General features: G+C 71.0%; 53 protein-coding genes (1 of these 53 only partly in view). 21 read left to right on the top strand and 32 right to left on the bottom strand.

Annotated elements, in window-relative coordinates; translation table 11 throughout:
* Positions 1–433, bottom strand: partial view of a BACON domain-containing protein gene (locus tag ACWCXB_RS32230; RefSeq protein WP_450727318.1) — the start only. 1259 nt of this gene lie to the left of the window's left edge; only the first 433 of its 1692 coding nucleotides appear in the window; the start codon lies at positions 431–433; its stop codon lies beyond the left edge, outside the window.
* Positions 434–673: 240 nt separating this feature from the next.
* On the opposite strand from ACWCXB_RS32230, the gene radA reads away from it, so the two are divergent.
* Both radA and disA read left to right on the top strand, forming a co-directional pair.
* Positions 674–2083, top strand: coding sequence for a DNA repair protein RadA (radA, locus tag ACWCXB_RS32225; protein WP_450727317.1), 1410 nt, complete (start codon positions 674–676; stop codon positions 2081–2083).
* A gap of 113 nt (positions 2084–2196) precedes the next feature.
* Positions 2197–3330, top strand: a complete 1134-nt coding sequence (gene disA, locus ACWCXB_RS32220) for a DNA integrity scanning diadenylate cyclase DisA (RefSeq protein ID WP_450727316.1) — start codon at positions 2197–2199, stop codon at positions 3328–3330.
* 90 nt (positions 3331–3420) lie between these two features.
* On the opposite strand, the gene ACWCXB_RS32215 is transcribed toward disA, so the two are convergent.
* Positions 3421–4221, bottom strand: a complete 801-nt coding sequence (locus tag ACWCXB_RS32215) for a hypothetical protein (RefSeq protein ID WP_450727315.1) — start codon at positions 4219–4221, stop codon at positions 3421–3423.
* A 173-nt stretch (positions 4222–4394) separates the two neighbouring features.
* On the opposite strand from ACWCXB_RS32215, the gene ACWCXB_RS32210 reads away from it, so the two are divergent.
* From ACWCXB_RS32210 to cseC, 6 genes are all read left to right on the top strand, one after another.
* Positions 4395–5171 (top strand): phosphatase PAP2 family protein, encoded by a 777-nt coding sequence (locus ACWCXB_RS32210; RefSeq protein ID WP_450727314.1) that lies wholly within the window; start codon positions 4395–4397, stop codon positions 5169–5171.
* A gap of 22 nt (positions 5172–5193) precedes the next feature.
* Positions 5194–6195 carry an A/G-specific adenine glycosylase gene (locus ACWCXB_RS32205; protein ID WP_450727313.1) on the top strand — a complete coding sequence of 334 codons (1002 nt, stop codon included), beginning with the start codon at positions 5194–5196 and terminating at the stop codon, positions 6193–6195.
* A gap of 180 nt (positions 6196–6375) precedes the next feature.
* Positions 6376–7074, top strand: a complete 699-nt coding sequence (locus ACWCXB_RS32200; protein ID WP_450727312.1) for a SigE family RNA polymerase sigma factor — start codon at positions 6376–6378, stop codon at positions 7072–7074.
* Positions 7075–7142: 68 nt separating this feature from the next.
* A complete protein-coding gene (locus ACWCXB_RS32195) occupies positions 7143–7751 on the top strand; it encodes a hypothetical protein (RefSeq protein WP_450727311.1) in 609 nt (202 codons plus the stop codon).
* A gap of 131 nt (positions 7752–7882) precedes the next feature.
* Entirely contained in the window at positions 7883–8587 is a 705-nt protein-coding gene (gene cseB / locus ACWCXB_RS32190) for a two-component system response regulator CseB (RefSeq protein WP_450727310.1), read from the top strand.
* Positions 8588–8713: 126 nt separating this feature from the next.
* On the top strand, positions 8714–10039 hold the full coding sequence (gene cseC / locus ACWCXB_RS32185) for a two-component system sensor histidine kinase CseC (protein WP_450727309.1): 1326 nt from the start codon (positions 8714–8716) through the stop codon (positions 10037–10039).
* A 76-nt stretch (positions 10040–10115) separates the two neighbouring features.
* On the opposite strand, the gene ACWCXB_RS32180 is transcribed toward cseC, so the two are convergent.
* The 3 genes from ACWCXB_RS32180 to ACWCXB_RS32170 form a co-directional block, all read right to left on the bottom strand.
* Entirely contained in the window at positions 10116–10562 is a 447-nt protein-coding gene (locus tag ACWCXB_RS32180; protein ID WP_450727308.1) for a VOC family protein, read from the bottom strand.
* Between the two features lie 58 nt (positions 10563–10620).
* Positions 10621–11115, bottom strand: coding sequence for a helix-turn-helix transcriptional regulator (locus ACWCXB_RS32175; RefSeq protein ID WP_450727335.1), 495 nt, complete (start codon positions 11113–11115; stop codon positions 10621–10623).
* Positions 11116–11275: 160 nt separating this feature from the next.
* Positions 11276–12874, bottom strand: coding sequence for an MDR family MFS transporter (locus ACWCXB_RS32170; RefSeq protein WP_450727307.1), 1599 nt, complete (start codon positions 12872–12874; stop codon positions 11276–11278).
* A gap of 128 nt (positions 12875–13002) precedes the next feature.
* Between ACWCXB_RS32170 and ACWCXB_RS32165 the strand changes: the two genes are divergently transcribed.
* Entirely contained in the window at positions 13003–13566 is a 564-nt protein-coding gene (locus ACWCXB_RS32165; protein WP_450727306.1) for a TetR/AcrR family transcriptional regulator, read from the top strand.
* A gap of 20 nt (positions 13567–13586) precedes the next feature.
* On the opposite strand, the gene ACWCXB_RS32160 is transcribed toward ACWCXB_RS32165, so the two are convergent.
* Positions 13587–14237 (bottom strand): M23 family metallopeptidase, encoded by a 651-nt coding sequence (locus ACWCXB_RS32160; protein WP_450727305.1) that lies wholly within the window; start codon positions 14235–14237, stop codon positions 13587–13589.
* Between the two features lie 481 nt (positions 14238–14718).
* Here ACWCXB_RS32160 and ACWCXB_RS32155 point away from each other — a divergent pair, with 481 nt between their 5' ends.
* The gene (locus tag ACWCXB_RS32155; RefSeq protein ID WP_450727304.1) at positions 14719–17631 is read left to right on the top strand and encodes an NACHT domain-containing protein; all 2913 of its coding nucleotides are present in this window, start codon (positions 14719–14721) and stop codon (positions 17629–17631) included.
* A 76-nt stretch (positions 17632–17707) separates the two neighbouring features.
* Here the strand turns inward: ACWCXB_RS32155 and ACWCXB_RS32150 are convergent, their stop codons facing one another.
* Positions 17708–20236, bottom strand: a complete 2529-nt coding sequence (locus tag ACWCXB_RS32150; protein ID WP_450727303.1) for an ATP-dependent Clp protease ATP-binding subunit — start codon at positions 20234–20236, stop codon at positions 17708–17710.
* A 430-nt stretch (positions 20237–20666) separates the two neighbouring features.
* Between ACWCXB_RS32150 and ACWCXB_RS32145 the strand changes: the two genes are divergently transcribed.
* The gene (locus ACWCXB_RS32145) at positions 20667–21275 is read left to right on the top strand and encodes an SCO3374 family protein (protein ID WP_450727302.1); all 609 of its coding nucleotides are present in this window, start codon (positions 20667–20669) and stop codon (positions 21273–21275) included.
* Here ACWCXB_RS32145 and ACWCXB_RS32140 read toward each other — a convergent pair.
* From ACWCXB_RS32140 to ACWCXB_RS32090, 11 genes are all read right to left on the bottom strand, one after another.
* Positions 21254–21589, bottom strand: a complete 336-nt coding sequence (locus ACWCXB_RS32140) for a histone-like nucleoid-structuring protein Lsr2 (RefSeq protein ID WP_450727301.1) — start codon at positions 21587–21589, stop codon at positions 21254–21256. The genes ACWCXB_RS32145 and ACWCXB_RS32140 overlap by 22 nt on opposite strands.
* A 201-nt stretch (positions 21590–21790) precedes the next feature.
* Positions 21791–22330 (bottom strand): amino-acid N-acetyltransferase, encoded by a 540-nt coding sequence (locus ACWCXB_RS32135; protein ID WP_450727300.1) that lies wholly within the window; start codon positions 22328–22330, stop codon positions 21791–21793.
* Between the two features lie 9 nt (positions 22331–22339).
* Positions 22340–22813 (bottom strand): BlaI/MecI/CopY family transcriptional regulator, encoded by a 474-nt coding sequence (locus ACWCXB_RS32130; RefSeq protein ID WP_450727299.1) that lies wholly within the window; start codon positions 22811–22813, stop codon positions 22340–22342.
* Positions 22814–22944: 131 nt separating this feature from the next.
* Positions 22945–23133 carry a hypothetical protein gene (locus ACWCXB_RS32125; protein WP_450727298.1) on the bottom strand — a complete coding sequence of 63 codons (189 nt, stop codon included), beginning with the start codon at positions 23131–23133 and terminating at the stop codon, positions 22945–22947.
* 14 nt (positions 23134–23147) lie between these two features.
* Positions 23148–23771 carry a hypothetical protein gene (locus ACWCXB_RS32120; protein ID WP_450727297.1) on the bottom strand — a complete coding sequence of 208 codons (624 nt, stop codon included), beginning with the start codon at positions 23769–23771 and terminating at the stop codon, positions 23148–23150.
* Positions 23772–23955: 184 nt separating this feature from the next.
* Complete coding sequence (locus tag ACWCXB_RS32115; RefSeq protein WP_450727296.1) at positions 23956–24753, bottom strand: type III pantothenate kinase; 798 nt, start codon at positions 24751–24753, stop codon at positions 23956–23958.
* A 4-nt stretch (positions 24754–24757) separates the two neighbouring features.
* A complete protein-coding gene (gene nadC, locus ACWCXB_RS32110) occupies positions 24758–25810 on the bottom strand; it encodes a carboxylating nicotinate-nucleotide diphosphorylase (RefSeq protein WP_450727295.1) in 1053 nt (350 codons plus the stop codon).
* Positions 25811–25812: 2 nt separating this feature from the next.
* A complete protein-coding gene (locus ACWCXB_RS32105) occupies positions 25813–27597 on the bottom strand; it encodes an L-aspartate oxidase (RefSeq protein ID WP_450727294.1) in 1785 nt (594 codons plus the stop codon).
* Positions 27594–28604, bottom strand: coding sequence for a pantoate--beta-alanine ligase (gene panC, locus ACWCXB_RS32100; protein WP_450727293.1), 1011 nt, complete (start codon positions 28602–28604; stop codon positions 27594–27596). The genes ACWCXB_RS32105 and panC overlap by 4 nt, the downstream gene beginning before the upstream one ends.
* A complete protein-coding gene (locus ACWCXB_RS32095; protein WP_450727292.1) occupies positions 28601–29539 on the bottom strand; it encodes a Rossmann-like and DUF2520 domain-containing protein in 939 nt (312 codons plus the stop codon). Before ACWCXB_RS32095 ends, panC begins: the two co-directional genes overlap by 4 nt.
* 345 nt (positions 29540–29884) lie before the next feature.
* A complete protein-coding gene (locus ACWCXB_RS32090) occupies positions 29885–30097 on the bottom strand; it encodes a hypothetical protein (protein ID WP_450727291.1) in 213 nt (70 codons plus the stop codon).
* 92 nt (positions 30098–30189) lie between these two features.
* Between ACWCXB_RS32090 and ACWCXB_RS32085 the strand changes: the two genes are divergently transcribed.
* Positions 30190–31299: a DUF5937 family protein gene (locus ACWCXB_RS32085; RefSeq protein ID WP_450727290.1), complete on the top strand. Its 1110-nt coding sequence runs from the start codon at positions 30190–30192 to the stop codon at positions 31297–31299.
* 100 nt (positions 31300–31399) lie between these two features.
* Here the strand turns inward: ACWCXB_RS32085 and ACWCXB_RS32080 are convergent, their stop codons facing one another.
* From ACWCXB_RS32080 to ACWCXB_RS32070, 3 genes are all read right to left on the bottom strand, one after another.
* Positions 31400–32005, bottom strand: coding sequence for an AAA family ATPase (locus ACWCXB_RS32080; protein WP_450727289.1), 606 nt, complete (start codon positions 32003–32005; stop codon positions 31400–31402).
* 5 nt (positions 32006–32010) lie between these two features.
* Complete coding sequence (locus ACWCXB_RS32075; protein WP_450727288.1) at positions 32011–32685, bottom strand: response regulator; 675 nt, start codon at positions 32683–32685, stop codon at positions 32011–32013.
* Between the two features lie 65 nt (positions 32686–32750).
* Positions 32751–33950 carry a sensor histidine kinase gene (locus ACWCXB_RS32070; protein WP_450727287.1) on the bottom strand — a complete coding sequence of 400 codons (1200 nt, stop codon included), beginning with the start codon at positions 33948–33950 and terminating at the stop codon, positions 32751–32753.
* Between the two features lie 96 nt (positions 33951–34046).
* Between ACWCXB_RS32070 and ACWCXB_RS32065 the strand changes: the two genes are divergently transcribed.
* The gene (locus ACWCXB_RS32065) at positions 34047–35132 is read left to right on the top strand and encodes an SAM-dependent methyltransferase (protein WP_450727286.1); all 1086 of its coding nucleotides are present in this window, start codon (positions 34047–34049) and stop codon (positions 35130–35132) included.
* A gap of 622 nt (positions 35133–35754) precedes the next feature.
* Positions 35755–36897 (top strand): NADH-quinone oxidoreductase subunit D, encoded by a 1143-nt coding sequence (locus ACWCXB_RS32060; RefSeq protein WP_450727285.1) that lies wholly within the window; start codon positions 35755–35757, stop codon positions 36895–36897.
* A 41-nt stretch (positions 36898–36938) separates the two neighbouring features.
* Here ACWCXB_RS32060 and ACWCXB_RS32055 read toward each other — a convergent pair whose 3' ends face one another.
* The 4 genes from ACWCXB_RS32055 to ACWCXB_RS32040 all read right to left on the bottom strand — a co-directional run bounded on the left by ACWCXB_RS32055 (position 36939) and on the right by ACWCXB_RS32040 (position 40433).
* Positions 36939–37916 (bottom strand): hypothetical protein, encoded by a 978-nt coding sequence (locus ACWCXB_RS32055; RefSeq protein ID WP_450727284.1) that lies wholly within the window; start codon positions 37914–37916, stop codon positions 36939–36941.
* Between the two features lie 132 nt (positions 37917–38048).
* On the bottom strand, positions 38049–39035 hold the full coding sequence (locus ACWCXB_RS32050) for an ABC transporter substrate-binding protein (protein ID WP_450727283.1): 987 nt from the start codon (positions 39033–39035) through the stop codon (positions 38049–38051).
* Positions 39036–39063: 28 nt separating this feature from the next.
* On the bottom strand, positions 39064–39741 hold the full coding sequence (locus ACWCXB_RS32045; protein WP_450727282.1) for an ABC transporter permease: 678 nt from the start codon (positions 39739–39741) through the stop codon (positions 39064–39066).
* Positions 39741–40433 (bottom strand): ABC transporter permease, encoded by a 693-nt coding sequence (locus ACWCXB_RS32040; protein ID WP_450727281.1) that lies wholly within the window; start codon positions 40431–40433, stop codon positions 39741–39743. Before ACWCXB_RS32040 ends, ACWCXB_RS32045 begins: the two co-directional genes overlap by 1 nt.
* Positions 40434–40619: 186 nt before the next feature.
* On the opposite strand from ACWCXB_RS32040, the gene ACWCXB_RS32035 reads away from it, so the two are divergent.
* Positions 40620–41768 carry an ABC transporter ATP-binding protein gene (locus tag ACWCXB_RS32035; RefSeq protein WP_450727280.1) on the top strand — a complete coding sequence of 383 codons (1149 nt, stop codon included), beginning with the start codon at positions 40620–40622 and terminating at the stop codon, positions 41766–41768.
* A gap of 9 nt (positions 41769–41777) precedes the next feature.
* Here the strand turns inward: ACWCXB_RS32035 and ACWCXB_RS32030 are convergent, their stop codons facing one another.
* Positions 41778–42890, bottom strand: a complete 1113-nt coding sequence (locus ACWCXB_RS32030; protein ID WP_450727279.1) for an alpha/beta hydrolase — start codon at positions 42888–42890, stop codon at positions 41778–41780.
* A 158-nt stretch (positions 42891–43048) separates the two neighbouring features.
* Here ACWCXB_RS32030 and ACWCXB_RS32025 point away from each other — a divergent pair, with 158 nt between their 5' ends.
* The 6 genes from ACWCXB_RS32025 (at position 43049) to ACWCXB_RS32000 (ending at position 48168) form a co-directional block, all read left to right on the top strand.
* A complete protein-coding gene (locus tag ACWCXB_RS32025) occupies positions 43049–44890 on the top strand; it encodes a phosphatidylglycerol lysyltransferase domain-containing protein (RefSeq protein ID WP_450727278.1) in 1842 nt (613 codons plus the stop codon).
* Positions 44891–45173: 283 nt separating this feature from the next.
* Positions 45174–46034, top strand: a complete 861-nt coding sequence (gene folP, locus ACWCXB_RS32020; RefSeq protein ID WP_450727277.1) for a dihydropteroate synthase — start codon at positions 45174–45176, stop codon at positions 46032–46034.
* Positions 46031–46495, top strand: coding sequence for a nuclear transport factor 2 family protein (locus ACWCXB_RS32015; protein WP_450727276.1), 465 nt, complete (start codon positions 46031–46033; stop codon positions 46493–46495). Before folP ends, ACWCXB_RS32015 begins: the two co-directional genes overlap by 4 nt.
* A gap of 194 nt (positions 46496–46689) precedes the next feature.
* Positions 46690–47049 (top strand): dihydroneopterin aldolase, encoded by a 360-nt coding sequence (gene folB, locus ACWCXB_RS32010; protein ID WP_450727275.1) that lies wholly within the window; start codon positions 46690–46692, stop codon positions 47047–47049.
* The gene (gene folK, locus ACWCXB_RS32005) at positions 47046–47633 is read left to right on the top strand and encodes a 2-amino-4-hydroxy-6-hydroxymethyldihydropteridine diphosphokinase (protein ID WP_450727274.1); all 588 of its coding nucleotides are present in this window, start codon (positions 47046–47048) and stop codon (positions 47631–47633) included. The genes folB and folK overlap by 4 nt, the downstream gene beginning before the upstream one ends.
* Positions 47634–47682: 49 nt before the next feature.
* Complete coding sequence (locus ACWCXB_RS32000) at positions 47683–48168, top strand: DUF3180 domain-containing protein (RefSeq protein ID WP_450727273.1); 486 nt, start codon at positions 47683–47685, stop codon at positions 48166–48168.
* Positions 48169–48219: 51 nt separating this feature from the next.
* Here the strand turns inward: ACWCXB_RS32000 and ACWCXB_RS31995 are convergent, their stop codons facing one another.
* The 6 genes from ACWCXB_RS31995 to ACWCXB_RS31970 all read right to left on the bottom strand — a co-directional run bounded on the left by ACWCXB_RS31995 (position 48220) and on the right by ACWCXB_RS31970 (position 55289).
* The gene (locus ACWCXB_RS31995) at positions 48220–49227 is read right to left on the bottom strand and encodes an aldo/keto reductase (protein WP_450727272.1); all 1008 of its coding nucleotides are present in this window, start codon (positions 49225–49227) and stop codon (positions 48220–48222) included.
* 99 nt (positions 49228–49326) lie between these two features.
* The gene (gene folE, locus ACWCXB_RS31990) at positions 49327–49932 is read right to left on the bottom strand and encodes a GTP cyclohydrolase I FolE (RefSeq protein WP_450727271.1); all 606 of its coding nucleotides are present in this window, start codon (positions 49930–49932) and stop codon (positions 49327–49329) included.
* 117 nt (positions 49933–50049) lie between these two features.
* Complete coding sequence (gene ftsH / locus ACWCXB_RS31985; protein ID WP_450727270.1) at positions 50050–52095, bottom strand: ATP-dependent zinc metalloprotease FtsH; 2046 nt, start codon at positions 52093–52095, stop codon at positions 50050–50052.
* 174 nt (positions 52096–52269) lie between these two features.
* The gene (hpt, locus tag ACWCXB_RS31980; RefSeq protein ID WP_450727334.1) at positions 52270–52809 is read right to left on the bottom strand and encodes a hypoxanthine phosphoribosyltransferase; all 540 of its coding nucleotides are present in this window, start codon (positions 52807–52809) and stop codon (positions 52270–52272) included.
* Between the two features lie 79 nt (positions 52810–52888).
* Positions 52889–53977, bottom strand: a complete 1089-nt coding sequence (gene tilS, locus ACWCXB_RS31975) for a tRNA lysidine(34) synthetase TilS (RefSeq protein WP_450727269.1) — start codon at positions 53975–53977, stop codon at positions 52889–52891.
* Positions 53978–54164: 187 nt separating this feature from the next.
* A complete protein-coding gene (locus ACWCXB_RS31970) occupies positions 54165–55289 on the bottom strand; it encodes a zinc-dependent metalloprotease (RefSeq protein ID WP_450727268.1) in 1125 nt (374 codons plus the stop codon).
* Between the last annotated feature and the right edge of the window lie 385 nt (positions 55290–55674).

The raw sequence follows: 55674 nt of genomic DNA, 5'->3' as shown, positions 1-55674 counted from the left end.
CCAGCTGCGCCAGCTCGGCGCGGCGCCGCTCGGCGGCCTCGGGCGACACCTTGGGCGCGGCCTCCTCGGAGACGGCGACGGGCCGCCCGCTGTGCGCGCCTCCTGCCGCCTGTCTCCTACGGCGCTTCTGCTCGGCGAGCGCACGCAGACAGGCCCACCGGGCCACCGCGTACAGCCAGGCCCTCCGCTCGGACTCCCCGGCGGGGCACCGCGCGTACTGCCGCTCGGCAATGGCCAGGACGTCGCCGAGCACGGCCGTCGCCGCCTCGTGGTCGCAGAGCGCGGACAGGCAGTACGTGAACAGCCCGTCCAGGTACACCTCGTACCGCGCGGGCGGGGTCTGCCCGAGAGTCGGCCGCTGACCGGACGCACGGCGGTGCGCCCGGTGTCCGCCGGTGGTGTGCGTGGTGGGCTCCAGCCTGCTGCTCGTCACCCGGCGACCGTAGGCAGCGGAAGGCACACCCTTCGTGCCGGTTGAGCACATTTAATTCTTACGGGTGAAGGTATCCCTCGATGGGCGACAGGAGCATTTGCCTCGACGCGGGTGACTGTGCTTTTCGGCGGGCTGTGCGGCAGGGGTACGCGGCCGCGACGGGCAGGGGGAATCCTTCGCCCGGACGGGTGAGCCGTCCGGTGGCGCACGGCTGTCAGTGGGTACCGCTACGGTTCCCCCATGGCTGCCCGTACGAAAACCGCCAAGGACAGGCCGTCCTACCGCTGCACCGAATGCGGCTGGACGACCGCCAAATGGCTCGGCCGCTGCCCCGAGTGCCAGGCCTGGGGCACGGTCGAGGAGTACGGCGCACCCGCGGTCCGTACGACGGCCGCGGGGCGGGTCACGAACGCCGCACTGCCCATCGGCCAGGTCGACGGCCGCCAGGCCACGGCCCGTACGACCGGGGTCGACGAGCTGGACCGGGTCCTCGGCGGGGGGCTGGTGCCGGGGGCCGTCGTGCTGCTGGCGGGGGAGCCGGGAGTCGGCAAGTCCACGCTGCTGCTGGACGTCGCGGCGAAGGCGGCGAGCGGCGACCACCGCACGCTGTACGTGACGGGCGAGGAGTCCGCGAGCCAGGTCCGGCTGCGGGCCGACCGGATCAAGGCGCTGAACGACCATCTGTATCTCGCCGCCGAGACCGATCTCTCCGCCGTCCTCGGGCATCTCGACGCCGTCAAGCCCTCGCTGCTCGTCCTCGACTCCGTGCAGACCGTGGCATCGCCCGAGATCGACGGTGCGCCGGGCGGGATGGCGCAGGTCCGTGAGGTCGCGGGCGCGCTGATCCGCGCGTCCAAGGAGCGGGGCATGTCGACGCTGCTGGTGGGCCATGTCACCAAGGACGGCACGATCGCGGGCCCGCGACTGCTGGAGCATCTCGTCGACGTCGTGCTGCACTTCGAGGGCGACCGGCATGCGCGGCTGCGGCTCGTGCGCGGCGTCAAGAACCGTTACGGGGCGACCGACGAGGTCGGCTGCTTCGAGCTGCACGACGAGGGGATCACCGGGCTCGCCGACCCGAGCGGCCTGTTCCTGACCCGCCGGGACGAGCCCGTGCCGGGCACGTGCCTCACGGTGACGCTCGAGGGCCGCCGCCCGCTCGTCGCGGAGGTGCAGGCGCTGACCGTCGACTCGCAGATCCCGTCGCCCCGGCGCACGACCTCCGGACTGGAGACGTCCCGGGTGTCGATGATGCTCGCCGTCCTGGAGCAGCGGGGCCGTATCAGCGCGCTGGGCAAGCGGGACATCTACAGCGCGACGGTCGGCGGCGTGAAGCTCTCCGAGCCGGCCGCGGACCTCGCGATCGCGCTGGCGCTGGCCTCCGCCGCCAGTGACACCCCGCTTCCGAAGAACCTGGTGGCGATCGGCGAGGTCGGCCTCGCGGGTGAGGTCAGACGGGTCACGGGCGTCCAGCGCCGGCTCGCGGAGGCGCACCGCCTGGGCTTCACCCACGCCCTGGTCCCGTCCGACCCGGGCAAGGTCCCGCCTGGTATGAAGGTCACGGAAGTCGCCGACATGGGGGACGCGCTGAGGGTGCTCCCGCGCGGGCGCAGGGCAGAGGCCCCACGGGCGGACGAGGTGCGACGGTAGCGGTCCCGGCCAGGTCCGGGCGACAGCCATCGGCCCGCGACGCCGCCCGGGCCTGGCCGGGGTCGCTAGACTTTGCCCTGGTCTCGCCCATCCGTACGAGCCGGAGGAGTGCAGTGGCAGCCAACGACCGGGGCGCAGCACCCGGAAAGTCCGGCGGAGGCTCCGGGGGATCCGGCACGGAGTGGCTGATGCGCGCCTCTCTGAGTGCGGTCGCCCCGGGCACCGCCCTGCGGGACGGCCTCGAGCGCATTCTGCGGGGCAACACCGGCGGTCTGATCGTCCTCGGAATGGACAAAACGGTCGAGTCGATGTGCACGGGCGGCTTTGTGCTGGACGTGGAGTTCACCGCGACGCGGCTGCGTGAGCTGTGCAAGCTCGACGGCGCGCTCATCCTCGACAAGGACATCACCAAGATCCTCCGGGCCGGCGTGCAGCTGGTCCCGGACGCGTCCATCCCGACGGAGGAGACCGGCACCCGGCACCGGACCGCGGACCGGGTCTCCAAGCAGTGCGGCTTCCCCGTGGTGTCGGTCTCGCAGTCGATGCGGCTGATCGCGCTGTACGTGGACGGGGAGCGGCGCGTCCTGGAGGAGTCCGCGGCGATCCTGTCCCGGGCGAACCAGGCCCTGGCGACGCTGGAGCGTTACAAGCTGCGGCTGGACGAGGTCGCCGGGACGCTCTCCGCGCTGGAGATCGAGGACCTGGTGACGGTCCGCGACGTCACGGCGGTCGCGCAGCGCCTGGAGATGGTGCGCCGGATCGCGACGGAGATCGCGGAGTACGTGGTGGAGCTGGGCACCGACGGGCGGCTTCTCGCGCTCCAGCTCGACGAGTTGATCGCGGGCGTGGAGCCCGAGCGGGAGCTGGTCATCCGCGACTACGTCCCGGAGCCGACGGCGAAGCGGTCCCGTACGGTCGACGAGGCGCTCGCCGAGCTCAACGACCTCACGCACGCCGAGCTGCTGGAACTGCCCATCGTGGCCCGGGCGTTGGGCTACAGCGGCTCGCCCGAGACCCTCGACTCCGCGGTCTCGCCCCGCGGTTACCGGCTGCTGGCCAAGGTGCCGCGGCTGCCGGGCGCGATCATTGAGCGGCTCGTGGAGCACTTCGGCGGCCTCCAGAAGCTGCTCGCCGCGAGCGTCGACGACCTCCAGGCGGTCGACGGCGTCGGCGAGGCGCGTGCGCGCAGCGTGCGCGAAGGGCTGTCGCGGCTTGCGGAATCGTCGATCCTGGAGCGGTACGTCTGACCCGGCCGGGGCTCCCTACAGGGGCTCCGCGCCGGGGCTCCCCACTGGCACCGGCCGGCGTCGCGGAGCCCGCCGCAGCGGACGCGACGTTCAGTCCTTCTCCAGGCGGAACGACGCCGGAGTCACCGTCGTGCCCGGGAAGCGTGCCTCCACCAAGTACGTACCCGGCGCGGCCTGGTCCGCCGGCGGCGTGGCGCACTGGGGGGCGCTGTGGTGGCGGTCCCAGTCGACGGTGTGCGTGATCGTCGAGTTCGCCGGGACACGCAGCAGGAGGCTGCCGCCGCTGCGCGGGCAGTCGCTGGAGGACCAGACCTGGTCATCTTCGCTGTCGCTGATGGTCAGGACCGCGGCCTTCGGGCCGAAGTCGGCCTTGCAGGCGACGGCTGACGTGTTCTTCGCGATGAGCTGGAAGCGGGGCTTCTCGCCGGGCTCGTAGGAGACTTTGACGCTGCGCAGGGTCAACTGCAGGGAACCCGGCGCGCAGTTCGGGATCGGGGATCCGGCAGGGACCTGCTGACCGGCGTTCGCTGCGCCGCCGTTCGCCGCACCGCTCGCGCCCGGGTCACCGTTCTTGCCCGTGCCGTCGGCGCCTTCGGCACTGCCGGGGTCGCCGGTGCCGTCGCTCTCGCCGGATGCGCCCGACTCGTCGCGTCCGCCCGGCTGTTCGCTGATCGCCGGGCCCGACGGGTCGTCGCCGGGCGTGATGGAGGGCGCGGGCCCGGAGCCGCTCGGCTTGCCGTCGTCGCCGGTGCTCCTCGTGCCGCCGCCACCGTAGTTGACCGCCCAGGCGATCAGCAGCGCGAGCAGCGCGAGCAGGGACAGGGCAACTGCCCTCCGTCGCCAGTAGATGGAGGAGGGAAGCGGCCCGACCGGATTGCGCAGAGATCCCACGCACCGAACTGTACGAGAGATCGGAGACAACTCCCGCCCCACCCGCCGCCTATGATGCTCGATTCTGTCGATCATCATCTGGAATGGGTCTGTTGACCCTGACTTTCGTCAGGGTTTGCCGTGGTCGTTGGCGTCGGGTGACCGCACCCGCGCTGCGCGTACGGTCCCTGGTCATGGACAGCGACATCTCCAGCCACATCTCCGGCGGCGTCTCCGGCGACGTCTCCAGCGGCCTGTACCGCGGCATCACCGCCTCCGCCCACGCGGCCCCCCACTGGGTGCGGCAACTCGCAGAACTCTGGACGGAGGCAGGTCTGCTGCTCTTCGGGGTGCTGTTCGTCGCCGCGTGGTGGCAGGCGCGCACCGGGAACGCACGGGCGATGGCGATGGCTCTCCTCGCGCCGCTCGCGACCGCCGCGGCCTATGTGTGCAGTGAGTCGCTGAAGTCCCTCGTGGACGAGGAGCGGCCGTGCCGCGCGGTCGCGGGGGCCGTGGCGCCGCTGGTGCCGTGTCCGCCCACGGGTGACTGGTCGTTCCCCAGCAACCACTCCACGATCGCGGGTGCGGCGGCCGTCGCCCTCGTACTCGCCGCGCCCCGGCCGCGCATCGGGTGGCTGACCGGGTCGCTGACCGTGCCGCTCGCGCTGCTGATGGCGTTCTCGCGGGTCTTCGTCGGTGTCCACTATCCGCACGACGTGGCCGTGGGCCTGGTGCTCGGCGCGGTCGTCGCGCTGGTGTTCGTACGGGCAGGGGAGCGTCCTGCCGCGTCACTGGCCGCGACGATGCGGACGAGCCGGTCGCGGCTCGCGCTCTGGCTCACGGGCCCTGGTGACCGGTGCGCAGTCGTGGACGGCGCCTCGGAGCGCGCCCCGGACCGTGCCTCGGACCATGCCTCGGTCTGCGTCACGGACCGCGCGTCGGATCCCGCCTCGCACCGCAGGCGGCGCTGAGCATGCCAGGATCGGAAGTGCCATGACTGCGACAGACATCCCCTCCCCCGCCGCTGAGGTCCCCGCCGATCTCCCACTCGACGACTCCATCGACGATTCCATCGACGACTCCACGGACGACTCCACGGACGACTCCATCGATGTCCTGGCCCACCACGACCTCCACGCCCCGGTGCTCGCCTGGTTCGACCAGCACGCCCGCGATCTGCCCTGGCGCCGCCCGGAGGCCGGCGCCTGGGGCGTGATGGTCAGCGAGTTCATGCTGCAGCAGACCCCCGTCAGCCGGGTGCTCCCCGTGTACGAGCAGTGGCTGGCCCGCTGGCCGCGCCCCGCCGATCTGGCCGCCGAGGCGCCCGGTGAGGCCGTACGCGCCTGGGGCCGGCTCGGCTATCCGCGCCGTGCGCTACGGCTCCACGGCGCCGCGGTGGCGATAACGGAGCGGCACGGCGGCGACGTACCCCGCGAGCACGCACAGCTGCTCGCGCTGCCGGGGATCGGGGAGTACACGGCTGCCGCCGTGGCGTCGTTCGCGTACGGGCAGCGGCACGCGGTCCTCGACACGAACGTCCGTCGGGTGTTCGCGCGCGCCGCGACCGGCATCCAGTACCCGCCGAACGCGACCACGGCCGCCGAACGCCACCTGGCCCGCGCCCTGTTGCCGGACGACGAGGCGACGGCCGCGCGCTGGGCGGCGGCCTCCATGGAGCTCGGCGCAATCGTGTGCACCGCGCGCAACGAGGACTGCGGGCGCTGCCCGGTCGCCGGACTGTGCGCATGGCGGCTGGCCGGGAAGCCGGCGCACGACGGGCCGCCACGGCGCGGCCAGACGTACGCGGGCACGGACCGTCAGGTCCGCGGCAAGCTGCTCGCGGTCCTGCGCGAGGCGGTCACGCCCGTGCCGCGGGCGGTCCTGGACCGGGTCTGGGACGAGCCGGTGCAGCGGAACCGCGCCCTGGACGGGCTGGTTGCAGACGGTTTGGTCGAGCCACTGGAGAATGACCGGTTCCGCTTGCCTCTCACCTGAGAATCCCCGGTAAACCCCGCGAAGCGCCGTTGTTACACAACCGATGGATGGCCGTGCGCCCTCCGACGGCTGCTTCGGACAGCCCCGTGACAACAGCTCCGTAGGTTCCTGTGCCGTAAGGGAAACCACGGGAACGCACAGCTTGTCACGGGGCTTGTCACGGGGACGGAGGCGGTTGGAATGGCGCACGGCGAGGTGCTCGAATTCGAGGAGTACGTACGCACCCGGCAGGAGGCGCTGCTGCGCAGCGCCCGGCGTCTCGTCCCCGACCCGGTCGACGCCCAGGACCTGCTGCAGACGGCGCTGGTGCGGACGTACGGCCGCTGGGACGGCATAGCCGACAAGTCGCTCGCCGACGCCTACCTCCGCCGCGTCATGATCAATACGCGGACCGAGTGGTGGCGGGCCCGGAAGCTCGAGGAGGTCCCGACCGAGCAGCTGCCCGACGCGAGCGTCGAGGACGCCACCGAGCAGCACGCGGACCGGGCCCTGCTCATGGACGTGCTGAAGGTGCTCGCCCCCAAGCAGCGCAGCGTCGTCGTGCTGCGCCACTGGGAGCAGATGAGCACGGAGGAGACCGCCGCCGCGCTGGGCATGTCGACAGGTACGGTGAAGAGCACGCTGCACCGGGCGCTCGCCCGGCTCCGCCAGGAGCTGGAGGCCCGTGAGCTCGAAGGCCGGGGGCTGGAGAGCCGCGGCCCGAAGGGCAGGGGCATGGAGAGTCGGGGAACCGAGAGCCGGGGAACCGAGAGCCGGGCAACGGCAGTCCGCGCACGGACGGGCCACGGGTCGCGCGTCCCTGCGCAGCGCGGGGAACGGCACGGGGATCGTACGTACGCACGTCGTGAGGAACGGGGGCGGGAGCAGTGCGCGGCCTAGCCGGAGACGGCATTGACGGCGGCAGTGCCAGAGGCTGCGTCAGCCGATGGGCGGCGAGTGGCACGGCAGTGGCCGGCCTCGCCGCCTTCGGGCTGCTCGCGCTCGGCTGTTCGACCGGCGGGACGGGGACCCGCGACGAGGGGCCGGCGCGGACCGATCCGGTGGCGCAGTCGCCGTCGAGCCCAGAGCCCTCCACGACGGCCTCGCCGGTGAAGAAGGTCGACGCGGTTCGGCTGATCATGGAGGACCCCAAGGTCAGCAAGCGGGTGAAGGCCGATCTGAAGCCGTGCGCGGCGGACGCGTACCCGGTCGACACGTCGTACGGGAACCTCACGGACAGTCCGGTGCCGGATGTCGTGGTGAATGTGTTGACGTGCGGAGGCGCCGTGGGGATCGGCACGTTCGTCTACCGCGGGGGCGACGACGGCTATGAGAATGTCTTCGCCGCCGAGGAGTCGGCCGTCTACTCGACGATCGACCGGGGCGATCTGGTCGTCACCAAGCAGGTGTACGCGAAGGGCGACCCTGTCTCGTACCCCTCGGGTGAGATCGTGACGACGTACCGCTGGGCCGGGAACAAGTTCACGGAACACGACCGGGTCGAGAACGAGTTCAGCCGGGCGGTGGACGGCGACGTGGTGGACGAGCCCGCCCCGACCGCGCCGAGCGAGAACTGAGCGAAGGACCGATCGGCGACGTACGGACCAGTGACAGTCCGACCGAGCGCCGGTCCGACGGACCGAGCGACCGAGCGACCGAGCGACCGAGCGACCGAGCGAGAACTGAGAGAGCAGCGGAGTACAGCGGGATGGCCGAGACACATGTCCTGTTCGTCGAGGACGACGACGTCATTCGTGAGGCCACCCAGCTCGCGCTGGAGCGCGACGGCTTCGCCGTGACCGCGATGCCGGACGGGCTGGCCGGCCTCGAGGCCTTCCGCGCGAACCGGCCGGACATCGCGCTGCTCGATGTGATGCTGCCGGGGCTGGACGGCGTCAGCCTGTGCCGACGGATCCGCGACGAGTCGACCGTGCCCGTGATCATGCTGTCGGCACGCGCCGACTCGATCGACGTGGTGCTGGGCCTGGAGGCAGGGGCGGACGACTACGTCACCAAGCCGTTCGACGGGGCGGTCCTGGTCGCCCGCATCCGTGCGGTGCTGCGCCGCTTCGGGCACGCGAGCGGCGTTGCGGGCGACTCGGGTGAGCCGGGCCAGTCGGGCGACCGCGGTGTGCTGACCTTCGGTGACCTGGAGGTCGACACAGAGGGCATGGAGGTGCGCCGCGCCGGTGAGCCGGTCGGGCTGACGCCGACCGAGATGCGGCTGCTGCTGGAGTTCTCGTCCGCGCCGGGCACGGTGCTGTCCCGGGACAAGCTGCTGGAACGGGTCTGGGACTACGGCTGGGGCGGCGACACCCGGGTCGTCGACGTCCACGTACAGCGGCTCCGTACGAAGATCGGCCAGGACCGGATCGAAACGGTCCGCGGCTTCGGCTACAAGCTCAAGGCCTGACCCCGGAATGAAGCGACTCGCCCTGCGCACCGGCGTCCGATGGCTGCATCTCCCGGGGGCACCCCCCGGACCCCCGGCAGTGGCCACCGCACGCCCACCGCGCCCCGGATCAGAACAGGCCGCCGCATGAAGCGACTCGCCCTGCGCACCGGCGTCCGATGGAAGATCAGCATCGCGATCGCCGCCGTCGGAGCCCTCATCGCGTTCGCGCTGAGTGTGGTCGTGCACAACGCGGCCCGTATCTCGATGCTCGACAACGTGCGCGATCTGCAGATGAACCGGCTGCTCTTCGCCCAGCGCATATACGAGACCACGAAGCCGAAGACCGAGCCCAAGTTCGGCGCCAAGCTCAACGACCCCGCGCTGCCCCGCGAAGTGAGGTACCTGCTCGAGGACGGCCACCAGGCCACCTATGTGCAGGAACACCACAGCGGCGCCCCTGACATCTGGGCCGCCGTGCCGCTCGGCAACGGCGATGTGCTGTCGCTGCACAACCGTTTCGCCGATCGCAGCGCCGCGATCATGAAGGATCTGGACCGTGCCCTGATCATCGGCTCGGTGTCGGTGGTCTTCGCCGGCTCCGCACTCGGCGTGCTCATCGGCGGTCAGCTCTCCCGCAGGCTGCGCAAGGCCGCAGCGGCGGCCGGCAAGGTCGCCCAGGGCAACACGGAGGTACGGGTCCGCAAGGCCGTCGGCGGAGTCGTACGCGACGAGACCGACGAGCTGGCTCGGGCCGTCGACGCCCTGACCGACGCCCTGAACGAGCGCATCGAGGCGGAGCGCCGAGTCACCGCGGACATCGCCCACGAGCTGCGCACCCCCGTGACCGGGCTGCTCACGGCCGCCGAGCTGCTGCCGCCCGGCCGGCCCTCCGAGCTCGTACGGGACCGGGCGCAGGCCATGCGCACGCTGGTCGAGGACGTACTGGAGGTGGCCCGGCTCGACAGCGCGTCGGAGCGGGCCGAGCTCCAGGAGATCGCCCTGGGCGAGTTCGTCAGCCGCCGCGTCGCTGTGCTGGACCCGGACGCGGTCGTGCGCGTCGTGCACGAGTCCTGGGTCAGCACGGATCCGCGCCGGCTCGAACGGATCCTGGGCAATCTGCTGGCCAACGCCGCCAAGCACGGCAGGACGCCGGTGGAGGTCACGATCGAGGGCCGTGTCGTACGGATACGCGACCACGGCCCCGGCGTCCCCGAGGCGCTGCTGCGCGAGGGCCCGAGCCGGTTCCGCACGGGGGCGAGCGACCGCGCCGGGCAGGGGCACGGTCTTGGCCTCACGATCGCGGCAGGCCAGGCCCGCGTCCTCGGCGCCCGGCTGACCTTCCGCAACGCGAACCCCGAGGGCGCCGCCGGTCCGGGTGCCGGCGCGAGCGGGGCGATCGCGGTGCTCTGGCTCCCGGAGCACGCCCCGACGAACACCGGCAGTTTCGCGATGCCCCAGCTCCCGGTCTGAGCGCCGTGCCCGGTGCGGGCGCCGCACCGGCGGCTACGCGCCGCACGGCTCCGGGTGTGTCGGCGGCCGTCGGCCTCTAACAGGCCCAGTCCTTGTCCAGGTCCAGTGCCCCCTCACGGCGCTGCGTGAACGAGAACCAATTGCCGGAGTCGTCCCGGAAGATCGCCTCCGTGCCGTACGGACGTTCCTGCGGCTCCTGGAGGAACTCCACGCCCCTCTCCTTCAGCCTGGCGTAATCGCCCTGGATGTCGTCCGTGGTCAGGACCCCTGCACCGAGGACGCCCTTGGCGATGAGCCGCTTCATGGCCTCCGCCGACTCGACGTCCATGGCAGGTGCGCCCGGGACCATCAGCGTCAGCTCGACATCCGGCTGGCCCTTCGCTCCGACGGTGAGCCAGCGCATGCCACCCTCGCCCATCGTCATGTCCGTACGGACCTCCAGGCCGAGCTTTTCGGTGTAGAACTCCTTGGCCCGGTCCTGGTCGAGGACCCAGACGGTGGAGATGGCGAGTCCTTTGATCATGGCGTACTCCTGGTCGACGCTCGTCCTGCTTGCCCTGCCACGGTAGGCAGCAGCCCCATCAGCTCGCTTCTTCAGAATTGCCGTGCCCGGGCGCGGTGATCTTGAGCGGGGTGGCCTCAAGCGCAACGGCCTCGGGCGCGGTGGCCTTGGGCGCGGTGGCCCCGGCCTCGGCGGCCTCACCTGTGGTGGCGCCGCTCGCGGTGGCCGGCTTGAAGCCGCCGGCCCACAGCATCGCGTAGCACCCGGGTATGAGGGCGGCACCGCGCCCCACATGCTTCGCCCGGTATTCGCTCGGCGTGAGCCCGGTTCGCATCCTGAAGCGCGTCGAGAACGTGCCGAGGCTACTGAAGCCCACCAGGTGGCATATCTCCGTGACCGACAGATCCACCGTGCGCAGCAAGTCCTCGGCCCGCTCCGTCCGTCTGCGCGACAGATACTGGCCGGGCGTCTCGCCGTAGACCGTCTTGAAGGCCCGGACGAAGTGGAACCGCGAGTAGCCGGCATGGGCGGCCACCGCGTCCAGGTCGAGCGGCTCGGCCCAGTCGCGGTCCATGGCGTCCTTGGCGAGGCGCAGCTGTCGCAGATGGGCGAGGTGCGCCGTCACCGGGGTGGCGTTCCCCCCTTGCTTCTCCACGGGCACGATGCTGGCACGTCCCACTGACAACGGCCCCCGGTGCCTGTGCACCGAGAGCCGCCGTCCAGTGAACCTGTGGTCAGACTGCCGCCTCCACGACCTTCGCACCGGCACCGGCACCGGCACCGGCCTCCGGCTTCGCCGGACCCGCGCCCTTCAGCGGCACCTCCTTGACGAAGAAGGCCGCCACGAACCCGATCACCGCGACCGCGGAGCCGAGCAGGAACGCCTCGTGCGTACCCGAGGAGACCGCGAACTGGTACGCCTCGCGCACCTGCTCCGGCAGCTTCGCCAGGCTCGCCGCGTCCAGCTGTGCGGACTGCTGGGTGGCCACCGAACCGCCCCGCGCGGCCATCTCGTCCTGCACCCGCCCGGTGAACAGCGCGCCCATGATCGCGACGCCGAAGGAGGAGCCGAGCGTGCGGAATAGGGTGGTGGTGGAGGACGCGACGCCCATGTCCTTCAGCTCGACGCTGTTCTGCGCGACCAGCATCGTGGTCTGCATCAGGAAACCCATACCTGCGCCGAGGACGGCCATGTAGAGCCCGGATGTGAGCCGCGACGTGCCGGTATCCATCTGCGCGAGCAGGAAGAGGCCCGCGACCGTCAGTGCGCCGCCGATGATCGGGAAGAGCTTGTACTTGCCGGTGTTCGTGGTGACCCGGCCCGCGATCAGCGAGACGACCATCATCGACAGCAGCATCGGCAGGAGCAGCAGGCCGGAGTTGGTGGCCGAAGCGCCCTGCACGGACTGCTGGAAGATGGGCAGGAAGAGCACGGCGCCGAACATCACGAAGCCGACGACGAAGCCGATCACCGACATGAGGGTGAAGTTGCGGCTGCGGAAGATGTGCAGCGGGATGATCGGGTCCGCGGCCCTGGTCTCGACGAAGAGGAAGCCGACGAGCGAGGCGACACCGATCGCGATCAGCTCCATGATCACGGCGGAGTCCCAGGCGTACTCCGTACCGCCCCAGGTCGTGACCAGCACGATCGACGTGATGCCGACAGTGAGCAGCGCCGCACCCAGGTAGTCGATCCGGGCCTTCGCCGCGCCCCGGTCCCGCTTCGGCAGGTGCAGTACCACGGTGAGCATGGCGAGCGCGACCGCACCGAGCGGCAGGTTGATGTAGAAGCTCCAGCGCCAGCCCCAGTGGTCGGTGATGGTGCCGCCGACCAGCGGCCCGCCGATCATGGCGAGGGCCATGACGCCGGCCATCATGCCCTGGTACTTGCCGCGCTCACGGGGCGGTATGAGGTCACCGATGATCGCCATGACGCCGACCATCAGCCCACCCGCGCCCAGGCCCTGTACGGCGCGGAAGCCGATCAGCTGGCCCATGTCCTGGGCCATGCCGCTGAGCGCCGAGCCGATCAGGAAGATCACGATCGAGGTGAGGAAGACGCCCTTGCGGCCGTACATGTCGCCGAGCTTGCCCCAGATGGGGGTGGAGGCAGCGGTGGCCAGCGTGTACGCGGTGACCACCCAGGACAGATGCTCGAGGCCGCCGAGCTCGCCGACGATCGTCGGCATGGCGGTGCCGATGATCATGTTGTCGAGCATGGCGAGCAGCATCGCGATCATCAGCGCGAACAGTACGACGCGGACGCTGCGCGGCTGCGGCCCGTCCGGTTCCTCGGGTTTCGCCTTGGTCATTTCTTCCTGTCCCGCCGCCATCGGTCCCACTCCCTGCGCCCTCAGTACTTACTTGTCGCCCGGCTAGTTCACTACAATGGGGAAAGTAGACCCGTAACTAGCCGGGCGTCAAGTAAGTAATGACGTAGGCACGCCCCAGGAGAGCCCCCATGGCCAGAGGCAACACCCGGCAGCGCATTCAGGACGTGGCCCTGGAACTCTTCGCCGAGCAGGGCTACGAGAAGACCTCGCTCCGCGAGATCGCCGAGAGGCTGCAGGTCACGAAGGCGGCGCTGTACTACCACTTCAAGACCAAGGAAGACATCGTCATCAGCATCTTCGAGGACCTGACCAGGCCGCTCGACGAGCTGATCGCCTGGGCCGAGGAGCAGCCGCGCACCCTGGAGACCAAGCTGGAGATCCTGCGCCGCTACCAGGCGGCGCTCGAACGGGCCTATCCGTTCTTCCGCTTCATGCAGGAGAACCAGGCCACGGTGCGGGATCTGAGCATCGGCCTCACCTTCAAGGAGCGCATGATCACCCTGACCCGGCTGGTACAGGAGCCGGATCTCAGCCTGACCGACCGGGTCCGCTGCGTCAGCGCTCTGTTCACGATGCACGCCGGCACGTTCTTCATGCAGAACGTCGAAGGCGACCCCGAGGACAAGCGCGAAGCTGTCCTCGAGGTCGCCATCGATCTGGTGACCCAGGCCTATCAGGAGCCGCAGGCGTAGGCGTCACATGGTGACGGGCGTCAGATCGTGACGCCGACACCGCGCAGGAAGCTCGCCGGGTTCAGGGCGGAGCCGTAGTTCGGGGTCGTCCGGATCTCGAAGTGCAGGTGCGGCCCGGACGAGTTGCCGGTGTTGCCGGACAGGGCGATGACCTTGCCGGTGTCCACGGACTGGCCGACGGCGACGTTGACCTTCGACAGGTGGGCGTACTGCGAGTACTTGCCGTCGCCGTGCTTAATCACGATGGCGTTGCCGTACGCGGGGCCGTCGCCGCCGCCGTTCGGGCCGGCCTTCACGACGACACCGCTGCTGGCGGCCTTGACCGGGGTGCCGACCGGAACGGCGAAGTCCTGGCCGGAGTGCTTGTGGGACCACATCGCGCCGCCCTGGTTGAAGCTGGCGGTCAGCGTGTAGTTGCTGACCGGCTTGACCCAGGAGCCGGCCTTCTTCGCGGAGCCGGACTCGCCGGCCACGTGAGCCTGTGCGGCAGCCTTCGCCTGCGCCTTGGTGTGCTGGGCCACCGCGGCGGCGGGGGAGGCCTTCACCGTATCGGCGGCGGCGACACCGGCACCGGCTCCGACGACCATCACGGCCCCGAGTCCGACGGCCACCACGGCGCCACGGGTACGGAGCACGGACGGGCGGAGACGGTTGATGTTGCGCTTCGACATGCGGGGAGAACCTCCGGGCTGATCGGGCAAGAACCGACCCGGCGCTGGAGCACCGGGTGCCTCACCTTGGTAACCCGGACCCCCAACCCACCTCAAACAGCCCATCTACGACATCCCGTCGTAGAGAGGGCGGTGTGAGCGGGGCCCTTGACGGCGCCGGAACGGCAGTCCGGTATTGCCCGAAATCTCCGGACGAAGCATGGTTTAGGCCCACGTAGAGCCACTTCAGGCCGGACGTCCGACTCGGATTCCCCGCCACTCCGCCACCGCAGGGCCGAAAGTCCCTCCGGCAGCCCCCGGAAGGCCCGCAGCGCCACCGGAAACCCCCACTAAAGCGCCTAGTAGGCTCGGAACGGCATGTGCGCCTTGTCACGGCCGCGGCCCGCGCAGTGCGTCGTGGGTCACACCGAAAACGGCGATTTTCCGGGGGAAAACGCCCCCCATCGGGGCCTGGGATCTCGACGATCTGGGGGGATCACGCATGGAACCCGCACTCATCGGCACACGGCTGGCCTCGGCGGCCGTGTCACCGCTCCTGAAGCAGCTCCTCGTACGGGAGGGAAGCGGGGCGGGGCTGACGGACAAGCCCGTGCGCCTCGCCGGGCTGGTCTCCTTCCGGGGTGAGAAGCGGACCCTGACCGACAAGGACGTGCGCAGGCTCGCCGGCACCCTCGTCCGCCGGTCCCAGGCGGGGCCGGGCGAGCCGCCGTTCCCGCCGGACGAGACCGAGGCCGTCGCCGACGCCCTCGCCCGCACGCTGCTCGCCCTCGGCGACCTGGAGATGGACGACGTCCAGGCGGTGCAGCTCGGCCACCGCGAGCTGGCCCGGCGGCTGCGGACCTCGGAGGGGGCGCGCCGCGCCGAGGCGGGGCTGTCGGCGGACGCCGCCCTCTATCTCGACTCGGTGACCGAGTGGGCCTGCCTCCACATCCTCCAGTTCTTCACCCAGCGCTCCTCCTTCATCGCCCGCACTCTGGTCGAGCAGAGCCGCGTCCAGGCCGAGCTGCTCGCCAGGCTCGACGAGCTGATCCTGCGCATGCCGCGCGCCGACGGCCGCGATGTGGCCTTCGAGCGCCGCTACCTCTCGTACGTCGCGAAGAAGCACGGCAGCCTGACGATCTACGGCATCGACCTGCACCACTCGCCGGACGCCTGGCCACTGGACGTCGCGTATCTGTCGCTGGAGGCCGCCGGTCCGGCGGAGGGCCGCGCCGGAGCGCGGGCGGCCGGTCCGGAAACCGAGCTGCGGTCCGCCCCGGCCGAGACGACCCCCGCCGACGAGGCCCTTGCCCAGCACGACAAGGTGCTGCTCCGCGGCGTGGCCGGCTCCGGGAAGTCCACGCTCGTCCAGTGGCTCGCCACTTCCACCGCCCGCCAGGATCCCGACGAGCGGATGGCCTACCTCCGCGACCGGATCCCGTTCGTCCTGCCGCTGCGCACCCTCACCCGCCACGGCGAGCGGCTGCTCGCTCCCGAGCGTTTCCTCGCCGCCGTCGGCTGCCCGCTCACCCCGCCCGACGGATGGGCCGACCGGGTCCTGTCCGCCGGCCGCGGCCTCGTCCTGATCGACGGGATCGACGAGGTCCCCGAGGCCGAGCGCGAGCGGACCCGCCGCTGGCTGCGCGACCTCCTCGCCACGTACGAAGCCGACAGCGGCAACCGCTGGCTGGTCACCTCCCGCCCCTCCGCCGTACGCGGCGACTGGCTCACCCCCGACGGCTTCACCGAGCTCACCCTCTCCCCCATGAGCCGCACCGAGGTCGCCTCGTTCGTACGCCGCTGGCACCGGGCCGCTGGCGCCGAGGCCGCCTCGTACGAGCAGCCGCTCCTCGACGCCCTGCGCACCAAGCAGGACCTCGCCCGGCTCGCCACCAACCCCCTGATGTGCGGCCTGATCTGCGCCCTGCACCGCGACCGGCGCGGCTTCCTTCCGCGCGGCCGCAAAGCGCTGTACGAGGCCGCGTTGTCCATGCTGCTCGACCGCCGCGACCGGGAGCGGGACATGGGGGCGCCGTCGGGCATCGACCTCCCCGAGGCCCCGCAGATCCAGCTGATCCAGCGCCTCGCGTACTGGCTCACGCTCAACGGCCGTACGACGATGGACCGTTCACGGGCGGAATCACTCGTGACCGGCGCGATTCCCGCCGTTCCCGAGGCAGCGGCCGCCGACGACCCCCAGGCGGTCTTCGGGCATCTCCTCCACCGCAGCGGCCTGCTGCGCGAACCCTCCCCCTGCACAGTGGACTTCGTCCACCGCACCTTCCAGGACTACCTCGCCGCCAAGGCCGTCGTCGACGAATGGCACATCGGCGTCCTGACCCAGCACGCGGCGGACGACCAGTGGGAGGACGTCATCCGCATGACCGTCGCACATGCCAGACCCCGCGAATGCGCGGAGATCCTCCGGGAGTTGATGGACGCGGCGGACGCGGCGCAGGACCGCGCCACACAGCTGCGCATCCTGGTCGTCGCCGCCGCGGCGATGGACCAGGCGACGGAGATCTCCCCGGACGTCCGCGAGGCGCTGGGCGCCCGCACCGCGGAGGTCATCCCCCCGCACACGGCCGAAGAGGCCCGCGAACTGGCCACTGCGGGGCCTCTGGTCCTCGATCTGCTGCCGACCCCGGATGCCGTACCCGACGACAAGGCGGCCCGCATGACCGTCATCACCGCCTCGCACATCGCGTCGGAGGCCGCGGTCCCCTTCCTCGCCCGCTACGCCTCGCACCCGTCGCTGCTGGTCCGCTCGCAGCTCGTCTGGGCCTGGGACCGGCATGAGACCCAGCACTACGCCGACGAGGTCATCGCGGCCGTCGATACGACGGGTCTGCAGTTCACCATCCGCAGTGCCGAGCAGGCCGAGGCCCTGATCGCGCTGGGCGGCAGGGAGTGGATCCACTTCAGCGGCGATCTCCCGGCAGAGCTGATCGGCAGGACCGTCCGGGCCTGCTCGCCCAACATGATCCGTATCTCGCGCAACAGGTCACTGACGGATCTGAGCTGCCTGCCGGGGACGCCCGACCTGGCGTACCTCGAGGTGGACCGCTGCCCGGGGCTGACCGACCTCTCGCTTCCCGGGAACGTCCTGGTCGGGGAGCTCGTGGTCGACAACGAGCAGTTCGAACGCACGGAAGCCGCTCCACGGGTCGACAGGCTGCGTCTGGAGCTGAGGACCGAGGGCCATGCGCTGCAACGCGTTCCCCACCTCTTCCCGGACCTCACCACGGCGGTCGTGGACCACTGCTTCCCGGGACGGGACTTCGTCGCCGATCTTTCGCCGCTGCATGCGCTGGAGAAGCTCCGGACCCTTCAGCTCTTCGGATCCTCGGAGCGGTTCACCGGCGCGGACGGGTTCCCTGCCGATGTCCGGGTGGCCGTCGACCGAACCCGGTAGAGCGGCCGGCGTACGCAAAAAGGGGCTGCCCCGGACCCTCATGGGATCCGGGGCAGCCTGCAGCCGTTCGGAGCGCTTACGCGTCCTTCGACAGGTTCGGACCGGCGCCGCCACCCGCCGCCGACTCGATCGGCGGGACGTCCGGCAGGGCCGACTTCTCCTCGCCGCGGAAGGTGAACTTCTTCTCCTCACCCTCGCCCTCGGTGTCGACGACCACGATGTGACCGGGGCGCAGCTCGCCGAAGAGGATCTTCTCGGAGAGCAGGTCCTCGATCTCGCGCTGGATCGTCCGGCGCAGCGGCCGGGCGCCCAGGACCGGGTCGTAGCCCTTCTTCGCCAGCAGGAGCTTCGCCTCCTGGCTGAGCTCGATGCCCATGTCGCGGTCCTTGAGACGCTCGTCCACCTTGGCGATCATCAGGTCGACGATCTGGATGATGTCTTCCTGCGAGAGCTGGTGGAAGACGACCGTGTCGTCGACGCGGTTGAGGAACTCGGGCCGGAAGTGCTGCTTCAGCTCCTCGTTGACCTTCGCCTTCATCCGGTCGTAGGTGCTCTTGGTGTCGCCCTGGGCGGCGAAGCCCAGGTTGAAGCCCTTGGAGATGTCCCGGGTCCCGAGATTGGTCGTCATGATGATGACCGTGTTCTTGAAGTCCACGACCCGGCCCTGGGAGTCGGTCAGACGACCGTCCTCCAGGATCTGGAGAAGGGAATTGAAGATATCGGGGTGGGCCTTCTCGACCTCGTCGAAGAGGACGACGGAGAACGGCTTCCGGCGCACCTTCTCGGTGAGCTGGCCGCCCTCTTCGTAACCCACGTATCCGGGCGGGGAACCGAAGAGACGCGAAACCGTGTGCTTCTCGCTGAACTCCGACATGTCGAGGGAGATCAGCGCGTCCTCGTCGCCGAAGAGGAATTCGGCGAGCGTCTTGGAGAGCTCCGTCTTACCGACGCCGGACGGGCCGGCGAAGATGAACGAGCCACCGGGGCGCTTCGGGTCCTTCAGACCGGCACGGGTGCGCCGGATCGCCTGGGACAGGGCACGGATGGCGTCCTTCTGGCCGATGACGCGCTTGTGGAGCTCGTCCTCCATGCGGAGCAGCCGGGAGGACTCCTCCTCCGTCAGCTTGAAGACCGGGATGCCGGTGGCCGTGGCGAGGACCTCGGCGATCAGCTCGCCGTCGACCTCGGCGACGACGTCCATGTCGCCGGCCTTCCACTCCTTCTCCCGCTTGGCCTTCGCCGCCAGCAGCTGCTTCTCCTTGTCGCGGAGAGACGCCGCCTTCTCGAAGTCCTGGGAGTCGATCGCGGACTCCTTGTCCCGGCGGACACCCGCGATCTTCTCGTCGAACTCGCGGAGGTCCGGCGGCGCGGTCATCCGGCGGATACGCATCCGGGAGCCGGCCTCGTCGATCAGGTCGATCGCCTTGTCCGGGAGGAAGCGGTCCGAGATGTACCGGTCGGCCAGGGTGGCGGCCTGGACCAGCGCCTCGTCCGTGATGGAGACGCGGTGGTGCGCCTCGTAACGGTCACGCAGACCCTTCAGGATCTCGATCGTGTGCGGCAGCGACGGCTCCGCGACCTGGATGGGCTGGAAGCGGCGCTCCAGGGCCGCGTCCTTCTCCAGGTGCTTGCGGTACTCGTCGAGCGTGGTCGCACCGATGGTCTGCAGCTCACCGCGGGCCAGCATCGGCTTCAGGATGCTGGCGGCGTCGATCGCGCCCTCGGCGGCACCCGCACCCACCAGGGTGTGGAGCTCGTCGATGAACAGGATGATGTCGCCGCGGGTGCGGATCTCCTTGAGGACCTTCTTCAGGCGCTCCTCGAAGTCACCGCGGTAGCGGGAGCCGGCGACCAGCGCGCCGAGGTCCAGGGTGTAGAGGTGCTTGTCCTTGAGGGTCTCGGGCACCTCACCCTTGACGATGGCCTGCGCCAGGCCCTCGACGACCGCCGTCTTGCCGACGCCGGGCTCGCCGATGAGCACCGGGTTGTTCTTGGTCCGGCGGGACAGCACCTGCATGACCCGCTCGATCTCCTTCTCGCGCCCGATGACGGGGTCGAGCTTGGACTCACGAGCGGCCTGGGTGAGATTCCGGCCGAACTGGTCGAGGACGAGGGAGGTCGAGGGCGTGCCCTCGGCCGGGCCGCCGGCTGTGGCGGCTTCCTTGCCCTGGTAACCGGAGAGCAGCTGGATCACCTGCTGCCGCACCCGGTTGAGATCGGCCCCGAGCTTCACGAGGACCTGGGCGGCGACGCCCTCACCCTCGCGGATCAGGCCGAGCAGGATGTGCTCCGTACCGATGTAGTTGTGGCCCAGCTGAAGAGCCTCACGGAGCGACAGCTCCAGCACCTTCTTGGCACGGGGCGTGAAGGGGATGTGCCCGGACGGGGCCTGCTGGCCCTGGCCGATGATCTCCTCCACCTGCTGGCGGACCGCCTCGAGCGAAATCCCGAGGCTCTCCAGGGCCTTAGCGGCGACACCCTCACCCTCATGGATAAGGCCCAGGAGGATGTGCTCGGTGCCGATGTAGTTGTGGTTGAGCATCCGGGCTTCTTCCTGAGCCAGGACGACAACCCGCCGCGCGCGGTCGGTGAACCTCTCGAACATCGTTAATCGCTCCTCAGAGCGGTCAGTCAGTTAGGGGTCGATCCCCTCCCTGTCCTTCCGCAGCTTAGTCCCGCAAGCGGGGACCGCTCATTCCAACTGCCGACACCCGTCGATGGCCTCCTTGCCCCGAACGCCGACAAATGCTCCAACCCGATGGTGCGAGACGATGTTCCCGCAGGCCAGGCAGTTACCCGTGCCAGCTGTACGCCGATGGCGAACGTGAGACTCCAAAGACTGCGTGTCGTCCGTCCCCACTAGGGATGTCTTACCCGTAAGCAGTGACACTCCATGCGGCAGACGCCGGTTCCCTCAGCTACGGGCGAACACCCTTGCGCCTTCGAACACCTCGACACCCTCCCCTTTCGGGCACACTCCGCAATCAGATCTCCACAATGCGTAACCATCAGGTGGGCCCGGAAGTTCCCGGAGTATGGACTTCCGTGTCCCGCTCCCTCGTCCGCCGGTGCCGCTGCCGGTGCCGCTCGATGACGGCGTCGCGCGCTGGTACGAGAACGAGCTGGGATGGGCCACGACCGGCGGCCCGCCCGTGCAGCTGCTGACAGGGCTCCGCTTCGATGTGCTGGAAATGCCTGCCGATGCCGGGTTCGACCTGCTCAGGCGGTACGAACGGACCGGCCCGGTCGCCATCACGGGCGCGGTCCCTCGGGCCGGACGCCGGGGAAGAATGCGGCTGCTGGTGGCCGCGGGCAGTGCCGAAGAGCTGCCGGGGCTGCTCGACTGGCTGGAATGGGGCGGGATCGGTCTCGATCTGACCGCCCTCGGCGCGGGTACGTGGATGACCGCCCCGGTGCCGCCCGGCTTTCCGGTCCCGCAGGGGGCCGCCCGGTGGGTGCGGCCCCCTGAGCCGGGTCGCGAGGTGGAACCGTCACTGCCGACGCTCGCCCCCGTCGGGCGCAGTGCCGGACCCGGGGGCGTTGGGGGCACCCCCGACCTCGTACGGCTCGTGGACGCGGCGGCGAACGCATGCCACCGGGCCCGCTTGCTGCGTGCGAGTGCTCAGCCGTTGGCCTTCTCGTAGGCCTCGCGGATCTCGGCGGGGACACGGCCGCGGTCGTTGACGCTGTAGCCGTTCTCCTTGGCCCACTTGCGGATCTCCGCCGTGTCCTTGCTGCCCGTCGCGGCGACGCGGCCCTTGCCACGACCCGTCGCGGCACGGCCGCCGGTCCGCCGGCCGCCCTTGGTGTACGGCTCGAGCAGGCCGCGGAGCGTGTCGGCGTTGGCGGTGGTGAGGTCGATCTCGTAGGTCTTGCCGTCCAGAGCGAACGTCACGGTCTCGTCCGCCTCGCCGCCGTCGAGGTCGTCGACAAGAAGGACCTGAACCTTCTGTGCCACCGGATTTCCTTTCATCGAAAATGCAGTACGCGGAAAGGAAACCGCTTTTCCCGGAAAAACACAAACCCCTGGGAGAGGTTCAGAACCTCGAGAACGCGGGAAACGTGCGCGATTCGGACATAGGGATCCGGTCGGCGTTCCGATCCGCGTTCCGGCCGACCTTCCGATGGACGTTCCGGTCCACGTTCCGCCCGGGTTCGATCACAGGTGCAGAAGCATGCGGCTGTTGCCCAAGGTGTTCGGCTTCACTCGTTCGAGGCCCAGGAACTCGGCGACACCCTCGTCATAGGAACGCAGCAGCTCGCTGTAGACATCTCCGTCGACCGGTGTCTCACCGATCTCCACGAAGCCGTGCTTGGTGAAGAAGTCGACTTCGAAGGTGAGGCAGAAAACCCGGCGCACTCCCAGCCAGCGGGCGGTGTGCAGCAGCTGCTCCAGCACTTGGTGGCCGATGCCGTGGCCCGTGAACTGCGGATCCACCGCCAGGGTGCGCACTTCGGCGAGATCTTCCCACATCACGTGGAGAGCGCCGCAGCCGACCACTCGGGCGTCGGCGTCGCGTTCCGCGACCCAGAACTCCTGGATGTCCTCGTAAAGCGTCACCGTCGCTTTGTCGAGCAGGATGCCTTCGCCCACGTACGGGTCGACGAGTCGGCGTACGGCCTGCACATCGGTGGTCCTGGCCCGCCGAACGGTGACGGCATTTGCTACGGCATTGGGAAGCGGATGCGCTGAGGACATGACCGGACGCTATCGCCCCGCTCCGCCCCCGTCGTCGTCGCCCTCGCCGCCCTGTTCGGCAGGTGCTTGCCGAGAGGCCCGACGGGGCTCTTCCCGGGTGCCTTCCGCGGCGCCTTCCTGGACCTGGGGCTGAACGATGCGCATCGCGTCCTGGAGCGCCTCACGTTGCTCCTGCGACATCATGCCGAAGAAGGCGACAAGGGCCGCCGCGGGGTTGTCGCTCTTCGACCATGCTTCGTTCATCAGTGCGGCCGAGTACGCGGCCCTCGTGGAGACCGCGGTATATCGATAGGCGCGCCCTTCGACTTCCCTGCGCACCCAGCCCTTCTGATGGAGATTGTCCATTACCGTCATGACGGTCGTGTAGGCGATGGACCGTTCCTGCTGCAGATCTTCCAGGACTTCCCGGACCGTCACCGGACGGTTCCATTGCCAGATCCGCGTCATGACGGCGTCTTCGAGCTCTCCCAATTGACGGGGCACATCGCCACCATAGTGTGAGATGTCGGAATGGATGGCTATTGACGTACTTCGGGTACGAAAAAGGACGTACGGCTGCAGACAGCCGTACGTCCTCGAGAGAGCCTGGCCCCCGGGGCCGGGAAGCCCCGGGTTCAGGCCCCGGTCGGGCGGTCCGCCGGGGCGGACTGCCGGGCGGTCTCCGCGCGGGCGATCGCCGCGTCCACCGCGGCGTCCTCCTTGGCCTTGTTGGGACCGCCCTGGCTCTTGACGATCGTCACGACCAGGCCGATGAAGAACGCGGCCATCACGACGGGGGGCAGGAGCGCGGATACGTAGTCCATGCCCTCCAGAGTAGCTATCCGGCAGCCCGCTCCTCCGGCGGGGGCGCCGGCTTGCGGCGCGGGGGGAAGACCTCGCCGGGCGTGGGAATGGGACGGTCCGGCCGCGGCGCGGGAGCGGGGCCAGGGGACGGCTGCTTCGGGGCGGCCGGGCGGGGCTCCGGCTTGTCGGCCGCAGCGGCCAGGCCGCCGGGGAGGGCCGTCAGGCGTGCCCGGGGGGCACGCGGGACGGGTGGCTCCGCCGACGCGGCGGAGGAGGCGGCGGTACGGCGGGCGAGGCGGGCGCGCACCGACTGTTCCGCGAGGTCCTGGCAGCGCTCCAGCAGCGCGGCCGCGACGGCGGTGCGGTGACGGAGGGTGCGCAGGGCCGCGAGGTCCTCCGGGTGGGGGTCGTAGCCGGCGGCCAGGGCGTCCTGGAGGAGCTCCAGATAGCCGCCGGCCGAGCCGGGGAGTGCGTCGCGGTAGCGGACGAGGTCGGCGAGGAGGAACGTGCGCAGCCGCTCCGCCTCGCTCACGGCCTCGTCCACGGACTCGGCGAGCCGCAGACAGTCCTGGACGACGCTCTCGCGGGGCTGGGCGGGATTGAGGGCGACGGCGAGGGCGCGTCGGAGCACACGCAGCTCGTCTGCACTGAACGCCATGCCGCCGCGGGATCCGTATGGCGTGGGCATGCGCCGACAGTACGCGCTAATCGGACAAAATTCGTTTACCGCGGATGCGTGGCGCGGCGTCTCTTTGCGTCGGTGCCTCTCGGTGCCGGTGCCTCTTGGTGCCGGTGTCTCTTGGTGCGGCCGCCCGTGGCAGCCCTACGGGCGGCCGCCGTGCTCACATACGGGAGACGTTCCGCTCGTACACGAGCCGCAGGCCGATCAGCGTCAGCCAGGGCTCGTGCTCGTCGATCACGGACGACTCGGCGAGCACCACCGGCGCCAGGCCACCCGTCGCGATGACGGTCACCTCGTCCGGGTCGTCGGCGAGCTCCCGCTTCATGCGCTCGACGACGCCGTCCACCTGGCCCGCGAAGCCGTACACGATGCCCGCCTGCATCGCCTCGACCGTGTTCTTGCCGATGACGCTGCGCGGGCGGGCCAGCTCGATCTTGCGGAGCTGGGCGCCCCTCACGCCGAGCGCGTCGACCGAGATCTCGATGCCGGGGGCGATGACCCCGCCCGCGTACTCGCCGCGGGCGCTGATCGCGTCGAAGGTCGTCGCCGTCCCGAAGTCGACGACGATCGCCGGGCCGCCGTAGAGCTCGACGGCGGCGACCGCGTTGATGATGCGGTCGGCGCCGACCTCCTTGGGGTTGTCCGTCAGGACCGGCACGCCCGTCTTGACGCCGGGCTCGACGAGGACGGCGGGGACGTCGCCGTAGTAGCGGCGGGTCACCTCGCGCAGCTCGTGCAGCACGGAGGGGACGGTCGCGCAGATGGCGATGCCCTCGATGCCGTCGCCGAGCTCCACACCGAGCAGCGGGTGCATGCCCATCAGACCGTTGAGGAGCACCGCGAGTTCGTCGGCGGTGCGGCGCGGGTCGGTGGAGACGCGCCAGTGCTCCACGATCTCCTCGCCGTCGAAGAGGCCGAGGACGGTGTGGGTGTTGCCGACGTCGATGGTGAGCAGCATGGGATCAGTTCCCGGCCTCTCGGGAGTCCCGCAGGTCGAGGCCGATGTCGAGGATCGCGGACGAGTGGGTGAGGGCTCCGACGGCGAGGTAGTCGACGCCCGTCTCGGCGTACGCCCGGGCGTTCGCGAGGGCGAGTCGGCCGGAGGACTCCAGCACCGCGCGGTTCTTGACGAGGGCGACGGCCTCCTCGGTCTCGGCGGGGGTGAAGTTGTCCAGCAGGATCAGGTCGGCACCGGCGTCCAGGACCTCGCGGACCTGGTGGAGGGTGTCGACCTCGACCTCGATCGCGAGGTCGGGGGTGCCCAGCTCGGCGAGCTTCTCGCGCACGGCCTTGAAGGCCTGGGCGACGCCGCCCGCGGCGACGACGTGGTTGTCCTTGACGAGGGCGGCGTCGGACAGCGACATGCGGTGGTTGACGCCACCGCCGCAGCGCACGGCGTACTTCTCCAGCGCGCGCAGGCCGGGGGTCGTCTTGCGGGTGTCGCGCACACGGGCGTTGGTGCCCTCGAGGAGGTCGGCCCAGGCGCGGGTGGCGGTGGCGATGCCGGAGAGACGGCAGAGGATGTTGAGGGCGCTGCGCTCGCCGGTGAGGAGGTCGCGGGTGCGGGCGGTCACGGAGAGCAGTTTCTGGCCCGCCTCGACGCGGTCGCCGTCCTCGACGTGGCGCTCGACCTCGAACTCGTCGGTGCAGACGATCGACAGGACCGCCTCGGCGACCCGCAGGCCCGCGACGACGCCCGGCTCGCGGGCGGTGAAGTCGCCGGTGGCGACCGCGTCCGCGGGGACGGTGGCGACGGTCGTGATGTCCACGCCGCCGTCGAGGTCCTCCTCGATCGCGAGGTGGGCGATGTCCTCGACCTGGACGGGGTCGAGGCCCGCCTCGGCGAGGAGCTGGGCGAGGGCAGGGTCCAGGCCGCACTCGTACACCTCGTCGGCGCAGCCGCAGCCCTCGCCGCAGCCACCCGCCGAGTCGTCGGAGGCAGAGGCGGACGCCGGGGCGCTGATCTGGATCAGGGGTACGTCCACGGGCTCCGGACGTTCTTCGGGCGTGCTCACGGTTACGACTCCCTGGGGGCGAGGGGGGTGACGGGGGGAAAGGACTCGGTGCCGGTGCGGCGCACGACGAGACGTCGGTCAGGAGTGAGCCGTACGACAATATGGCGGCGCCACTGCGCGTCGTCGCGGTCGGGGTGGTCCTCGCGCCAGTGGCACCCGCGGGTCTCCGCGCGCTCACGGGCGGCGGCGACGAGGACCCACGAGACGAGCAGGAGGTTGGTGGCCTCCCAGGACTCCACGCCCGGCTCGGCGGACTTGTCGAACTCCTCGGCGTCATGCACCGCGGACAGGTCCAGCGCCTCCAGCGCGTCGGCGGCGGCGGCGAGGCTCGCGGCGGACCGGAGCACGCCTGCGCCGTGCGTCATGATCCGCTGGATCTCGTGCCGCGCCTCGGGGAGGAGCAGCGGCACGGGGGGTCGGCCGTCCGTGGCCGGCGGGCCCGCTGCGGCGGGGACGGGAATCGGGTCCGTCGCGATCGCCGCGGCGATGCGCTCCGCGAAGACCAGGCCCTCCAGGAGCGAGTTGGAGGCGAGGCGGTTGGCGCCGTGGACGCCGGTGCAGGCGACCTCGCCGCAGGCGTAGAGGCCCGGGACCGTGGTGCGGCCGTGGAGGTCGGTGCGGATGCCGCCGGAGGCGTAGTGGGCGGCGGGCGCGACCGGGATCGGCTCGGTCACCGGGTCGATGCCGTGGGCGCGGCAGGCGGCCAGGATCGTGGGGAAGCGGCTCTCCCACATCTCGGCGCCGAAGTGGCGGGCGTCGAGGAACATGTGGTCGACGCCCTGCTCCTGCATGCGGCGCATGATGCCCTTGGCGACGATGTCGCGTGGGGCGAGCTCGGCGAGCTCGTGCTGCCCGACCATGAAGCGGGTGCCGGACGCGTCGACGAGATGGGCGCCCTCGCCCCGTACCGCCTCGGAGACGAGGGGCTGCTGGCCCTCGGAGTCCCGGCCCAGGAACAGGACCGTGGGGTGGAACTGGACGAACTCGAGGTCGCTCACCTCGGCGCCGGCCCGGAGCGCGAGCGCGACCCCGTCGCCGGTGGACACCGACGGGTTGGTCGTGGCCGAGAAGACCTGGCCCATGCCACCGGTCGCCAGGACCACCGCGGGCGCGTGCACCGCGCCGACGCCGTCGTGCTGGCCCTCGCCCATGACGTGCAGGGTGATTCCGGCCGTACGACCGTCCTCGTCCGTCAGCAGGTCGATGACCAGCGCGTGCTCGATGATGCGTATCGCCCGCTCGCGTATCGCCGTGACCAGCGCCCGCGAGATCTCCGCGCCCGTCGCGTCGCCGCCCGCGTGTGCGATACGGCGCCGGTGGTGGCCGCCCTCACGGGTGAGCGCGATGTCCCCGCCGGCGTCCAGGTCGAACTGGGCGCCCGTCTCGATCAGCCGCCGCACCGCGTCGGGGCCCTCGGTGACCAGCGTCCGTACGGCCTCCTCGTCGCACAGCCCGGCCCCCGCGACCAGCGTGTCCTCCAGGTGCTGCTCGGGGGTGTCGCCGTCGCCGAGCGCCGCCGCGATACCGCCCTGGGCCCAGCGGGTGGAGCCGTCGTCGAGGAGGGCCTTGGTGACCACGACCGTACGCAGGCCCTCGGCCGTGCAGCGCAGTGCCGCCGTCAGGCCCGCGACGCCGGAGCCGACCACGACGACATCGGCGTCGATGGCCCAGCCGGGCGCGGGTGCGTTCAGCCGGGCGGCAACGGCGCCGACGCCGGTTCCGGTTACGGCTCCGGCGCCGGGTCCGGGTCCGGGGCTAGTGCCGGGGCCACTTCCGGTCGCGGTCATGCGGGCGCTCCGAAGGTCAGGGGGACGTTGTCGATCAGCCGCGTCGCTCCGACCCGCGCGGCGACCGCCATGATCGCCTCGCCCTCGTACGCGTCCGGGACCTCGGTGAAGTCGGTCGGGTCGACCAGCGCCAGATAGTCCAGGTCGAGCGACGGCACCGCCTTGGCCGCCTCTTCGAGCACGGCGCGGGCAGCAGCCCGTACGGCATCGGCCCCGCCGCCCGGCTGGGCCGCCGCCACCGCGTGCGCGTCGGCGGCCGCACGGGCCTCGCCGAGCGCCGAGAGCGCGGCGGCACGGGCCGTCGGCGCCGGGGAGGACTCGGCGCGGGCACGCAACGCCTGCTGCGCGGCGAGCCGGTCGTGGGCGGCGAAGAGGGACCGGGAGAGCGCGAGCGCGGTCCTCCGCTCGGCGGGCGAGAGGTAGCGGTTGCGGCTGGAGAGCGCGAGGCCGTCCGGCTCGCGCACGGTCGGGACGCCGACGATCTCCACCCGGAAGTTCAGATCGCGGACCATCCGGCGGATCAGGGCGAGCTGCTGGGCGTCCTTCTGGCCGAAGAACGCCACGTCGGGCCGGGTGAGGTGGAGGAGCTTGGCCACCACCGTGAGCATGCCGTCGAAGTGGCCGGGGCGGAACGCGCCCTCGAGGAGCTCGCCCATCGGGCCCGCGGAGATCCTCACCTGCGGCTCGCCGCCGGGGTAGACCTCGTCGACGGACGGGGCGAACACGAGGTCCGCACCCGCCTCCTGCGCGGTCTTCACATCGGCGTCCAGGGTGCGCGGGTAGCGGTCGAGGTCTTCGCCGGCGCCGAACTGGAGCGGGTTGACGAAGACCGTGACGACGACGGTGCCCTTGCGGCCGACGTGCTCGCGGGCGGAGCGGATCAGGGTGGCGTGGCCTTCGTGGAGGGCGCCCATGGTCATGACGACGGCGACAGGACCGCCCGAGGACTGGTCCAGGCGGTGGTCCAGGTCGTCGCGCGTGTGGATCAGCTCGGTGTCGCGGCTCATCGGTTGTCTCCCTCGGCCAGTACCCCCAGCAGGTCCTCGGCCAGCTCCGGCTTCAGCAGACCGTGCGCGAGCGCCCGGTCCGCGGTCGTACGGGCCATCGCCAGATAGCCGGCGACGGTGCTCGGCGCGTGCTTGCGCAGCTCCGCGACGTGCGCCGCGACCGTGCCCGCGTCGCCACGGGCGACCGGGCCCGTGAGCGCGGCGTCGCCCGAGCGCAGGGCGTTGTCGAGCGCGGCGCCGAGGAGCGGGCCGAGCATGCGGTCGGGAGCCGAGACACCCGCGGCGCGGAGCAGCTCCATGGACTGGGCGACCAGGGTGACGAGGTGGTTCGCACCGATCGCGAGAGCCGCGTGGTAGAGCGGGCGGGCCTCCTCCTCGATCCACTCGGGCTCGCCGCCCATCTCGATGACCAGCGCCTCGGCGGCGAGCCGCAGCTCGGCCGGGGCGGTGACCCCGAAGGAACAGCCGGCCAGCCGCTGTACGTCGACGCTCGTCCCCGTGAAGGTCATGGCGGGGTGCAGCGCGAGCGGGAGGGCGCCGGCCCGGCGGGCGGGGTCGAGCACGGCCGTGCCGTACCGCCCCGACGTGTGGACGATGAGCTGGCCGGGACGCACGGCTCCGGTCTCGGCGAGGCCTTCGACCAGGCCGGGCAGAGCGTCGTCGGGCACGGTGAGCAGCACCAGCTCCGCGCGGGCGAGGACCTCGGCGGGCACGACCAGCGGCACGTCGGGCAGCAGGACGGCGGCGCGGCGCACGGAGGCGTCGGAAACGCCGGAGACCGCGACCGGGCGGTGGCCCGCAAGCTGCAGGGACGCGGCGAGGGCCGGGCCGACGCGGCCCGCTCCCACGACACCCACGGTGAGGCGGGCCGGGCGGTCCTTGGGGTCGACGTGCTCGGAAGCGGGCGGGGTGGCTGAGGGTGGTGGTGCGTTCACGCGGCGATGGCCTTCCGTTCCAGTCCGCGGGGGGTACCGGACGATTCTTCGTCATGCTACGCCAGCGTTTCGACGGGCCCACGAGTTGTCCACAGCCTGTGGAGGCGCGGGGGTGCGGCGCGCGCCGGTACGGGCCGCCGCGGGGCGTTGCGCGCCTTCGGCGGGTCCCCTACGCCCCTTCGGGCGCGGAGCCCCAGCGGGGCTCCTTGGGAGCCCGTCCGGCGTTTGAGGACGGAGATGCGGGCCGACCGAACGGTACCGGTCACGACCGGGGGTCCGGGGGCCGGCCCCCACGCCGCAGGCGCCCCAGCCCAGCAGGGAGCACTGGAAGGCCAGCAGGGAGCACTAGAAGCAGCGAGGGCTTCCCCGGTGGAAGAGGCGGGTCGTGGCCGTGCGGAGGGGGTGGAGAGGGCGGCCCGCGAGGACCCTGGTGAAGCGGTGGTGGTCGCGGAGGGCCCGGAGCGCCCGCCAGTCGTCGCGGCCCGGGGGCGGTGGAACCGGGGCGCCGAGCCGGGCGGCGCGGTAGGTGTCGAGGAGGTGCTGCTGGACGGCATCCATGCCTCTCAGGCTCCGTCCGCACCACACCCCGCGCGCGTCGATTGACCAGCACCGTCAAATGGGGCGACGGACCGCCCCACGGACCCCGCACCATGGGAGGCGTGAGCGTCACCATCGACATCGCGGGCCTGCCGCCCGAGCGCATCCTCTTCGAGATCTCGCCCCTCGCCGAGCTGGGCGTCGCGCTGCACGCGCTGGCCGAGCCCGGGCATCATCCGGGGCTGCACGGCTGGGCGACAGCCACCGCGGCCGGGCTGAAGCCCGATCTCGCCGACCGGCTGCACGAGGCGGACTTCCTCTGGACGTCGACCTTCTCGGACGTGTTCATGCCGTTCGCCGGCGTACGCGGTGGCAACGGCCGCACGGGCGCCACCCTCGCCGAAGAACTCGACATGATGGACCGGCTCGACGACGAGCGGTTCGTCGCCTGCACCATGGAGTTCACCTGCTCCAGTACGTACGCCACGGGCGGCCCCGTGGACCGCGCCCGTGCGCTGGAGCTCGCCGCCACCCGCGGCCCCAAGCAGCTCGACTTCGCCCGGCGGCTGCTGGACGACCCCGCCTCCGTACGCGCCTGGATACGGCGCCTCTTCGAGGACTGCGAACAGGCCTTCTTCGCGGACACCTGGAACCGCGTCCGCACCCAGCTCGCCGCCGACGCCCGCCACAAGACCGAGATCCTGCGCCGCAAGGGCCTCGCGGAGGCGCTGCGCGCCGTGTCCCCCGCACTCTCGCTCAGCGAGGAGACGGGGCGTATCGAGGCCGACAAGCTCACGGTCGGCCACACGACCGCCCTGAACCCGGCCGTGGGCGCCGGGGTCACCTTCCTGCCGTCCAGCTTCGGCTGGCCGCATCTGATGGTGCTGCACGCCCCCGGCTGGCGGCCGGTCGTGCTGTACCCCGTCGCCGCCCCCGAGCTTCCCGGGCCCGCCTCGGTACAGCTGCTCAAACTCCGGATGGAGGCGCTCGCCCACCCCATGCGCCTGCGGCTGTGCCGCAACCTCGCCCGCGCCCCGTACACCACGGGCGAGCTCGCCGACGCGCACGGCATCACCCCACCGGAGGTCTCCCGGCATCTGTCGGTCCTGAAGAAGGCCGGCCTGATCACGACCCAACGGCGCGGCCGGTACGTACTGCACCAGCTGGACGTCTCGGTCGTGGCCCGGCTCGGCAGCGACTTCCTGGAGACCGTCCTGCGCTGAGGCCGAGACGCAGGTGGAGGCGGAAGCCGGGGGCGGAAGCGGGGGGCGGAAGCGGGGGGCGGAAGCCGGGGGCGGAAGCGGGGGGCCCAGGCGGGGGCGGTCAGTCGAAGCGGATGTGGGACAGACCCACCCTGACCCGCCGCAGCCGGTGCCGCAGCCGGCCGTACGTGTTCGGTACGAGGCGCAGCCCCGCCGACTCCGCGATCCTGTCCGCGACCTGAGGCACGGCCATCCGGTCGGTACGGATGTGCTCGGCGAACTCCGGCCCGCCGAGCCGCTCCAGGCAGTGGTCCAGCTTCCGTACGGCGAAGCTCTCCCGCTTCAGCCCGCGCCCGAGCCCCCGCTCAGTCAGGCGCCGCAGCACCGTCTCGCGCTCGGCGAGCAGTGCGAAGTGGTGCACTTCGTGGCCGGCCTCGTCCCGCAGCCGCCCGACGATCTCCCCGAAGTACGCCGGCTCGACGAGGGTCATCGGGGCGATCACCACCCCCGCCTGCCCGCGGAGCGTCAGGTCCAGCACCTCGTACACGCCCTGCCGCCAGGACCGCAGATCCTGGAAGTCGGCTCGCAACCCCGGCGGCATCATGCGGTGCAGCCCGAAGCCGACGTGCTCGGGATCGCAGACCACACTGCCCGGCAGCCGGCGCGCGAGCTCGTACGCCGTCTGCGTCTTGCCGCCCCCGAAGGGGCCGTTGATCCACAGCAGCATGCGGCTCAGGCCGCCCCGCCGCCCGCCCGCACCAGGCCCGTCTCGTACGCGAGCACCACCACCTGCACCCGGTCGCGCAGGTTCAGCTTGGTGAGGATGCGGCCGACGTGGGTCTTGACCGTGGCCTCGGACAGAACGAGCCGCGCGGCGATCTCGCCGTTCGACAGGCCCTGCGCGACCAGCAGCATGACCTCGCGCTCGCGGTCGGTGAGCCTCTCCACCTCCTTGTGCTGCGGCGGCCCGCCGGGGGACGGCAGCATCGGCGAGAAGCGGTCCAGGAGGCGGCGGGTCGTGGACGGCGCGACGACGGCGTCACCGCTGTGCACGGAGCGGATCGCCCCGAGCAGCTCGCCCGGCGGCACGTCCTTCAGCATGAAGCCGCTGGCGCCCGCCTTGAGCCCGGAGAAGGCGTACTCGTCGAGATCGAAAGTGGTCAGGATGATCACCCTCGGCGCGCCCGGCTCCGCACAGATGCGGCGGGTCGCCTCCACGCCGTCGAGCTTCGGCATGCGTACGTCCATCAGGACCACGTCCACAGGGGTCGAGCGGAGGACCTCGATGGCCTCGGCCCCGTCGCCCGCCTCGGCCACGACGTCCATGTCCGGCTGCGCGGCGAGCACCATGCGGAATCCCGTGCGCAGCAGCACCTGGTCGTCGACGAGCATCACGCGGATCGTCATGTACTGAGTCCTCTGTCTGGTGGGCGGGCCTGGTCGGCGGGCTGTCGACGGGCCTGGTCGGCGGGTTAGTGGGCGGGCTTGAGCGGGAGCAGTGCGCTGATCCGGAATCCGCCGCCCGGCCGCGGCCCCGCGTCGAGCGTGCCGCCGACCATACCGACGCGCTCGCGCATGCCGATGAGGCCGTGGCCCTTGCCGTCCGCGCCGCCGTCCTCGTACATCTCGTGCGAGGCTCCCCGGCCGTCGTCCTCGACCAGCAGCCCGAGCCCGTCGTCGAAGTACACGAGCCGCACGCTCGCCCCGACGTCCGGGCCGCCGTGCTTGCGGGTGTTGGTGAGGGCCTCCTGCACGATGCGGTACGCCGTGAGCTCCACGCCGCTCGGGAGCGGGCGCGGGGTGCCCTCGATCTTGAAGTCGACGGCGAGGCCCGCGTGGCGCACCTGCTCGACCAGCTCCTCGATCTGCTGGACGTCGGGCTGCGGCACGTACTCCCCGCTCTCCGGGGTGTCGCCGGTACGCAGCACACCCAGCAGCCGGCGCATCTCGGCGAGCGCCTGGCGGCCGGTGGTGGAGATGGTCTCCAGGGCCTGCCGGGCCTGGTCGGGCGCGGCGTCCAGGACGTAGGCGGCGCCGTCGGCCTGGACCACCATCACCGAGACGTTGTGCGCCACGACGTCGTGGAGCTCGCGGGCGATCCGGGCGCGCTCGGCGGCGACGGCCACCTTGGCCTGCGCCTCGCGCTCCTTCTCCAGCCTGGAGGCACGCTCCTCCAGCTGGGCGAAGTACGCGCGGCGGGTACGCAGTGAGTCGCCGAGCACCCAGGCGAGCGCGAACGGGACGCTCATGACGACCGTGAAGAAGATCTTGCCGCCGGTGCCGGTGTTCTCCATGGGCCAGCGGATCTGGGCGAGCGTGGCCGCGGACAGTCCGCCGACGAGCGCGAGGCGGGAGGCCCAGCGCGGGCCGTCGTGCGCCGCGACCGTGTAGATGATCACGAGCATCGCGAAGTCCGCGGGGTTGCTCTGGATGCCCAGCACGAGCTGGGCGATGCCGAGGACGGCGACGAGCAGCAGCATCTTCTCGGGTGCGCGGCGGCGCAACGCGATGCTGAGGCAGAGCAGGAGGACGATGACGGCGGCCGCGATCCGGGGCTCGTTGCCGACGTTCTCCTGGACCACCCACAGCATGGAGAACCCGAAGAGGGCGACGGCCCAGAAGCTGTCGACGCCCGTCGGGTGTCTGCGGATGAAGTCGTAGAGGCGCTGCACGTAACCCAGCGTAGGGAAAGCGGAAAGGTGCATGGGTCAACCGGAGGGCCGATCCGGTCGGCGGACGCCTACTCCGCAAGGTGGAGACTGACACGCGTGACGAGTGAGACGACGTATCAGGCAACGGACGGCCCGACCGCCGGCTGGCTCTCCTGGCGGGAGGCGACCGAGCGGGCGCTGTACGGGCCCGGCGGGTTCTATCGGCGGCCCGAGGGCCCGGCCGGGCACTTCCGCACGTCGGTCCACGCATCGCCGCTGTACGCCTCCGCGGTCGCCCGGCTCCTGACCGAGACGGCGGAGTCCCTGCCGGACGCCTCCGAGCTCGCTCTGGTCGACATGGGCGCCGGGCGCGGGGAGCTGCTGACGGCCGTGCTGGCGGCGCTCCCCGACGGGCGGCTGCCGGACGGGCGTCCGGTACGGGCCTGCGCCGTCGAGCGCGCCGACCGCCCGGAGGGGCTCGACCCGCGCATCGACTGGGCCGAGCGGGCCCCCGCCGGGGTGAGCGGGCTGCTGTTCGCGAACGAGTGGCTGGACAACGTCCCGGTCGACGTCGCGGAGGTGGACGAGGCGGGCGTCGCCCGGTACGTCCTGGTCCACCGGGCGGACGGCGAGGAGCGCCTCGGCGAGCCGGTGACCGGGGCCGACGCGGAGTGGCTGGACCGCTGGTGGCCACTGATGGAGCCCGGGACGCGGGCGGAGATCGGGCGTCCGCGCGACGAGGCGTGGGCGGCGGCGGTGGCGACCCTCGACGCGGGGCTCGCGGTCGCCGTCGACTATGCGCACCGGGCGGGCGTACGGCCGCCCTTCGGGACGCTGACGGGGTTCCGCGCGGGACGGGAGGTGCCTCCGGTCCCGGACGGCAGCTGCGACATCACGGCGCATGTGGCCCTGGACGCGTGCGCCGGTGCGGCGGTCGGCGCCGATGCCGGTGGCGGTGGTGTCGGCGCCCGCGGCGGCGCCGGCTTCGAACTGGTGACCCAGCGCGATGCCCTGCACCGCCTGGGCATCTCGGGCGAGCGCCCACCCCTGGCCCTGGCGTCGTCCGACCCTGCGGCGTACGTGCGTGCCCTGTCGACGGCCGGCGAGGCAGCCGAACTGACCGCCCGCGGCGGCCTCGGCGACTTCACGTGGCTGCTGCAGCGGGTCCCGGCGGAATTTGCCCCTCCCCACCCCTTCCCGTAACCGGGCTCCGCCCCGGACCCGCCTCGGGGGCTCCGCCCCGGACCCCGTCTCGGGGGCTCCGCCCCGGGCCCTTTCCCACCTACGCCCTGCGGGCGTGGGGGAACCCCACCGGGCCGGACGCGTGCTTTCGGCGGTGGCCTGCGCGCCCTGTTGCGGCCGGGCGTCGGGGACAAGCCGCCGAGTTCGCCTCGGGAACCGTGATTCGATCCGCTTTCCGCCGTCGCTCGGGCGACCCAGAACCTCGGGCGCTGTGCGCTGCAACGTCCGTCGGGATGCGCCACCGGGCCCGGGCATCGATGTGGCGGGCATCGACCCGAAGGCGCTCACATTCCGGCGAGGACGGATTCCGGGGCTACGCCCTGGACCCACCTGAGCCCTGGTGTGGGCAGGGCAGCCGAGCCCCAGGGCCCCCCGGCGCACCCCCAGCCCGTCTGGCGCTTGAGGACACGACCGAAGGCCGTACCGGGGGCTTGGGGGCTTGCCCCCAAGCCCCCGGAAGGGGCGGGGAGGGGCTGTGTCGATGTGCGGCTCCACCCGCGCAGGCGCACCCCGGGCGAGCCCGCGCTGTCCGGACCCTGGGCGGGGCCGCGCTCGCCATCCGGCGCGAGGGATACTGTCGTCCATGACGGAGACGACGATCGGCATCGGCGGCGCAGCCGAGAGCACCGACATGGTGCTGAACATCGGCCCGCAGCACCCCTCCACCCACGGCGTGCTCCGCCTCCGTCTCGTCCTGGACGGAGAGCGCATCCAGCACGCCGAGCCGGTGATCGGCTACATGCACCGGGGCGCCGAGAAGCTCTTCGAGGCGCGCGACTACCGGCAGATCGTGATGCTGGCCAACCGCCACGACTGGCTGTCCGCCTTCTCGAACGAGCTCGGTGTCGTCATGGCCGTCGAGCGCATGCTCGGCATGGAGGTGCCGGAGCGGGCGGTCTGGACGCGGACGCTTCTCGCCGAGCTGAACCGGGTCCTCAACCACCTGATGTTCCTCGGGTCGTACCCCCTCGAACTGGGTGGAATCACCCCGATCTTCTACGCCTTCCGTGAGCGGGAAGACCTCCAGCACGTCATGGAGGAGGTCTCCGGCGGCCGGATGCACTACATGTTCAACCGGGTCGGCGGCCTCAAGGAGGACCTCCCCGCGGGCTGGACCGGCCGGGCCCGGGCCGCGGTCGCCGAGGCCCGAGCGCGGATGGACGTGTTCGACCGGCTCGTCCTCGGCAACGAGATCTTCCGCGGCCGTACGCGCGGCATCGGCATCCTGACCACGCAGACCGCGCACTCGTACGGCGTCTCCGGCCCGATCGCCCGCGCCTCGGGCGTCGACTTCGACCTGCGCCGCGACGAGCCGTACCTGGCGTACGGCGAGCTCCAGGACACCCTCGAGGTCGTCACCCGTACCGAGGGCGACTGCCTGGCCCGCTTCGAGTGCCTGCTGGAGCAGACCCACAACTCGCTCGACCTCGCGGACGCCTGCCTGGACCGGCTCGCCGAGCTTGCGCCCGGGCCGATCAACCAGCGCCTGCCGAAGGTCCTGAAGGCCCCCGAGGGCCATACGTACGCCTGGACCGAGAACCCGCTCGGCATCAACGGCTACTACCTGGTCTCCAAGGGCGAGAAGACCCCGTACCGGCTCAAGCTCCGCTCGGCGTCGTTCAACAACATCCAGGCGCTGACCGAGCTGCTGCCGGGCACGCTGGTCGCCGACATGGTGGCGATCCTCGGGTCGCTGTTCTTCGTCGTCGGCGACATCGACAAGTAGCCCAGCGGACGGCGCCCGGAAGCACCGGGCGCCGTGACGCGTCAGGAAATCGCGCTGCGCAGCTCCGCGACGTCCAGCTGCTCGGTCTCGTCGTGTGCGGTCAGGTCGATGACCTTCCCCACCGCGCGGTCCGCCGTGCGCCTGCCGGCGGCCAGCGCCTCCTCGCCCACCACGTCCGCCAGATCCTCGTCCTGGACCGCCGCGAGCTGGGCGGCCTGCGCCGCGCCCGCGCCCGTGCCGAAGAAGTCGAAGCCGCCCAGGGGGCGCGGGGCCTGGCGGGCGGTGTACGGAACGATCGCCGCGGCGACCGGGACCGGAATCCTCGCGGGGACGGCGGACGACGGGCGGGCGTGCTGCTCTCCCCCGGCGGCCGCCGCGTGCTTCCCCTGCGGCTCGTCCGCCTCCCGCGCCCGCTCGGCGAGATCGCGCCGACGGGCCTCCTCGACGGTGTGCCTGGCCTGCTGGGCCGCCGCGTTGCGCGACAGTTCCTCCAGCGCCTTTGCGGCCCGCAGATACGCGGACGGCGTCGGCGTGGAACCGGCGGGCAGCAGCTCCTTCGGTGCGGCGGCCTCGAGCGCGAGCTGCCGGCGGCCTTCGAGCGCGCTGGCCCGCTCCGTCTCGGCGTTCGCGTAGCGCCGCAGCAGCGCGGCGTGCTCGTTGCGCAGCCCGGCGAGCTCGACCCGCTTCGAGCGGAGCTTCGCGTCCAGCTTGGCGCGCAGCTCGCGGGACTCGTCGAGGTCGGCCTCCAGCTCGGCTATCCGCTCCTCGGTCTTCCAGGCGTCGCTGGCGCGGGCACGGGTGAGCTCGGCGACGCGGCGGCCCGCGCTCCGGTCCCAGCTGCGCATGAGCACGGCGCCTGTGACCGCGGCTGCCGCCGCTGCCGCGACGAAGGTGCGGAGCACGACGGGATCCGCGAAAAGCCAGGCGCCGGCGGCACAGAGAACCGAAGCTCCGGCGACCGCGGAGGGCTGCAGGAGTCGGTGCAGAGGTGGGGAATGGCGGTGGCGTCCACGTGGCATGGCCAGAAATTTACCGTGCGTAGGTGACGAATGGGGGGTCGGACCGGCAATCTCTTGGCCACTTTGCCGCGCCGGCCCGACTCCCTTTACCCATCGCCCACTTGAGCGACCACTTGAGCGGCCACCCAGCGGCTACTTCTTGACCAGTCCCTTGGACTCCAGATACTCCTTGGCGACGTCCTCCGGCTTCGCCCGCTCCGCGTCCACCTTCCGGTTCAGCTCCACGAGATCCTGCGTGGTCAGCGCCTCGGTGAGCTTGCCGAGAACGTCGGCTATCTCCTGCGCACCGGCGTCCTTGGCGTTGACCACCGGCAGCACGTTGTCCGCGTTCTGGAGCTTCTTGTCGTCCTCAAGCAGTACGAGACCGAAACTCTCCAGCGTGGCGTCGGTCGTGGTGGTCAGCACCAGCTGGTCCTCACCGTCCTTGACCGCCTGCTTCGCCTGGGGAGTGCCGACGCCCTTCGGGTCGATGCCCGCCACATCGATGCCGTAGGTCTTCTTCAGACCGGGCGCGCAGAAGGGCCGTACTTCACACTCGTCACCGGCCGCGATCTTCACCTTGATCTTCGCCTTGCCAAGATCGGAAAGAGTCCTGAGCTTGTTCTTCTCGGCGAATTCCTTGCTCACCGCGAACGCGTTCTGGTCGACCGCCTCACCCGCCGGCAGCACCTTCAGTCCGCGCGGCTCCGCGAGCTTCTGCAGCCCGGCGACGGTGGCCGCGACATCGCTGGAGGCGACCGGCTTCTCCTCCGGTGCCTTCGGGCCGTTCGCCTTCGCGTTGAGGAATTCCGCGATCGTCGCCGCGTATTCCGGTACGACGTCGATCTCACCCTTCTCCAGCGACGGTTCGTACAGCTCGCGGTTCTTCACGGTCGTGACCGACGTGCTGTACCCGGCGTCGCCCAGCGCCTGCGCGTAGAGCTCGGCGAGCACCTTGGACTCCGTGAACGCCGCCGCGCCGACGACCAGCGTGCCCTTCTTGCCGCCGCCCGCGTCACCGCCGGAGCCGCCGGTACCGCCCTTCTCCTGCTCCAGGCTGTCGCCGCCGCACGCGGCGAGCGAGCCGACGAGGGCGACGACGCCCAGCACCGCACCCGCGATACGGGAGGTCCTGCTCATGAGGTTCACCATCCAAGGGAGTGAGTCGTCACACGGATTTCCGCTGGGGGCGCAGGGGACTGCAGACGCGGTCCACCAGCACCAGCACGGCCTCCACCAGGAGGGCGAGCACGGCCACGAGCAAGGCGCCCGCGACCACTTGAGGGGTGTTGTACGTGTTGAACCCGGCCGTGATGATCCGGCCGAGGCCACCCTGACCGACCATCGCCGCGATCGTCGCGGTCGCGACGACCTGGACGGCGGCCGACCGCAGCCCGGTCATGAGCATCGGGTACGCGAGAGGCAGCTCGACCCGGGCGAAGAGCTGCCGGCCCGACATCCCCATGCCGCGCGCCGCCTCCACGACCGCCCGGTCCACTTCCCGCATCCCCACATAGGCGTTGGTGAGCAGCGGCGGTATCGCGAACAGCACCAGCGCGATGACGGTCGGGACATATCCGGCACTGCGCAGTGGCGACACCATGAACAGGGCGAGCACCGCGAAGACGGGGACGGCCCGGCCCACGTTGGAGACGTTGACGGCGAGTGCACCGCCACGGCCGACGTGCCCCAGATGCAGGGCGACCGGCAGGGCGACCGCGCAGGCGAGCGCGAGGGCGACCCCGCTGACGTACAGATGCTCACCGAGGCGGTGCCACGCACCGCTCTCCCCCGCCCAGTTGGACTCCGTGGTCAGCCAGGACCAGGCATCGGCCAGTACCCCCATCAGCGGGCCTCCCGGGTCCGGGTCGTGCGTATTCGGGTCCAGGGGGTCAGCAGGCGCTGGACGCCGAGCAGCAGCAGATCGGCGGCGACGGCCAGCAGCACACAGAGCACCGAAGCGGTCAGGACCTGGGCCTTGAAGAAGCTGGGCAGCGCGTCCTCGATGAGATTGCCGAGACCGCCCCGGCCGACGATCGAGCCGACGGTGGTGAGCGCGACCGTGGACACCGTGGCGATCCGCAGGCCCGCCATCAGCGCCGGGAGGGCCAGTGGAAGCTCGACCTCCCAGAGCAGCCTGCCCGCCCCGTACCCCATCCCCCGCGCCGCCTCACGCGCGTCCTGCGGCACTGCCTCCAGGCCCGCCAGGATGTTCCGCACGAGGATCGTCAGCGAATACAGCACCAGGCCCGTGATCACCAGGGCGGCGGAGAGCCCGAAGAACGGCAGCAGCAGAGAGAACATCGCCAGCGACGGAACCGTGTAGAGCACGGTCGTCAGACCGAGGACCGGGCCCGTGAGGCGCGGACTGCGCCGGGCGAGCAGCGCCAGCGGGAAGGCGACGGCCAGCCCGATCAGCACCGACACCACCGTGATCCAGACATGCTGGACCGTGGCGTCGATCAACTCCTGGCTGCGGGAGCGGAGATATTCACCGCAGATCCAGTCGTTCGTGACCAGGCAGTTCTGCCCGCTCATGCGCCCCACCCCCCCATCGCCCGTCGTCGGCCGCCCGCGGCCCGTCGTCGGTCGTCCGCCGTCGAACGATCGAATGTCCGACCGAAACCGACCCTAACCCCCGCCACTGACAATCGCCGAGGAGCTTCGCGTTCCGGCAACACGCCCTTCACACATGGCCGGTCGCCACCCGCCACAATGGGGCGCATGATCCGATTCGAGCACGTCACCAAGCGCTATCCGGACGGCACCACGGCCGTCGACGACCTCTCCTTCGAGGTCGCCGAGGGCGAACTGGTGACGCTCGTCGGACCCTCGGGCTGCGGCAAGACGACCACGATGAAAATGGTCAACCGGCTCATCGAGCCCACCAGTGGCCGGATATTCCTCGACGGTCACGACATATCCACCACCGACCCCGTCGAGCTGCGCCGCCATATCGGCTACGTCATTCAGCAGGTCGGGCTGTTCCCCCACAAGACCGTGCTGGAGAACACCGCCACCGTGCCCCATCTGCTGGGCTGGAAACGCGGAAGGGGCCGCGAGCGCGCCGCCGAGCTCCTCGACCTGGTCGGCCTGGACCCGAAGAAGTACGGCGACCGCTATCCCGACCAGCTCTCCGGCGGCCAGCGCCAGCGCGTCGGCGTGGCCAGGGCGCTGGCGGCCGACCCGCCGGTCCTGCTGATGGACGAGCCGTTCGGCGCGGTCGACCCGGTGGTCCGCGACCACCTCCAGAGCGAGTTCCTCAAGCTCCAGGCGGCGGTCCGCAAGACGGTCCTCTTCGTCACGCACGACATCGAGGAGGCCGTGCGGCTCGGCGACCGCATCGCCGTCTACGGGCAGGGCAGGATCGAGCAGTTCGACGCCCCGGCGACCGTGCTGGGCGCGCCCGCCACCCCGTACGTCGCGGACTTCGTCGGCGCGGACCGTGGGTTGAAGCGGCTGTCCGTCACCCCCATCGAGGAGGGCGACCTCGAACAGCCGCCGGTCGTCCATCTCGACGACCCGCTGCCCCGCGAGCTCGGCTCGCGCTGGGCGGTCGTCCTGGACGGGGAGGACGAACTGCACGGCTGGATCTCCGCCGAACAGGCCGCGGGCGGCAAGGGAGCCGTACGGGACCACGCCCGCCGGATGGAGGCCTGGCTCCCCGTCGGCGCCTCCCTCAAGCAGGCGTTCGCCACGATGCTGCAGCACGACGCGGGGTGGATCGCGGTCATCGACCGGGAGGAGACGGGACGTTTCCTCGGCGTGCTGACCCCGGCACGGCTGCACGAGGCACTGCGCCGCTCCATCGACGCGGACGCGCAGGCCATCCCCCGGACCGACGTGGAACTGGAGACGATCGCACCGCGCTGAGACCCCGCGTCACACCGCGCTGAGTCTGCCGCTCATCCACACCAGAGCCGGCGGGATCTCCCGGTTCCAGGTGTTGAAGTTGTGCCCGCCGCTGTCGAGCGTGATGGACGAGACGCGGGCGGGCGCCTTCACCTTCTTGATGAAGTCGAGCGTCCCCTTCAGGTTTCCCTCGCCCTGCTTGGACGTGGTGACGAGGAAGGACGAGTTGCCCTGCGGCAGGTGGTCCAGACTCCAGAGCAGATTCGCCCGGTTCCGTTGCTTTTTGTTCCCGTGGAAGAGGTCCCCGGTCGTCACGTCGTCGGCGGCCTTGTAGTACGCCGACAGACCCGCGCCCGCCGCGTACTGCTCCGGGTGGTGCAGCGCGATCTTCAGCGCACAGTAGCCACCGGTCGAGTTCCCCATGAAGCCCCAGTTGCGCGGCTCGGTGCCGACGCGGTACGTCTCCGACACCGCGGCCGGCAGGTCCTTGGCGAAGAACGTCTCGGCCTGCGGCCCGCCCGGAATGTCGACGCACTCGGTGTCGCGGGGCGGTGCGACGGTCGGCCGCAGCATCACCAGGATCATGGGCTGCATCTTCTTGTCCTTGGCCTGCTGGTACGCCGTCCTCGGGTACTTGAGGCCCTTGAGCAGGTTCTCCGCGGTGCCCGGGTAGCCGGTCAGGACGACCGAGGCGGGGAAGGTCTTCTTGGCGTACGCGGGCTGGAAGTACTCGGGCGGCAGATAGACGTACGCCGGGCTGTCGATGCCCGACTTCTCACCCGCGATCACGACCTTCTGTATCTGCCCGCCCACCGCGGGGCGCGAGCCTCCCGGCACGTCCAGTTTCTGCTTGCCGGTCACCTTGATGTGCGCGCTGCTCAGCGATTGGTCCACGACCACGCCCATCTCCTGTTCCCGGCCGAGGAGATCGGCCCAGGAGCCGTAGAAGAGAAACGACTTGTTGGCGGCGAGGCCGGCCGAGGCGAAGAGCGCCAGCTGCGTCGCGAGCAGCAGTCCCACCCTGCCGAGCACGGCGCGCCAGCTGCTGCGGGACAGCCGTGGCCACAGCCAGATCGTCGCGGCGAAGAGAGCCACGGCGGCCAGTACGGCCAGCGCCAGAACTTTGTTGCTGGTGAGACCCATGGGGCGATCGAGCTTCTTCCGTGAGACGCGAACGTGAGATTTTCCTGAGAGGCGATGAACCCGTTCCCCGGAAGTGCCGTCCTAGAGGGAGCAAATTGTCCGAGCCGCGTGTTCTGCGGGCGCGGACTCCACGATCTCTCTCGGAGCCACGGGAAACGATGTCTGTCACGGTAGATGGGGATAAGTCGGGTCTGGTTCCGGTTCGGGTGCGCCGGATCCTCAGTGGCCCCCGCGCCGAATCCGTACCCGCGCTGGTCGGCACGGCCTGCACCTTCATCGGCCTGATCGACATCGCCGCAGGCGTGTTCCCGCGCTTCCGGCACAGCCGGATGCACGCATTCGCCGAGGTACTCCCGGGCGCCTTCGGCCCGTTCGCCGCCGCGCTCTCGCTCAGCGCGGGCGTCCTCCTGCTGCTCCTCGCGCACGGCCTCAAGCGGAACAAGCGGCGCGCCTGGCGGGCCTCCGTCATCCTGCTGCCGGCGGGCGCGGTGGCGCAGTTCGCGTACCGCCACTCCGTCATCGGCGTCCTGCTGTCGCTGGCCCTGCTCGCGCTCCTGCTGCGCCACCGGGACCAGTTCGCGGCACTGCCCGACCCGCGGAGCCGTTGGCGGGCACTCGCCAACTTCGTCCTGATGGGCGCCGGTTCCATCGGCCTCGGTCTGGTCATCGTCAACGCCCACCCGGGCAAGGTCGTCGGCAGCCCCAGCCTCACCGACCGCCTCGAACACGTCCTGGTCGGCCTCTTCGGCATGGAGGGCCCCGTCGGCTACCGGGGCGGCGTCGACTGGACCGTCGGCTACTCGCTGGGCGCCCTCGGCCTGCTCACCGCCGTCACCACCATCTACCTCGCCTTCCGCCCCGAGCAGCCGGCCGCCCGCCTCACCGAGGACGACGAGGCACGGCTGCGCGAGCTGCTCGCCAAGCACGGCGGCCGTGACTCCCTCGGCCACTTCGCGCTCCGCCGCGACAAGGGCGTCGTCTTCTCCCCCAGCGGCAAGGCCGCCGTCTGCTACCGCGTCGTCTCCGGAGTGATGCTCGCCAGTGGTGACCCGATCGGCGACGTCGAGGCCTGGCCCGGCGCCATCGAGCGCTTCATGGACGAGGCCAAGGCCCACTCCTGGACCCCCGCCGTGATGGGCTGCTCGGAGACCGGGGGCGAGGTGTGGACCCGGGAGACCGGCCTGGACGCCCTCGAGCTCGGCGACGAGGCGGTGGTGGACGTCGCGGATTTCTCGCTCAGCGGGCGTGCGATGCGGAACGTGCGCCAGATGGTGAAGCGCATCGAGCGGAACGGTTACGAGACCCGCGTCCGCCGCGTCCGTGACCTCTCCGACGGAGAACTGGAGCGGATACGCCTCGCCGCCGAGGACTGGCGCGGTACGGAGACCGAGCGCGGCTTCTCCATGGCGCTCGGCCGGATCGGCGACCCCTCGGACGGCGACAGCGTCATCGCCACCGCACACAAGGCCGACGAGGGCGGGGCGGAGTCCCCGTACGGCGATCTGAAGGCCGTCCTCCACTTCGTCCCGTGGGGTACCGACGGCATGTCCCTGGACCTCATGCGCCGCGACCGCTCCGCCGACCCCGGCATGAACGAGCTGCTGATCGTCGCCGCCCTGCAGGCATCCCCGAAGCTGGGCGTCGAGCGGGTCTCGCTGAACTTCGCGATGTTCCGCTCGGCCCTCGCACGCGGCGAGAAGCTGGGCGCGGGGCCCGTGCTGCGCACCTGGCGCGGGCTGCTGGTCTTTCTGTCCCGCTGGTTCCAGATCGAGTCGCTCTACAAGTTCAACGCCAAGTTCCGGCCGCGCTGGGAGCCGCGCTTCGTGGTCTTCCGCAACACCCGCGACCTGCCGCGGATCGGCTTCGCCGCGATGCAGGCGGAGGGCTTCGTGACCTTCGCCGTCCCGCGCCCGTTCCGCCGCCGGCGGACCCGCCCCGCGCGCCCCTGCGCCCATATCCGCCCGGCCACCGCCCCGGAGCAGGAGGTCCGCGCGGCGTAGCCGGGTCGGTTACGGGCCCAGGGGGTGTCTTGTGGATCAGGCCGGATCAGGGAGCGGGGTCCGGTGCATGGGGTCTCCCCAGGCCCGCAGGGCCTGATGGACGCATCACAAGGCGGAGGTGGGGTCCCCCCGCCGAAGGCAGGGGGAGAAATCGACGCGGTGGGGGCACCTCCCGTGCCCGAAGGGCTACGGGGGAGTCGGTGACCGACGACAACGCAGCGAGCTGCGGTGCCAGGCCACGCGAGCCCGGCAAGAGCCACAAGACACCCCCTAGGCTGGACGCATGAGTACCTTGCGCGGACGGGGCACGGCCACGGGCCTGCCGGAGTGGGACCGCTGTGCGGTCATGGGAGTCGTCAATGTGACGCCGGACTCCTTCTCCGACGGAGGCCGCTGGTTCGACACCACGGCCGCGGTCAAGCACGGCCTCGACCTGGTCGCCGAGGGTGCCGACCTCATCGACGTCGGCGGCGAGTCCACCCGCCCCGGCGCCACCCGGGTCGACGAGGACGAGGAGCTGCGGCGTGTGCTCCCCGTCGTACGGGGCCTGGCGTCCGAAGGCGTCACCGTCTCCGTCGACACCATGCGCGCCTCGGTCGCGGCGCAGGCGGTCGCGGCGGGCGCGGTGCTGGTCAACGACGTCTCCGGTGGCCTCGCCGACCCGGAGATGGTCCCGGCCGTCGCCGCCGCGGAGGTGCCGTTCGTCGTCATGCACTGGCGCGGGTTCAGCGAGGACATGAGCAGCAGGGCGGTGTACGGGGACGTCGTCGCCGAGGTCGTCGCCGAGCTGCGCGAACGCATGGACGCGGTCGTCGCGGGCGGTATCGACGCCGAGCGGATCGTCATCGACCCGGGCCTCGGCTTCGCCAAGCAGGCCGAGCACGACCTCGCCCTGGTCGCCCACCTCGCCGACCTGCGGCCCCTGGGCCGCCCGCTGCTGGTGGCAGCCTCCCGCAAGCGGTTCCTCGGCCGTGTGCTGGCCGAGGGTGCCGCCACCCCGCCCCCCGCCCGCGAACGCGACGCGGCCACCGCCGCCGTCTCCGCGATCGCCGCCCACGAGGGCGCCTGGGCGGTCCGGGTCCACGAGGTACGGGCCACGGCGGACGCCGTACGGGTCGCCAGGGCCGTCGAGGGAGCCCGGTGACTGCCCGTAGTACGGACGTCGAAGGCGTCGAGGAGGCCAACACCGCCTTCTACGAGGCGATGGAGCGCGGCGACTTCGAGGAGATCTCCGCGCTCTGGCTGAACGGCGACGGCGCCGACGACATCTCGTGCGTGCACCCGGGATGGCCGGTGCTCTCCGGGCGCGGCGAGGTGCTGCGCTCGTACGCGCTGATCATGGCGAACACCGAGTACATCCAGTTCTTCCTCACCGACGTGCGGGTGAGCGTGGCCGGCGACACGGCCGTCGTCACCTGCACCGAGAACATCCTGAGCGGCGGGCCCGCGGAGGAGGCGGGCGAGCTCGGGCCGCTCGTCGGGCAGCTCGTGGTGGCCACGAATGTGTTCCGCCGCACACCGGACGGATGGAGGATCTGGTCACATCACGGCTCACCCGTTCTGGCCGAATCGGACGAGGAAGAGGACGACGAGTCCCCCTCCTGAGTGGGTAAGCGCCCTGGTGGAGGTTGAGTTTCGGCGGACGGGGTAGGCGGCGCGCTACCAGCCGCCGGTGCATCTGTCCATAGCCCCCATGGGCGGGCGCTGTCGGTGTCCGCAGGTAGATTCGATTCAGTGCACTGCTGCCGCCCGCACGCGGCAGCGTGCGCGCAAGACCTACGACAGCAGGAGTGATTCGCGTGGATCGTGTCGCGCTGCGCGGCCTCAAGGCCCGCGGGCACCATGGCGTCTTCCCCCGGGAGCGCGAGGAGGGCCAGACCTTCATCGTGGACCTGGCGCTCGGCATCGACACCCGCCCCGCGGCGGCCGACGACGACCTGGCGAAGACCGTGCACTACGGAGTGGTTGCGGAGGAGGTCGTCGACGTCGTCCAGGGCGAGCCGGTGGATCTGATCGAGACGCTCGCGGAGCGGATCGCCCAGCAGTGCCTCAAGCACGAAGGAGTCCAGGAGGTAGAGGTCGTCGTGCACAAGCCGGACGCCCCGATCACCGTCCCGTTCGACGACGTGACCATCACGATCACCCGGAGCCGAGCATGAGCGACCCCACCGTGCAGCCGGTGCCCGCCGCAGTGGTCGAGCAGGTCGACGCCGCGGACACCACCCTGTCGAACCCCAAGCGCGCCGTCATCGCCCTCGGGGCGAATCTGGGCAACCGGCTGGAGACGCTGCAGGGCGCGATCGACGCTCTCGAGGACACGCCCGGCGTGCGCGTGAAGGCGGTCTCGCCGGTGTACGAGACGGAGCCGTGGGGCGTCGAGCCGGGCTCCCAGCCGTCGTACTTCAACGCGGTGGTGGTGGTGAAGACCACGCTGCCGCCCAGCTCCCTGCTGGAGCGCGGCCAGGCGATCGAGGAGGCGTACGACCGGGTGCGCGAGGAGCGCTGGGGCCCCCGGACGATCGACGTGGACATCGTGGCGTACGCGGACGTGGTCTCCGACGACCCGGTCCTCACCCTGCCGCACCCGCGGGCTCATGAGCGGGCCTTCGTGCTGGCTCCGTGGTACGACGTGGAGCCGGAGGCCCAGCTGCCGGGTCGCGGAGCCGTCGCGGAGCTGCTGGCGGCCCTGGGCCGGGAGGGCGTCGTGGCACGCGCGGACCTGGAACTCCGGCTGCCCGAGTAGTCGTTACGCTCTTCAGGGTCGCCAGGGTCGCCAACACGAAGGACACGCGGTGAAGCAACTACGGCTCGGAGTACTGGCCGGGCTCTTCGTGGTGGCCGGGGTGCTGTCATGGGGCGGTGCGCGGCTGTGGGACTCGTTCGGCACCCTGCCGAGCGTGCCGCTGGCGGCGCCGATCGTCCTCGCGGCGATCGCCGCCGTGCTGACGGCGACCGCGCTGTCGATCCGCTCCCGCTTGCGCGCGCAGCGTGAGCGCCGGCCCGGCGCGAAGGGCGTGGAACCGCTGATGGCGGCCCGTGCGGTCGTCTTCGGCCAGGCGAGCGCCCTGGTCGCGGCCCTGGTGAGCGGCATGTACGGCGGGGCGGGCGTCTTTCTGCTCGGCTCCCTCGACATCCCGGCCCGCCGCGACCAGGCGATCTATGCCGCGTTCTCCGTCCTGGCGGGCATCGCGGTGATCGCCGCGGCCCTCTTCCTGGAGCGCGTCTGCAAGCTCCCGGAGGACGAGGACAACGGCACAGGACACGTCCCGGCGGCGTAGCCCGCAGCGACGACGCAGTCGTCGGGGGCGCAGGGCGTGGCCTGTGGGCGCCTAGGGGGTGTCCTGGAGCGTCGATGCGCCCTCCACCTTCGTCGTCGACAGGATCGTCGTGAGACGTGTGAGGACGTCCTCCGGCAGGGCGATCCGAGCTGCGGCGAGGTTCTCCTCGATGTGCGCCGGGGTGCGGCTGCCCGGGATGGGGACCACGTGGTCGTCCTGGTGAAGGAGCCAGGCCAGGGCCAGCTGGGCGGGGGTGATGCCGAGTTCCGTCGCGATGCCCCGGACGGGGGCGAACCGGTCGGTGTTGACCTGGCGGTTGGCGGCGTCGAAGCGGGGCAGGTTCTGGCGGAAGTCACCCTCCTTCACCTCGCCGACCTGGCCGGTCAGGAAGCCCTGCCCGAGCGGGGACCAGGGAACGATGCCGATGCCCAGCTCACGGGCCGCGGCCAGGGTGGCCGGGTCGACGGGCCGCCACATGGACCACTCCGTCTGGACCGCGACCACCGGGTGCACCGCGTGCGCGGCACGCAGCTGCTCCGCCGTGACGTTCGAGACGCCGAGGTGACGCACCAGACCGGCCTCGATCAGTTCGGCGACCGCCCCGACCGTGTCCTCGAAGGGCACCTCCGGGTCGGGGAAGTGCGGGTAGTACAGGTCGATGTGGTCCGTACCGAGCTCCCGGAGGCTCGCCTCCGCGTAACCGCGGACATACTTCGGGTCGGTGTTGACGGCAAGCTCGCCGAAGGCCAGGCCGACCGGGAAGCGGTGCGGCTCGACACCTTCCGGCAGACGGAAGCCGAACTTCGTCGCGATGGTGATCTCGTCGCGCCGCCCGCGCAGGGTCCTTCCGACGAGCCGCTCGTTGTGGCCGTCCTGGCCGTAGCCGTCAGCCGTGTCGAAGAAGGTGACTCCCGCATCCGCGGCTGCGAGCAGCGCCCGCTCCCCACGGGCGTCGTCGACCTCCCCGTACATCCCGGGCGACAGCACCATCGCCCCGAAACCGAGCGCCGAGACCTCAAGAGCGCCGAGCCGGCGCGTAGGCAGAAGTTGTTCGCTCATGAAGCGATGCTTGCACGGGCCACCCGCCCTACCGGGGAGTTGAGCCGCACGAGTCGATCAGGGTGCAGCGTGCCCGTGAACGGCACGCTCGCGCCATGGTCAGCGCGCCATGATCAGGCTCATCGCCTCGTTGCGCGTGGCGACGTCCCGCAGCTGACCCCGCACCGCCGAGGTGATCGTCTTGGCACCGGGCTTGCGGATGCCGCGCATCGACATGCACATGTGCTCGCACTCGATGACGACGATCACGCCGCGCGGCTCCAGGATCTGCATCAGGGAGTCCGCGATCTGGGTGGTGAGCCGCTCCTGCACCTGCGGCCGGCGGGCGAACACATCCACGAGCCGCGCCAGCTTGGAGAGCCCGGTGATCTTGCCGGACGTCGAGGGGATGTAGCCGACGTGAGCCACACCCCTGAACGGCACCAGATGATGCTCGCAGCAGCTCACCAGTTCGATGTCCTTCACCAGGACCATCTCGTCGTGGCCCAGGTCGAACGTCGTCGTCAGGACGTCCTCCGGCTGCTGCCACAGCCCCGCGAATATCTCCTTGTAGGCCCGGGCCACCCGCGACGGCGTCTCCCGCAGGCCCTCACGGTCCGGGTCCTCTCCGACCGCGATGAGGAGTTCACGCACGGCGTTCTCGGCGCGCTTCTCGTCGAACTCGCCGATCGTGCCCTCGCCGTCCAGCGTCACCGGGTCGGTCATCTGTGCCTCGTTCCTGTCCTCTGGCGTGGCGCGAAAGCGCCGCGCCTCCCAGGCTAAAACCTGGGAGGCGCGGCGTTAATTCCGGGTTTCGGGCCGTCAGACCCGAGAACCACCTGGTCAGGCGTCCGGGCGCTCGTCCTGGACGGCCTCGGCCGACGCCTTGGTGACATCGGTCACCGTGGCGCTCGAGCCGGCCGCCGCGCTTGCCGCACTCGCCGCCGCGCCGTTGGTCAGCGCCAGCTCCTTCGGGGAGAGCACGGGCGGTCGGGTCGACGGCGTACGCCGCGAGGAGCCGGTCCACGCCGGGCGGGCCGGACGCTTCACGATCGGCGCGAAGATCTCGGCGATCTCCTCCTTGCCGAGGGTCTCCTTCTCCAGCAGCGCGAGGACCAGGTTGTCGAGAACGTCACGGTTCTCGACGAGGATCTCCCAGGCCTCGTTGTGCGCGGTCTCGATGAGCTTCTTGACCTCTTCGTCGACCAGCGCCGCGACCTCTTCCGAGTAGTCGCGCTGGTGCGCCATCTCACGGCCGAGGAACGGCTCCGTGTTGTCGCCGCCGAACTTGATCGCGCCGAGCCGCTCGGTCATGCCGTACTGCGTGACCATCGCGCGGGCCGTGGCCGTGGCCTTCTCGATGTCGTTCGCCGCGCCCGTGGTCGGGTCGTGGAAGACGAGCTCCTCGGCAGCGCGGCCGCCCAGCATGTACGCCAGCTGGTCGAGCATCTCGTTGCGCGTGGTCGAGTACTTGTCCTCGTCCGGGAGCACCATCGTGTAGCCCAGGGCACGGCCGCGGGACAGGATCGTGATCTTGTGAACCGGGTCGGAGTTCGGGGAGGCTGCCGCGACCAGGGCGTGTCCGCCCTCGTGGTACGCGGTGATCTTCTTCTCCTTGTCCGACATGATCCGGGTCCGCTTCTGCGGGCCGGCCACGACGCGGTCGATGGCCTCGTCCAGCATGTGGTTGTCGATCAGCTTCATGTCGCTGCGCGCGGTGAGCAGCGCCGCTTCGTTCAGCACGTTCGACAGGTCCGCGCCCGTGAAGCCGGGGGTGCGGCGGGCCACGGCGGACAGGTCGACGTCAGGGGCGACCGGCTTGCCCTTCTGGTGGACCTTGAGGATCTCCAGACGGCCCTGCATGTCCGGGCGGTCGACGGCGATCTGCCGGTCGAAGCGGCCCGGGCGCAGCAGCGCCGGGTCGAGGATGTCCGGCCGGTTCGTGGCGGCGATCAGGATGACGCCGCCCTTCACGTCGAAGCCGTCCATCTCCACGAGCAGCTGGTTCAGCGTCTGCTCGCGCTCGTCGTGGCCACCGCCGAGACCGGCGCCACGGTGGCGGCCCACCGCGTCGATCTCGTCGACGAAGACGATCGCCGGGGCGTTCGCCTTGGCCTGCTCGAAGAGGTCACGGACACGGGAGGCACCGACACCGACGAACATCTCGACGAAGTCGGAGCCGGAGATCGAGTAGAACGGAACGCCCGCCTCGCCCGCGACGGCGCGCGCGAGGAGCGTCTTGCCCGTACCGGGCGGGCCGTACAGCAGCACACCCTTGGGGATCTTGGCGCCGACGGCCTGGAACTTCGCCGGCTCCTGCAGGAACTCCTTGATCTCGTGGAGCTCCTCGACGGCCTCGTCCGACCCGGCCACGTCGGCGAAGGTCGTCTTCGGGGTGTCCTTGGTGATGAGCTTGGCCTTGGACTTCCCGAAGTTCATGACCCGGGAGCCGCCGCCCTGCATCTGGTTCATCAGGAACAGGAAGACGACCACGATGAGCACGAAGGGCAGCAGCGAGAGCAGCACCGAGAGGAACGGGCTCTGCCGCTCCGGCGAGACGGTGTAGCCCTTCTCGATCTCACCGGCCTCGTACTTCTTCTGCAAGGTGTTGGCGAGCTCGACGCCCTGGTTGCCGATGTAGCTGGCCTGGACCTTGTCGCTGCCGTCGATCTTCTGGCCGTTCTTCAGCTCGACCTTGATGATCTGCTCGTCGCCGGTGGTCAGCTTGGCCTGTTCGACCTGGTTCTTGGAGATCGCCTGGACAACCTCGGCGGTGTCCACCGTCTTGTAGCCGCCCGACGAGCCGACGACCTGCATCAGCACGACCACGGCGAGGACGGCCAGCACGATCCACATGACCGGCCCACGGAAGTATCGCTTCACGTCCATCCATACGGAGCGGTGTCGCTCCGTCCCTCCTGCCCGTAGGTAAATGCTGCTATGAGACTCAACTGAAAAGACTGTTCTTCGGACGGTACCCCAGCATTGTCACCCGGTACCGCCTTCCCATGCTCCAACGGCGGGAAGACGGTCCGGGTTCCCGTGCTGAGTGGGGTCGCCGTGTCAGCCGCCGTAGACGTGCGGTGCGAGAGTGCCCACGAACGGCAGATTGCGGTACTTCTCGGCGTAGTCGAGGCCGTATCCGATGACGAACTCGTTCGGGATGTCGAAGCCGATCCACTTCACGTCGATCGCGACCTTGGCGGCGTCCGGCTTCCGCAGCAGCGTGCAGACCTCCAGCGAGGCCGGCTCACGGGAGCCCAGGTTCGACAGCAGCCAGGACAGGGTCAGCCCGGAGTCGATGATGTCCTCGACGATCAGGACGTGCTTGCCCTTGATGTCGGTGTCCAGGTCCTTGAGGATGCGGACCACTCCGGACGACTGGGTGCCCGCGCCGTACGACGACACGGCCATCCAGTCCATCGTGACGGGGGTGGACAGCGCACGCGCCAGGTCCGCCATCACCATCACGGCGCCCTTGAGGACTCCGACGATGAGCAGGTCCTTGCCCGCGTACTCTGCATCGATCTTCGCGGCCAGCTCGGCCAGCTTCGCGTCGATCTCTTCCTTGGTGATGAGGACCGATTTGAGATCGGCGCCCATGTCCTTCTCGTTCACCCGCGTCGCTTTCTGTCGCTGCCCTTGCCGTATCGGCGCATCGGCCCGCTGGCCCGCTGCCGGCTCAGCCTTGCCGAATGACCAGTCTGCCACCCTGCCGGCGGGCCTCGACGCGGCCGGGCAGATTGATGGCCCCCTGGCCGCGCCAGCCGGTGATCAGCCGCTCGACCTCCTCGACATGCCGTGCGAAGAGCGAACCCGCAGGTGAACCGGCTGCGACCAGGGCCCGGCGGAGCACCCGGCGACGGACCGCGGGGGGCAGTGCGTAGAGCTTCGCGCAGTCGAGAAGGCCGGCTTCGTCACGTACGGACGAGTCCGCGTCGGCGGCCCAGGCGTCCAGGGCGTCGGCATCGTCGCGGGAGAGCTGGGCGGTACGGGCCAGGGCCTCGACGACCCCCTTGCCGAGCGCCTTCTCGAGGGCGGGCAGGCCCTCGTGGCGCAGCCGCGAGCGGGTGTACGCGGGGTCGGCGTTCATCGGGTCGTCCCAGACGGGCAGATGCTGGACGAGGCACGCCTTGCGGGCGGTCTGCCGGTCGAGGTGGAGGAAGGGCCGGCGGTAGCGGCCGGAGGGGGACACGGCGGCCATGCCGGACAGCGAGCGGGTGCCGGAGCCGCGGGCGAGGCCCAGCAGGACCGTCTCTGCCTGGTCGTCGCGGGTGTGGCCGAGCAGGACGGCGGCCGCGCCGAGGCGCTCGGCGGCCTCGTCCAGGGCGGCATAGCGGGCGTCGCGGGCGGCGGCTTCGGGCCCGCCGTCGCGGCCGACGGTCACGGCGATCGCCTCGACGGGGTCGAGCTCCATGGCGGTGAGGCGGGCGGCGACCTCGGCGGCGCGCAGGCTCGAGCCGGGCTGCAGGCCGTGGTCGACGGTGATGCCGCCGGCGCGCACGGACAGCTTGGGGGCCTCGAAGGCGAGGGCGGAGGCGAGCGCCATCGAGTCGGCCCCGCCGGAGCACGCGACGAGGACGAGGGGCGACCGGCCGGGGCCCTGCCCCTCCGTGGAGCGCCGGTCCGCGGAGCGCCCGTCCGCGTAGCGCGCGGTGCCTGTCGTGGCGCCGACAGCGGTGCGAGGGATCTCGGTCAGTTCGTTGAGTACGTCGTGGAGTACGCGGCGGACCGCCAGGCGTATCGCCGCGACCGCAGGATGGGGACCCATGTCCGGTGCCCTTCGTGAAGTTGGGGGTGCCTCGTCGGAGTCGGGACGGGAGGTTCGGTCACTCAGAGTGTATTGATGGTGACAGAACCGGGCCGTACCCCGAGCATTGCACGCCTACCCATCGCCTACGGTCCCTCGGATGGGTGATTAGGAGGGCGCCCTTCTGCCGTCGGCCGCATGCCGCTCATCAGTCTGCCTTACGGTGCACCCTCGCGATCCAGTCCGCCGGTTTGGCGATCTCCGCCTTGGTGGGCAGGGTGTTGGGCGAGGTCCAGACCCGGTTGAACCCGTCCATTCCGACCTCTTCCACGACGGCCCGTACGAAGCGCTCTCCGTCCCGGTACTGGCGCAGTTTCGCGTCGAGGCCGAGCAGCTTGCGCAGCGCCATGTCGAGGCGCGAGGCGCCCCGGGCGCGGCGTTGCTGGAACTTCTCCCGGATCTCGCCGACGGACGGAACGACCTGCGGGCCCACACCGTCCATCACGAAGTCCGCATGGCCTTCGAGGAGGGACATCACGGCGGTCAGCCGGCCGAGGATCTCCCGCTGCTCCGGCGTCTGCACGATCTCCACGAACGAACGGCCCTCGTTCTCCTCGCCCTCGGGCCGTCCCCCGGCGAGCGACTGGGCGGCCTCGCGCAGCCGCTCCAGCACGGTCATCGGGTCGACGTCGGTCTCGGCGAGGAATGACTGGATCTCGCCCTCCAGATGGTCGCGCAGCCAGGGCACGGCCGTGAACTGGGTGCGGTGCGTCTCCTCGTGGAGGCAGACCCAGAGCCGGAAGTCGTGCGGGGCGACGTCCAGCTCGCGCTCGACGTGGACGATGTTCGGCGCGACCAGGAGGAGGCGGCCGTTGCTTCCCGGGGCGCCGGGCAGTTCGCGGGTGGACGGGGCGAAGGTCTCGTACTGGCCGAGGACGCGGGACGCCAGGAACGAGAGCAGCATGCCCAGTTCGACACCCGTCACCTTGCCGCCGACGGCGCCGAACATCGCGCCTCCGGGCGTTCCGGCACGGCGCTCCTGCATCTTGTCCAGCAGCGGTTTCAGCAGCTCGCGGAAGCCCGCGACGTTTGCCTTCACCCAGCCGGCCCGGTCGACGACGAGGACCGGGGTGTCCTCGGGCTCATGCCCTTCGGGGATCATCCGGGTGAAGTCCCGGACGTGCTCCTCGGACGACTTGGCATGCCGGCGCAGCTCGGCGACGACGGCGCGTGCCTCGTCCCGGCTGACGTCGGGGCCCGGCCGTACAAGGCGGGTCGCGGTCGCGACCGCGAGGTTCCAGTCGACCATCTCGGCACCACCGATGCTCGTCATGCGTCAACCGTACGTTGTCGGGGCCGCGGTGCGAGCGGGTTACGCCCTGCCGGGCGGGGCCCCGTCGCCTCCGCGGGGCTGGGCCGGGACCGGCGGGGCGCCGGGTGTGTCCGTCCTCAAGCGCCGGACGGGGCTTGAAGCGCGCCCGGTTCCGCCGGGTGGGCCGGGGTGTCCGTCGTGTGCACCCGGTACCGCCAGGTGGGCCGGGGTGTCCGTCCTCAGACGCCGGACCGGCTGGGTTTGTGCCCGGTGACGCGGCGCCGGCCGACGGGCTGAGTGTGTGCCCGGTACCGCCGGGTGGGCCGGGGTGTCCGTCCTCAAGCGCCGGACGGGCTGGGTGGTCGGGGGTGCCCCGTGCCGGGTCGGTGCCGTCCGGGTCCGCTCC

This window comes from Streptomyces sp. NPDC001514 (assembly GCF_053597075.1).
The sequence above is the reverse complement of the archived record's forward strand: the minus strand, read 5'-3'. Positions and strand labels throughout refer to the sequence as shown.

What these genes read in the sequence shown, in the direction of transcription:
- folP (WP_450727277.1), top strand. Translation starts at nt 45,174, where the DNA reads ATGAGTACCTTGCGCGGACGGGGCACGGCCACGGGCCTGCCGGAGTGG.
- ACWCXB_RS32080 (WP_450727289.1), bottom strand. Translation starts at nt 32,005, where the DNA reads ATGCTGCTGTGGATCAACGGCCCCTTCGGGGGCGGCAAGACGCAGACG.
- ACWCXB_RS32180 (WP_450727308.1), bottom strand. Translation starts at nt 10,562, where the DNA reads ATGATCAAAGGACTCGCCATCTCCACCGTCTGGGTCCTCGACCAGGAC.
- panC (WP_450727293.1), bottom strand. Translation starts at nt 28,604, where the DNA reads ATGAGCCGCGACACCGAGCTGATCCACACGCGCGACGACCTGGACCAC.
- ACWCXB_RS32045 (WP_450727282.1), bottom strand. Translation starts at nt 39,741, where the DNA reads ATGGGGGTACTGGCCGATGCCTGGTCCTGGCTGACCACGGAGTCCAAC.
- folE (WP_450727271.1), bottom strand. Translation starts at nt 49,932, where the DNA reads ATGACCGACCCGGTGACGCTGGACGGCGAGGGCACGATCGGCGAGTTC.
- cseB (WP_450727310.1), top strand. Translation starts at nt 7,883, where the DNA reads ATGGCCGAGACACATGTCCTGTTCGTCGAGGACGACGACGTCATTCGT.
- ACWCXB_RS32165 (WP_450727306.1), top strand. Translation starts at nt 13,003, where the DNA reads ATGGCCAGAGGCAACACCCGGCAGCGCATTCAGGACGTGGCCCTGGAA.
- cseC (WP_450727309.1), top strand. Translation starts at nt 8,714, where the DNA reads ATGAAGCGACTCGCCCTGCGCACCGGCGTCCGATGGAAGATCAGCATC.
- folK (WP_450727274.1), top strand. Translation starts at nt 47,046, where the DNA reads ATGAGCGACCCCACCGTGCAGCCGGTGCCCGCCGCAGTGGTCGAGCAG.
- ACWCXB_RS32125 (WP_450727298.1), bottom strand. Translation starts at nt 23,133, where the DNA reads ATGGACTACGTATCCGCGCTCCTGCCCCCCGTCGTGATGGCCGCGTTC.
- tilS (WP_450727269.1), bottom strand. Translation starts at nt 53,977, where the DNA reads ATGGGTCCCCATCCTGCGGTCGCGGCGATACGCCTGGCGGTCCGCCGC.
- ACWCXB_RS32145 (WP_450727302.1), top strand. Translation starts at nt 20,667, where the DNA reads ATGGACTTCCGTGTCCCGCTCCCTCGTCCGCCGGTGCCGCTGCCGGTG.
- ACWCXB_RS32155 (WP_450727304.1), top strand. Translation starts at nt 14,719, where the DNA reads ATGGAACCCGCACTCATCGGCACACGGCTGGCCTCGGCGGCCGTGTCA.
- ACWCXB_RS32160 (WP_450727305.1), bottom strand. Translation starts at nt 14,237, where the DNA reads ATGTCGAAGCGCAACATCAACCGTCTCCGCCCGTCCGTGCTCCGTACC.
- ACWCXB_RS32205 (WP_450727313.1), top strand. Translation starts at nt 5,194, where the DNA reads ATGACTGCGACAGACATCCCCTCCCCCGCCGCTGAGGTCCCCGCCGAT.
- ACWCXB_RS32090 (WP_450727291.1), bottom strand. Translation starts at nt 30,097, where the DNA reads ATGGATGCCGTCCAGCAGCACCTCCTCGACACCTACCGCGCCGCCCGG.
- ACWCXB_RS32085 (WP_450727290.1), top strand. Translation starts at nt 30,190, where the DNA reads ATGGGAGGCGTGAGCGTCACCATCGACATCGCGGGCCTGCCGCCCGAG.
- ACWCXB_RS32170 (WP_450727307.1), bottom strand. Translation starts at nt 12,874, where the DNA reads ATGGCGGCGGGACAGGAAGAAATGACCAAGGCGAAACCCGAGGAACCG.
- ftsH (WP_450727270.1), bottom strand. Translation starts at nt 52,095, where the DNA reads ATGGACGTGAAGCGATACTTCCGTGGGCCGGTCATGTGGATCGTGCTG.
- ACWCXB_RS32030 (WP_450727279.1), bottom strand. Translation starts at nt 42,890, where the DNA reads ATGGGTCTCACCAGCAACAAAGTTCTGGCGCTGGCCGTACTGGCCGCC.
- radA (WP_450727317.1), top strand. Translation starts at nt 674, where the DNA reads ATGGCTGCCCGTACGAAAACCGCCAAGGACAGGCCGTCCTACCGCTGC.
- ACWCXB_RS31970 (WP_450727268.1), bottom strand. Translation starts at nt 55,289, where the DNA reads ATGACGAGCATCGGTGGTGCCGAGATGGTCGACTGGAACCTCGCGGTC.
- ACWCXB_RS32175 (WP_450727335.1), bottom strand. Translation starts at nt 11,115, where the DNA reads ATGGACCGCGACTGGGCCGAGCCGCTCGACCTGGACGCGGTGGCCGCC.
- ACWCXB_RS32150 (WP_450727303.1), bottom strand. Translation starts at nt 20,236, where the DNA reads ATGTTCGAGAGGTTCACCGACCGCGCGCGGCGGGTTGTCGTCCTGGCT.
- ACWCXB_RS32040 (WP_450727281.1), bottom strand. Translation starts at nt 40,433, where the DNA reads ATGAGCGGGCAGAACTGCCTGGTCACGAACGACTGGATCTGCGGTGAA.
- ACWCXB_RS32105 (WP_450727294.1), bottom strand. Translation starts at nt 27,597, where the DNA reads ATGACCGCGACCGGAAGTGGCCCCGGCACTAGCCCCGGACCCGGACCC.
- ACWCXB_RS32050 (WP_450727283.1), bottom strand. Translation starts at nt 39,035, where the DNA reads ATGAGCAGGACCTCCCGTATCGCGGGTGCGGTGCTGGGCGTCGTCGCC.
- ACWCXB_RS32060 (WP_450727285.1), top strand. Translation starts at nt 35,755, where the DNA reads ATGACGGAGACGACGATCGGCATCGGCGGCGCAGCCGAGAGCACCGAC.
- ACWCXB_RS32120 (WP_450727297.1), bottom strand. Translation starts at nt 23,771, where the DNA reads ATGGCGTTCAGTGCAGACGAGCTGCGTGTGCTCCGACGCGCCCTCGCC.
- hpt (WP_450727334.1), bottom strand. Translation starts at nt 52,809, where the DNA reads ATGGGCGCCGATCTCAAATCGGTCCTCATCACCAAGGAAGAGATCGAC.
- ACWCXB_RS32025 (WP_450727278.1), top strand. Translation starts at nt 43,049, where the DNA reads ATGTCTGTCACGGTAGATGGGGATAAGTCGGGTCTGGTTCCGGTTCGG.
- ACWCXB_RS32055 (WP_450727284.1), bottom strand. Translation starts at nt 37,916, where the DNA reads ATGCCACGTGGACGCCACCGCCATTCCCCACCTCTGCACCGACTCCTG.
- ACWCXB_RS32210 (WP_450727314.1), top strand. Translation starts at nt 4,395, where the DNA reads ATGGACAGCGACATCTCCAGCCACATCTCCGGCGGCGTCTCCGGCGAC.
- ACWCXB_RS32135 (WP_450727300.1), bottom strand. Translation starts at nt 22,330, where the DNA reads ATGTCCTCAGCGCATCCGCTTCCCAATGCCGTAGCAAATGCCGTCACC.
- ACWCXB_RS32200 (WP_450727312.1), top strand. Translation starts at nt 6,376, where the DNA reads ATGGCGCACGGCGAGGTGCTCGAATTCGAGGAGTACGTACGCACCCGG.
- ACWCXB_RS32035 (WP_450727280.1), top strand. Translation starts at nt 40,620, where the DNA reads ATGATCCGATTCGAGCACGTCACCAAGCGCTATCCGGACGGCACCACG.
- ACWCXB_RS31995 (WP_450727272.1), bottom strand. Translation starts at nt 49,227, where the DNA reads ATGAGCGAACAACTTCTGCCTACGCGCCGGCTCGGCGCTCTTGAGGTC.
- ACWCXB_RS32115 (WP_450727296.1), bottom strand. Translation starts at nt 24,753, where the DNA reads ATGCTGCTCACCATCGACGTCGGCAACACCCACACCGTCCTCGGCCTC.
- ACWCXB_RS32075 (WP_450727288.1), bottom strand. Translation starts at nt 32,685, where the DNA reads ATGACGATCCGCGTGATGCTCGTCGACGACCAGGTGCTGCTGCGCACG.